Source organism: Rhizocola hellebori (assembly GCF_016862955.1).
Classification (GTDB): Bacteria; Actinomycetota; Actinomycetes; order Mycobacteriales; family Micromonosporaceae; genus Rhizocola; species Rhizocola hellebori.
Map to the genome: position 1 here is coordinate 57,672 of NZ_BONY01000001.1, position 56,908 is coordinate 114,579.

The 56,908-nt window shown below is 68.9% G+C and carries 50 protein-coding genes (2 of these 50 only partly in view); 24 read left to right on the forward strand and 26 right to left on the reverse strand.

Annotation, left to right across the window (positions count from 1 at the left end; translation table 11 throughout):
• A protein-coding gene (locus Rhe02_RS00245) for a hypothetical protein (protein ID WP_203905936.1) crosses the window boundary here: on the forward strand, positions 1-66 show its 3' end. It extends 777 nt beyond the left edge of the window; 66 of the gene's 843 nt are visible here — the last part of the coding sequence; its start codon lies off the left edge, out of view; it ends in the stop codon at positions 64-66.
• Here the strand turns inward: Rhe02_RS00245 and Rhe02_RS00250 are convergent.
• The 3 genes from Rhe02_RS00250 to Rhe02_RS00260 form a co-directional block, all read right to left on the reverse strand.
• Positions 34-3,027, reverse strand: coding sequence for an AfsR/SARP family transcriptional regulator (locus Rhe02_RS00250; protein ID WP_203905937.1), 2,994 nt, complete (start codon positions 3,025-3,027; stop codon positions 34-36). The genes Rhe02_RS00245 and Rhe02_RS00250 overlap by 33 nt on opposite strands.
• Before the next feature lie 182 nt (positions 3,028-3,209).
• Positions 3,210-3,908 carry a type 1 glutamine amidotransferase gene (locus Rhe02_RS00255; RefSeq protein ID WP_203905938.1) on the reverse strand — a complete coding sequence of 233 codons (699 nt, stop codon included), beginning with the start codon at positions 3,906-3,908 and terminating at the stop codon, positions 3,210-3,212.
• 21 nt (positions 3,909-3,929) lie between these two features.
• A complete protein-coding gene (locus tag Rhe02_RS00260) occupies positions 3,930-5,129 on the reverse strand; it encodes a hypothetical protein (RefSeq protein ID WP_203905939.1) in 1,200 nt (399 codons plus the stop codon).
• A 123-nt stretch (positions 5,130-5,252) separates the two neighbouring features.
• Here Rhe02_RS00260 and Rhe02_RS00265 point away from each other — a divergent pair, with 123 nt between their 5' ends.
• From Rhe02_RS00265 to Rhe02_RS00285, 5 genes are read left to right on the forward strand one after another with little or no spacing between them, the layout of a single operon-like run.
• Positions 5,253-5,774: a SigE family RNA polymerase sigma factor gene (locus tag Rhe02_RS00265; protein ID WP_203905940.1), complete on the forward strand. Its 522-nt coding sequence runs from the start codon at positions 5,253-5,255 to the stop codon at positions 5,772-5,774.
• Complete coding sequence (locus Rhe02_RS00270) at positions 5,771-6,961, forward strand: WD40 repeat domain-containing protein (RefSeq protein ID WP_203905941.1); 1,191 nt, start codon at positions 5,771-5,773, stop codon at positions 6,959-6,961. The genes Rhe02_RS00265 and Rhe02_RS00270 overlap by 4 nt, the downstream gene beginning before the upstream one ends.
• A 55-nt stretch (positions 6,962-7,016) precedes the next feature.
• On the forward strand, positions 7,017-7,595 hold the full coding sequence (locus Rhe02_RS00275; RefSeq protein WP_203905942.1) for a hypothetical protein: 579 nt from the start codon (positions 7,017-7,019) through the stop codon (positions 7,593-7,595).
• 10 nt (positions 7,596-7,605) lie between these two features.
• Positions 7,606-8,685, forward strand: coding sequence for a sensor histidine kinase (locus Rhe02_RS00280; RefSeq protein WP_203905943.1), 1,080 nt, complete (start codon positions 7,606-7,608; stop codon positions 8,683-8,685).
• The gene (locus Rhe02_RS00285) at positions 8,682-9,317 is read left to right on the forward strand and encodes a response regulator (RefSeq protein WP_203905944.1); all 636 of its coding nucleotides are present in this window, start codon (positions 8,682-8,684) and stop codon (positions 9,315-9,317) included. Before Rhe02_RS00280 ends, Rhe02_RS00285 begins: the two co-directional genes overlap by 4 nt.
• A 6-nt stretch (positions 9,318-9,323) precedes the next feature.
• Here Rhe02_RS00285 and Rhe02_RS00290 read toward each other — a convergent pair whose 3' ends face one another.
• A complete protein-coding gene (locus tag Rhe02_RS00290) occupies positions 9,324-10,538 on the reverse strand; it encodes a DUF1444 domain-containing protein (protein ID WP_203905945.1) in 1,215 nt (404 codons plus the stop codon).
• Between the two features lie 206 nt (positions 10,539-10,744).
• Between Rhe02_RS00290 and Rhe02_RS00295 the strand changes: the two genes are divergently transcribed.
• The 4 genes from Rhe02_RS00295 to Rhe02_RS00310 are packed head-to-tail and all read left to right on the forward strand — an operon-like array spanning position 10,745 to position 14,264.
• Complete coding sequence (locus tag Rhe02_RS00295; RefSeq protein WP_203905946.1) at positions 10,745-11,284, forward strand: hypothetical protein; 540 nt, start codon at positions 10,745-10,747, stop codon at positions 11,282-11,284.
• Positions 11,285-11,289: 5 nt separating this feature from the next.
• Positions 11,290-12,432 carry a sensor histidine kinase gene (locus Rhe02_RS00300; protein WP_203905947.1) on the forward strand — a complete coding sequence of 381 codons (1,143 nt, stop codon included), beginning with the start codon at positions 11,290-11,292 and terminating at the stop codon, positions 12,430-12,432.
• Positions 12,429-13,097 (forward strand): response regulator, encoded by a 669-nt coding sequence (locus Rhe02_RS00305; protein ID WP_203905948.1) that lies wholly within the window; start codon positions 12,429-12,431, stop codon positions 13,095-13,097. Before Rhe02_RS00300 ends, Rhe02_RS00305 begins: the two co-directional genes overlap by 4 nt.
• A 42-nt stretch (positions 13,098-13,139) precedes the next feature.
• On the forward strand, positions 13,140-14,264 hold the full coding sequence (locus Rhe02_RS00310) for an AI-2E family transporter (protein WP_203905949.1): 1,125 nt from the start codon (positions 13,140-13,142) through the stop codon (positions 14,262-14,264).
• On the opposite strand, the gene Rhe02_RS00315 is transcribed toward Rhe02_RS00310, so the two are convergent.
• Together Rhe02_RS00315 and Rhe02_RS00320 are read right to left on the reverse strand one after the other, a co-directional pair.
• Positions 14,257-15,729, reverse strand: a complete 1,473-nt coding sequence (locus tag Rhe02_RS00315) for an MFS transporter (protein WP_203906227.1) — start codon at positions 15,727-15,729, stop codon at positions 14,257-14,259. The genes Rhe02_RS00310 and Rhe02_RS00315 overlap by 8 nt on opposite strands.
• A gap of 115 nt (positions 15,730-15,844) precedes the next feature.
• Positions 15,845-17,254 (reverse strand): amidase, encoded by a 1,410-nt coding sequence (locus Rhe02_RS00320; protein WP_203905950.1) that lies wholly within the window; start codon positions 17,252-17,254, stop codon positions 15,845-15,847.
• Positions 17,255-17,319: 65 nt separating this feature from the next.
• On the opposite strand from Rhe02_RS00320, the gene Rhe02_RS00325 reads away from it, so the two are divergent.
• Positions 17,320-17,718 carry a hypothetical protein gene (locus tag Rhe02_RS00325; protein WP_203905951.1) on the forward strand — a complete coding sequence of 133 codons (399 nt, stop codon included), beginning with the start codon at positions 17,320-17,322 and terminating at the stop codon, positions 17,716-17,718.
• Here the strand turns inward: Rhe02_RS00325 and Rhe02_RS00330 are convergent.
• The 5 genes from Rhe02_RS00330 to Rhe02_RS00350 all read right to left on the reverse strand — a co-directional run bounded on the left by Rhe02_RS00330 (position 17,715) and on the right by Rhe02_RS00350 (position 22,285).
• Complete coding sequence (locus tag Rhe02_RS00330; protein ID WP_203905952.1) at positions 17,715-18,686, reverse strand: Kelch repeat-containing protein; 972 nt, start codon at positions 18,684-18,686, stop codon at positions 17,715-17,717. The genes Rhe02_RS00325 and Rhe02_RS00330 overlap by 4 nt on opposite strands.
• A 4-nt stretch (positions 18,687-18,690) precedes the next feature.
• Positions 18,691-19,956 (reverse strand): RNA polymerase sigma factor, encoded by a 1,266-nt coding sequence (locus Rhe02_RS00335; RefSeq protein WP_239123120.1) that lies wholly within the window; start codon positions 19,954-19,956, stop codon positions 18,691-18,693.
• Positions 19,957-19,980: 24 nt separating this feature from the next.
• Positions 19,981-20,334, reverse strand: coding sequence for a YciI family protein (locus tag Rhe02_RS00340; RefSeq protein ID WP_203905953.1), 354 nt, complete (start codon positions 20,332-20,334; stop codon positions 19,981-19,983).
• A 15-nt stretch (positions 20,335-20,349) separates the two neighbouring features.
• The gene (locus Rhe02_RS00345; RefSeq protein ID WP_203905954.1) at positions 20,350-20,994 is read right to left on the reverse strand and encodes a DUF998 domain-containing protein; all 645 of its coding nucleotides are present in this window, start codon (positions 20,992-20,994) and stop codon (positions 20,350-20,352) included.
• Between the two features lie 319 nt (positions 20,995-21,313).
• A complete protein-coding gene (locus tag Rhe02_RS00350; protein ID WP_239123122.1) occupies positions 21,314-22,285 on the reverse strand; it encodes an NAD-dependent epimerase/dehydratase family protein in 972 nt (323 codons plus the stop codon).
• A 107-nt stretch (positions 22,286-22,392) separates the two neighbouring features.
• Here Rhe02_RS00350 and Rhe02_RS00355 point away from each other — a divergent pair, with 107 nt between their 5' ends.
• The gene (locus tag Rhe02_RS00355; RefSeq protein ID WP_203905955.1) at positions 22,393-23,805 is read left to right on the forward strand and encodes an FAD-dependent monooxygenase; all 1,413 of its coding nucleotides are present in this window, start codon (positions 22,393-22,395) and stop codon (positions 23,803-23,805) included.
• On the forward strand, positions 23,805-24,317 hold the full coding sequence (locus Rhe02_RS00360) for a TetR/AcrR family transcriptional regulator (RefSeq protein WP_203905956.1): 513 nt from the start codon (positions 23,805-23,807) through the stop codon (positions 24,315-24,317). The genes Rhe02_RS00355 and Rhe02_RS00360 overlap by 1 nt, the downstream gene beginning before the upstream one ends.
• Here Rhe02_RS00360 and recQ read toward each other — a convergent pair.
• Together recQ and Rhe02_RS00370 are read right to left on the reverse strand one after the other, a co-directional pair.
• The gene (gene recQ, locus Rhe02_RS00365; RefSeq protein ID WP_203905957.1) at positions 24,298-26,130 is read right to left on the reverse strand and encodes a DNA helicase RecQ; all 1,833 of its coding nucleotides are present in this window, start codon (positions 26,128-26,130) and stop codon (positions 24,298-24,300) included. The two genes, Rhe02_RS00360 and recQ, sit on opposite strands and share 20 nt — an antisense overlap.
• Positions 26,131-26,239: 109 nt before the next feature.
• Positions 26,240-27,079 carry an SGNH/GDSL hydrolase family protein gene (locus Rhe02_RS00370; protein WP_203905958.1) on the reverse strand — a complete coding sequence of 280 codons (840 nt, stop codon included), beginning with the start codon at positions 27,077-27,079 and terminating at the stop codon, positions 26,240-26,242.
• A 102-nt stretch (positions 27,080-27,181) separates the two neighbouring features.
• Here Rhe02_RS00370 and Rhe02_RS00375 point away from each other — a divergent pair, with 102 nt between their 5' ends.
• From Rhe02_RS00375 to Rhe02_RS00390, 4 genes are all read left to right on the forward strand, one after another.
• A complete protein-coding gene (locus Rhe02_RS00375; protein ID WP_203905959.1) occupies positions 27,182-28,396 on the forward strand; it encodes a PucR family transcriptional regulator in 1,215 nt (404 codons plus the stop codon).
• A gap of 86 nt (positions 28,397-28,482) precedes the next feature.
• On the forward strand, positions 28,483-29,421 hold the full coding sequence (locus Rhe02_RS00380; protein WP_203905960.1) for an alpha/beta hydrolase family protein: 939 nt from the start codon (positions 28,483-28,485) through the stop codon (positions 29,419-29,421).
• 46 nt (positions 29,422-29,467) lie between these two features.
• Positions 29,468-30,292: an MEDS domain-containing protein gene (locus Rhe02_RS00385; RefSeq protein ID WP_203905961.1), complete on the forward strand. Its 825-nt coding sequence runs from the start codon at positions 29,468-29,470 to the stop codon at positions 30,290-30,292.
• A complete protein-coding gene (locus Rhe02_RS00390) occupies positions 30,289-31,287 on the forward strand; it encodes an anti-sigma factor RsbA family regulatory protein (protein WP_203905962.1) in 999 nt (332 codons plus the stop codon). The genes Rhe02_RS00385 and Rhe02_RS00390 overlap by 4 nt, the downstream gene beginning before the upstream one ends.
• Here the strand turns inward: Rhe02_RS00390 and Rhe02_RS00395 are convergent.
• On the reverse strand, positions 31,284-33,773 hold the full coding sequence (locus Rhe02_RS00395) for a M4 family metallopeptidase (protein WP_203905963.1): 2,490 nt from the start codon (positions 33,771-33,773) through the stop codon (positions 31,284-31,286). The genes Rhe02_RS00390 and Rhe02_RS00395 overlap by 4 nt on opposite strands.
• A gap of 37 nt (positions 33,774-33,810) precedes the next feature.
• Positions 33,811-36,570, reverse strand: a complete 2,760-nt coding sequence (locus Rhe02_RS00400; protein ID WP_203905964.1) for an AfsR/SARP family transcriptional regulator — start codon at positions 36,568-36,570, stop codon at positions 33,811-33,813.
• 191 nt (positions 36,571-36,761) lie between these two features.
• Between Rhe02_RS00400 and Rhe02_RS00405 the strand changes: the two genes are divergently transcribed.
• Both Rhe02_RS00405 and Rhe02_RS00410 read left to right on the forward strand, forming a co-directional pair.
• Positions 36,762-37,271, forward strand: a complete 510-nt coding sequence (locus tag Rhe02_RS00405; RefSeq protein ID WP_203905965.1) for a SigE family RNA polymerase sigma factor — start codon at positions 36,762-36,764, stop codon at positions 37,269-37,271.
• Positions 37,268-38,692 carry a WD40 repeat domain-containing protein gene (locus Rhe02_RS00410; RefSeq protein ID WP_203905966.1) on the forward strand — a complete coding sequence of 475 codons (1,425 nt, stop codon included), beginning with the start codon at positions 37,268-37,270 and terminating at the stop codon, positions 38,690-38,692. The genes Rhe02_RS00405 and Rhe02_RS00410 overlap by 4 nt, the downstream gene beginning before the upstream one ends.
• Here the strand turns inward: Rhe02_RS00410 and Rhe02_RS00415 are convergent.
• The 9 genes from Rhe02_RS00415 to ccrA are packed head-to-tail and all read right to left on the reverse strand — an operon-like array spanning position 38,662 to position 50,352.
• A complete protein-coding gene (locus Rhe02_RS00415; RefSeq protein WP_203905967.1) occupies positions 38,662-39,765 on the reverse strand; it encodes a cytochrome P450 in 1,104 nt (367 codons plus the stop codon). The genes Rhe02_RS00410 and Rhe02_RS00415 overlap by 31 nt on opposite strands.
• Positions 39,749-41,392, reverse strand: a complete 1,644-nt coding sequence (locus tag Rhe02_RS00420; protein WP_203905968.1) for a condensation domain-containing protein — start codon at positions 41,390-41,392, stop codon at positions 39,749-39,751. Before Rhe02_RS00420 ends, Rhe02_RS00415 begins: the two co-directional genes overlap by 17 nt.
• On the reverse strand, positions 41,385-42,299 hold the full coding sequence (locus Rhe02_RS00425; RefSeq protein WP_203905969.1) for a diiron oxygenase: 915 nt from the start codon (positions 42,297-42,299) through the stop codon (positions 41,385-41,387). Before Rhe02_RS00425 ends, Rhe02_RS00420 begins: the two co-directional genes overlap by 8 nt.
• Positions 42,283-44,493 (reverse strand): alpha/beta fold hydrolase, encoded by a 2,211-nt coding sequence (locus Rhe02_RS00430; protein WP_203905970.1) that lies wholly within the window; start codon positions 44,491-44,493, stop codon positions 42,283-42,285. Before Rhe02_RS00430 ends, Rhe02_RS00425 begins: the two co-directional genes overlap by 17 nt.
• A complete protein-coding gene (gene asnB / locus Rhe02_RS00435; RefSeq protein WP_203905971.1) occupies positions 44,494-46,311 on the reverse strand; it encodes an asparagine synthase (glutamine-hydrolyzing) in 1,818 nt (605 codons plus the stop codon).
• Positions 46,299-47,480, reverse strand: coding sequence for an MFS transporter (locus Rhe02_RS00440; RefSeq protein WP_203905972.1), 1,182 nt, complete (start codon positions 47,478-47,480; stop codon positions 46,299-46,301). The genes asnB and Rhe02_RS00440 overlap by 13 nt, the downstream gene beginning before the upstream one ends.
• Positions 47,467-47,721, reverse strand: coding sequence for a phosphopantetheine-binding protein (locus tag Rhe02_RS00445; protein ID WP_203905973.1), 255 nt, complete (start codon positions 47,719-47,721; stop codon positions 47,467-47,469). The genes Rhe02_RS00440 and Rhe02_RS00445 overlap by 14 nt, the downstream gene beginning before the upstream one ends.
• Positions 47,714-49,042 carry an AMP-binding protein gene (locus tag Rhe02_RS00450; RefSeq protein ID WP_203905974.1) on the reverse strand — a complete coding sequence of 443 codons (1,329 nt, stop codon included), beginning with the start codon at positions 49,040-49,042 and terminating at the stop codon, positions 47,714-47,716. The genes Rhe02_RS00445 and Rhe02_RS00450 overlap by 8 nt, the downstream gene beginning before the upstream one ends.
• On the reverse strand, positions 49,039-50,352 hold the full coding sequence (gene ccrA / locus Rhe02_RS00455; RefSeq protein ID WP_203905975.1) for a crotonyl-CoA carboxylase/reductase: 1,314 nt from the start codon (positions 50,350-50,352) through the stop codon (positions 49,039-49,041). Before ccrA ends, Rhe02_RS00450 begins: the two co-directional genes overlap by 4 nt.
• A gap of 133 nt (positions 50,353-50,485) precedes the next feature.
• Here ccrA and Rhe02_RS00460 point away from each other — a divergent pair, with 133 nt between their 5' ends.
• Genes Rhe02_RS00460 through Rhe02_RS00475 form a run of 4 tightly spaced genes read left to right on the forward strand, consistent with a single transcriptional unit; the run spans position 50,486 to position 54,310 of the window.
• The gene (locus Rhe02_RS00460; RefSeq protein ID WP_203905976.1) at positions 50,486-51,505 is read left to right on the forward strand and encodes an AAA family ATPase; all 1,020 of its coding nucleotides are present in this window, start codon (positions 50,486-50,488) and stop codon (positions 51,503-51,505) included.
• Positions 51,502-52,473, forward strand: a complete 972-nt coding sequence (locus Rhe02_RS00465) for a DUF58 domain-containing protein (protein ID WP_203905977.1) — start codon at positions 51,502-51,504, stop codon at positions 52,471-52,473. The genes Rhe02_RS00460 and Rhe02_RS00465 overlap by 4 nt, the downstream gene beginning before the upstream one ends.
• Positions 52,470-53,429, forward strand: coding sequence for a VWA domain-containing protein (locus tag Rhe02_RS00470; RefSeq protein ID WP_203905978.1), 960 nt, complete (start codon positions 52,470-52,472; stop codon positions 53,427-53,429). The genes Rhe02_RS00465 and Rhe02_RS00470 overlap by 4 nt, the downstream gene beginning before the upstream one ends.
• 17 nt (positions 53,430-53,446) lie before the next feature.
• The gene (locus Rhe02_RS00475; protein WP_203905979.1) at positions 53,447-54,310 is read left to right on the forward strand and encodes a S1C family serine protease; all 864 of its coding nucleotides are present in this window, start codon (positions 53,447-53,449) and stop codon (positions 54,308-54,310) included.
• On the opposite strand, the gene Rhe02_RS00480 is transcribed toward Rhe02_RS00475, so the two are convergent.
• Positions 54,307-54,915, reverse strand: coding sequence for a hypothetical protein (locus tag Rhe02_RS00480; protein WP_203905980.1), 609 nt, complete (start codon positions 54,913-54,915; stop codon positions 54,307-54,309). The two genes, Rhe02_RS00475 and Rhe02_RS00480, sit on opposite strands and share 4 nt — an antisense overlap.
• Positions 54,916-55,030: 115 nt before the next feature.
• Positions 55,031-55,975: an acetamidase/formamidase family protein gene (locus Rhe02_RS00485; RefSeq protein WP_203905981.1), complete on the reverse strand. Its 945-nt coding sequence runs from the start codon at positions 55,973-55,975 to the stop codon at positions 55,031-55,033.
• Between the two features lie 71 nt (positions 55,976-56,046).
• On the opposite strand from Rhe02_RS00485, the gene Rhe02_RS00490 reads away from it, so the two are divergent.
• Positions 56,047-56,908 carry the 5' portion of a TMEM143 family protein gene (locus Rhe02_RS00490; RefSeq protein ID WP_203905982.1) on the forward strand. It continues 401 nt past the right edge of the window, so the window shows 862 of its 1,263 coding nt (coding positions 1-862); its start codon is at positions 56,047-56,049; the stop codon falls past the right edge of the window.

The window sequence follows — 56,908 nt, forward strand, 5'->3', positions numbered from 1 at the left end:
CAGGCCAACTGGCTTGAGTTCAACAAAGCCTGTCTACGCAAGGGCACCGGTAAGGAAGCCTATTAGGCCTGAGGCCTGATCGGCCACGGCGGTATAGCCCGCGCCGCTCGCCAGCAGGTGTGCCCGGCGGGCGGCGGACACGGCCTGCTCCGTCTCGCCCAGCGCTGATTGAACCTCGGCGAGTTCAATCAGCGCACGGGCTTCGGCGTACACGTGCTTCACCTCGCGGGCCAGCTCGACCGCCCGCGTCGCGATGGGCAGCGCCTCGGCCAGTGAGCCGTTGCTGCGAAGTGCCAGCGCCTGGGCCTGCAGGCAGCTCGCCTGCACCCAGCGGTCGTCGCTGTCGTTCGCCAGCGCAATCGCCGACTCCATCAGCTCCAGGGCGGCCGCGAAGTTTCCCCGTTTCACCTGCACCTCTGCCAGCACCCGGGTGGTGACGGCCTGGCCGCACGTGTCAGCAAGCTCCTCGTGCATAGCGAAGCCTTGGCGCACATACTCTTCAGCCGATGACAGCTCACCGCGCCACAACGCCAGCTCGCCGAGGCTGGTCAGCAGGAACGCCTCGGCCATCGGGACACCCTTGCCCGAATAGTGGGCCAGCGATCGCTGCAAATGCTCCTGCGCCTTGGCATAGTCGCCAAGCTCGCCGTAGAGCGCACCGAGGTTGCCGTGGTTGACGCCCTGCCCGTCGAGCCGTCCAATTTCGACGTTCAACGCCAGGCTTCGCTCCATCAGCTGTGCCGCTTCAGAGGGCCTGCCCTGCAACCGCCACAACCCGCCCTGGCTGCCCATGATGGTGGCCTCCGCCTCGCGCCAGCCGGCTGCCTGCGCGTGCTCTGCGGCACTGCCGAAAGCGCGGTCGGCCAGATCGTGAAAGCCTTGCCGTCCATAGAAGTCGGCCAGGTTCAGATGTGCCGCCGCCTGCCCGTGGTGGTCGCCCTGGGCTTGCGCGGCCCGCAGCCCCGCCTCGGCGACGCTCTGCCACTCCACCGGGAACATGCGCAGGAAGAAATACCCGCGCATCCCGTCGGCCAGCCGCCAGGCGAACTCCGGGTGGCCCTGGTCGGCGAAGGCCACGATGGAAGCAACCAGGCTGGCGCGCTGCGTGTTGAGCCACTCCATCGCCTCGGGGCGGTCCGCGAAACGGAGCGGCCAGTCGGCCTCATCCGCGGGAAGGCGCAGCAGCTGTGGGTACAGGGCGTGGGCGGCAGCCACGACATGGTGCAGATAGTGTTGGGCCAGAGCGGTTTCCGCCGCCTTGCGCGCGTCGCCGCCATCGGTTGCCTCGAGCAGGTGCGCCGCGTACAGACGCAGCAGATCGTGGAAGCCGAAGCGGCCCGGCGCCCGTTCCTCCACCATATGGTGGTGGGTAAGGGTTTTCAGCAACCGCAAGGCGTGTGGCCCGGGCAGCCCGGCCAGGCTCGCGGCCTCCTGCGCGCAGAAGTCGGGCCCGGCCACCACGCTCAGCAGCCGGAACATGCGTTGCACCGCAGGCTCCAGCATGGCGTAGGACAGATCGAAGGTCGCCGCGACCGCGGTGTCGTCGTCACCTTCGACGCCCAGCAGGCTAAGCCGATCGACCGTGCGCAGCCCCGCCACGTATTCCACCCCGTCCTGCGATGTCCCGGTGGCGATCGCGGCGGCGGCGATCCGCAGCGCCAGCGGGACATAGGCGCACAATCGCGCAAGCTCATGCAGGACAGCCGGGCTCGCCTGCGGCAGCGACCGGGCAAGCAGCTCAAGCGCCTCCGCTGGGTTGAGCACGCTTAGCCGCAGGCAGTGCGCTCCGTCGCGGGCGACCAGACCGGACAGCTCATGCCGGCTGGTCACCAGCGTGCGGCTGGTCAAGCTGTTGGGCAGCAACGGACGCACCTGATCGCAGTCGCGCGCGTTGTCGACCACCACCAGCAGGCGCTTTCCCGCCGCCCGGGACCGGTAAAGGTCGACGGCAAATCCTTCTTGCGACGGAATCTGTTCCGGTGGCACGCCAAGCTGATACAGCAAACGCGACAGCGCCTGCACCGGGCTGGACGGCTGCTGACGGCCGAAGCCATGAAGATCAACATAAAGGACTCCATCTGGGTACCGGTCCACCGCGCGATGAGCCCAATGCAAAGCCAGCGCGGTCTTGCCGATGCCCCCGGATCCGGTGATAGTCACCAATGCGGCTGCCGCAGTGTCGAGATCGGTCAGGTGCGATCGCCGGCCGGAGAACCCGGCTACGTCCGTGGGCAGCGAGTTGATTCCAGGCCCCGACACGGTGGTGCTGACCGAGCCGATCCGGTCCAGGTGCGGATCGGCGCGCTGGATCGACTGCTCCAGCTCGCACGTGGCCGGCGCCGGGTCGGTGCCGAATTCCTCCACAAGGTGTTCGCGCTGCGCCTGAAGCACGGCCAGCGCATCAGCGCGCCGGCCGCATCGGTGAAGCGCCAGCGCCAGCGAGCGAACCAGGCTTTCGCGGCGCGGGTGCTCCTTGGCCACCGGAGCCAGCTCGACGGCCACCTCCTCATGCCGGCCCATTCGCAGCTGCAGCTCGGCCAGCCGCTCCACCGCGGTCAGGTATTGTTCCTGCAGACCGGCCCGGGCACTGTCCACAAACGACCCGACGACCTCGCTGAGGGCGGGTCCGCGCCACAGCAGCAGCGCCTGCTTGATCAGATGGGCCGCCTCGGCCGGGTCTTCCTCCGCCACCCGCCGGGCCTGCTCGATCGTCGTGGTGAACACGATGAGGTCTGAGTCGGCCGGAGCCACGTCTAACTGGTACCCAGAAAAACTGGTCTTTAGCAGATTTTCACAACCCATGTCGCGCAACGCCTGCCGCACCGCGGAAACGGCGGTCTGGATCTGGCTCCGCGCGGTCGCCGGCGGGGCCTGCCCCCACAGCGCGTCGACAAGCGACTCCGTGGTGACCAGCCGGTTGGCGGACAACAGCAGGCGGGCCAGGACGGCTCGGGTCCGCGGGCGCGCCACGGCGCGCAGCTGACCATCCACTTCGATCGCTAATGAGCCCAGCAACCTGAACTTCATCAAGCCTCCCGTCCCCCGGCCTCGACAATAGGTGACCAGTTTGGCCGTCAGACAAATAGGCGTCGTCGCCTCCACGGCGGCTGTCGTGGTACGGCGCGACGCGCAGTCGGCGTGATGCCAGATACGTTGGCAGGGCTACAAAGTGTGCCTAGCCGGAGGTCAACGCTGCTGGGTTGATTTGTTCAGGCGCGGATCCGGTCGACGATCAGCCGATCGAAGAGATCGCCGGGAAGCGCGTCGGAATGTAGCGCCACGGATTGACGGGCGACCTCGACATCGCCGTGCCAGGTGGTGATCACGTCTGAATTGAACTCGATGAGTTTGAGAACATCCGACGGCGAAAGCTCGGGATGGAACTGGCAACCGAAGACGCGCTTGCCGTAGCTGAACGCCTGGACCGCCGTGTGCGCGTTATGCAACTCGATGCGGACTTCGGCGTCCTGGTCGATCGCCGGTGAAATCGCCTGGTAGTGAAAGGATGGGACGGCCTGCTCGGCTTGGCCCGCGTGGGCCGAAGTTACAGGGGTCAGCCCCACTTCGATGGCCCGGGTGGAGATGATCGAGTCTGGCCGCAGCGCCTCGGCGATAATCTGTGACCCCAGGCAGATCCCGATCACAGACTGTTCCCCGCGCTGGGCGCCGGCGATGAGACGCCGGGTCATGCCGATCGCCGACCGCATCCATGCCGCGTCGGAGTGGACCGAGGTCTCGCCCCCGGTGAAGACATAGGCAAGCCTCGGGCGGGGGTGCTCAATAGGCAGGCTGGTCAGGTCGCAGCGTAACGAGGTGAGCCCGGCTTGCGACAACCGCTCTTCTATCCGCGTGGCGTAGTCGACGCCCTCAAAGAGGATGCCGTCCGCGACGTAAATCAGCACATCCACCGGTAACACCCTCACAACGACTCAGAACCATTTCATCCACAGGTTAACCGCCGCTTCCAAGGACCCGATGAAGCTCAAGATGGCCAAGATCGTCACCACGATGTTCACCCGGGCGACACGGCGCGCCTGCTCCTGGTCGAGGTTGCGCTGCACAGCCTGCCGGGCCATATCCATCAACGTATCCGCGCGTTCGCGTGTCTTGTCGGTCTCCCAGGCGTGGAGAATCGCGTCGCGAAGCTTGAGGACATGGAAGTTGTAGCTGAAGGTCGGCCTGACCAGCGCCTGATAGTCGGCGCGCAGGCGGCGTTCCAGCCGGACCAGCTCCTCCACGTCCAGATCCAGCGTGGACGAGCGAATCAGCCGGTCGGCCGCGGCCGCGCTCTGGTCCATCCGGGCATATTGCACATCCAGGTGCAGCAGCAGGTGTTCCAGCTGGTCGAGCGTTTGCCCGGGCTCCGCGCTGGCGAGCAGAAGAAAGGCGTACCCGGCGTAGAAGAACTCCTCCAGCCACGTTGAGTCAGACGTGATGGGTGCCGGCGAGCGGGGGTAGATGAGCTGCCGAAGGTCATCGGGAAGGGCGCCGCGGCCGGGGCGCGGGTGCGAGGTCTGCGCCACATAGGTGAGGTTGAAATATGGCAGGAGCGTGCCGCTGGGCGCATGCGGGCGACAGCGAATGACCACCTCGGACAGAGCGGGCAGCAGCACCCCGCGGAGCTGCTCGGCGACCGAATCCCGGCCCTGCGGACCGAACCCGCGGATGAGCCGCTCGCGTTGGGCGCTTCCCCAGCCATCCGCCACCTCCATCCGCAAAGCCACCGACCCGAACCCATCGGGAAAGAGAATCCCGGTGACCTCGAGCCGCATCGGCAGCCCCACCGCATCCTGGGCGATCTGTGCCAGCTCGGCATGGAAACGCTCGCCCCCCTCGAAGTGCGTCAGCACGTCAAGGCTGGGATTTCCGTAGGTGAGCGAGCCGCGCAGGAAAGGATCCGTCGGCCGGTCTGCCCGCACGATCCGGCCTTGGGGGTCAAGGACCCCGTCAGCAGGGACCTTGTACACCTGCGAATGATCAACGAGCTCCAGGTTGGGAAAGAACGGAGCGGTCAAGAGGAGTTGCGCGTTGCCGATAAAGTCGACGTTTTCCGGATCCTCCGCCCGCCGCTGCGCCGGAATCACGAGCTCACGTTTTTCGATGCCGCCGCCCAAAGTCACCCTCCTCATAGGACTGCCCCACATTATGACCCTGCGCCGTAACGATGGATGGTCGGCGGCCGTGCTGGCCGTCCTTGCCGGACCTCCCTCCACGGCTGCGCGGCTAGGCGTCTTTAAGGGTAGGGAGGGTGCATGAACACAGCGGTGGCGCGCGCGGCGTTCGAAGAGTTCGTCGCGGCCCGGTCGGCCGTGCTCATCCACGTCGCCTACCTGCTCACCGGCGACCGCCATGACGCCGAGGACCTGCTGCAGGTGGCGCTGGCGCGGGTGGCGCAACGGTGGGGCCGGGTCGAGGACCCGGAGGCCTATGTCCGGCGGACCCTGTATACCCAGTCGGTCTCGCGGCTGCGGGCGCTGAGCCGCCGCCCGCGCGAGTCCTTGGGCGTCACCGCGGCCGAGCCCGCCCGCCACCCCGACGACCTCGACCTGCGAGTGGCGCTCGACCAGGCCTTGCGCAAGCTGACCAGCCGCCAGCGAGCGGTGCTGATGCTGCGTTTCTACGAGGATCTCAGCGAGTCGCAGACCGCGCAGATGCTCGGCTGCGCGGTGGGCACCGTCAAAAGCCAGACCCGGCACGCCCTTTCCCGCCTCAAAGCACTCAACCCGCGCCTTAACGAGCTGTTCGAGGACGCCAAGGAGGTGTCTGTGCCATGACCACCCGGTTCCGCCAAGTCGCTGATGAGATCACGGTGACCGCACCGGCGCTGCCGCCGGGCTTCTTCGACCGCGCTCGCCGCACGCGGCGGGTACGCAACGCCCTGACCGCTTGTGCGGCAACGCTTCTGGTCGCGCTGGCCGGTCTGGCTCTGATCACCACGCCGGCGCCGAGGCCACCCGAGATCGCCGCCGACCCGCAACGTTTCCCGCTGCCCAGCGAGCTGATAGAGATCCCGGCGTGGCTCGCGGACGTACGTGACGCGCCCATCGGCCAGGCCCTGATCGTCACCGATCTGGGCGACCGGCTCGTCCTGGTCAGCCCCGACAACAGCTTCCGCGACCTGCCGGTGGGCCGCGTCGAGCACACGTTCCTCCTGTCACCTGACGGGGGCAGGCTGGCGATGACCGAAGCGGATCGCTCGTATCTGCTTGACCTCACCTCCGGCGCTCAGCGAGATCTGCCTGGGAAGGCGATCACCTGGTCCAGCGACGGCAAGCAGCTCGCAGTGCGCATAGACGGGGGCTTCTCGGTGCTGGAGGCCGACACGCTGGCGCTCAGCTGGGCGGTGACCCGGCCCACCTCCGCGAACTGCCCAGAGGTCGACGGAATCTTCTCTCCGGACAGCAGCAGGTTCGCTCTTGTCTGCTCCCGCGACGTGGACATCTATGACCGGTCCGGCACCAGCACGCGACAGACCCTCCCGGGCGCCTTCAGATTCGCCGGGCCACGGGCGTGGAGCCCGCTCAACTCTGAGATCATGTTCGAGCAGGGCTCCTCCAACCACGTCCTGCACCTGGACTGGCAGACCGGGATCTGCCGCGAGGAAGACCTCTACCAACGGTGGCGGTCGCCTGTCCCGATCTCGCCATACATCGTCGACTGGTGGCAGGGCAGCCCGGTCTTCTCCGACGGCTCGGACTTCATCCCGGCCGTGCCAGCGCCCCACGAGGTACTGCATCTGATCACCGGGTACTCGGCACAGGCCGCAACGGCCATCGTGGACTGGTCGCACACCCGGCCACCGGCCGAGCCTGACCGAGGGCCCTGGTTGCTTACGCTGCACCAGATCTGGGACAACAAGTTCCGGCTCGCCTGCATGGTGCTGCCTGTCCTGCTCGTCGTCGTCCTGGTCACCGGATCGGTCCAAGGCCGCCGGCGCCGCGAGCGCGCTATCGGCAGCTAGCGGTTTGGCCGGATGGCACTGTCGGGTGGCCGGTCGGCTTCCTAGCGTCGGGCGCATGGATATGTTGTGGCTGTTGCGCTTTGGCGCGGTATGCGGGGTCGTGCTCGGTCTGTCGCTCGGGGTTCCCGCCGCGGTGGAAGCGTTCACCGGCGAGACCGCGGCTACCAGTTTTGTCATCGGGCTCGGAACGGCTTTCGGGGCGCCCGCCCTGACCGCCATCTACCTGCGGCACCGCCGTGCGGCAGGCAGTTTCGGCGCGATCGCCTACGCGGTCAACCTGATCGGGCTGGGCCTGTTCTCCGGCGTCGGGTTCACCCTGAACCTGGCACTGTTCTATCTCGACCCGGCGGTGGTGGAGGATCTTCTCGCCGGGCCGACCCGGTTCGCCTTCCTGGGCAGCGCGGTCGTCTTCGTGGTAGGCACCGTGCTGTTCGGGGTCTCCCTGCTGCGCGCGGGCGTCTTCGCGAAGGTGCCCTCGCTGGGCTACGCCGGCACGCTGTCGCTACTGGCCTTGCTCGCCCCGCTGCCGGACTCGGTCTTCACCAGCGGCGTGCACGTGCTCGCGGGTGCCAGTCTGGTCTGGCTGTCGTGGTCGGTCTGGCAAGCCGATGAGCCGCTTCCGGCGCGGCCGTAGTCTCATGGCCGTGGACTCTTCACGGCCCGTGCCGTGGGTGTCGCCGGTGCTCTATGCGGCCGTGGTGATCGCCGGGCTCTATGCCGGCCTCTCCGGTCTCGGCGACACCCGCCTTGTGCTGTTCCTGGCCGGGATGGCCGCGCTCTTCGCGCTGGAGTGGGTGCGGCACAAGCTGTTGGGGATCGCGGCCAAGACGGCGATGTTCGCCATGGTCGCGTTCGCGGACGGGTCGGGGCTGGCGAAGGCGCTGTTCGTGCTCGTGCCGTTCACCGCCTACTTCGCCTTCGGCCGAGCGGTGAGCATCGCGCTGGGCGTCGCCTGTGTGGCCGCGCTGGCCGTGGTCTACGAGCTGACCGTCCCGGGCTGGCGCTCCGATCTGGAGCGCCTCTCCGATCTGCTGATGTTCGGGCTCGGCCTGGTCCTCGCGATCGCGATGGCCGCGGTCGCGGTCGAGGAAACGCGCGGCCGGGTCAGGCTGCAGGAGTCGCATCGCCAGATCGCCGAGCTGTCCGCGGCCGCAGAACGGCATCGGGTCGCCCGCGACCTGCACGACGATCTCGGCCACCATCTCACCGCAGTGGTGGTGCTGCTGGAGAAGGCGGACGCGTTCCGCGAACGCGATCCCGCGCAGGCGCGGCTGGCCGTCGACGACGCGGCCCGCTCCGCGCGGCGCGCATTGCAGGATGTCCGCGAATCCGTGCGGGCCCTGCGCGGCGAGGCCGAACCGTTCCTGCTTGAGGCCGCGCTGCAGGAGCTGGTCGGCACCACGGTCCCGATCCAGGTCACCGGCTCGCAGGCCGGTTACGGCGACACCGCGCTGCGCGCCCTCTACCGAGCCGCGCAGGAGGGCATCACCAATGCCCGCCGCCACGCGCGGGCGACCGAGATCAGGGTCGAGGTCGAGCTGGGACAGCAGCGGGCGCGGATGCTGGTCACCGACAACGGCTGCGGCTTCGAGCCGGGCCGGGAAGGCTTCGGGCTGGCGAGCATGCGCGAGCGCGTCGAGCAGGCCGGCGGGCAGGTTATGGTCCAAAGTGGACAGAGTCTCGGCACGCAGCTGAGGGTTCAGGTGCCGAGGGCCATGTCATGAGCGATCTGGTGCGCGTGCTCGTCGTCGACGACCAGCAGCTGATCCGCGAGGGCATCGCCTCCCTGCTGGCCATCCAGGACGGGATAGCGGTCGTCGGCACGGCCGGTGACGGGCGGGAGGCGGTGGCTCAGGCGATCGCACTCACGCCCGATGTGGTGCTCATGGATGTGCGCATGCCCGAGATGGACGGAGTCGAGGCGGTAGCCGTTCTGCGGCAACGCCTCCCGGACTGCCGGGTGGTCATGCTCACCACCTTCGACGACCACGACTACGTGATCCGGGCGCTGCGCGCGGGCGCGACCGGCTACCTGCTCAAGGACCTGCCGTCGCGAGAGCTGGCGGCAGCCGTGCGGCTGGCCCACGCCGGGGTGATGCAGTTCGACCCGGCCGCGGCGGCCCGGCTCACCGCCGCGATCGGCCCGGCCACCGCGTCGCCGAGCATTCCGCTGAGCGCCCGCGAGGTCGACGTGCTGCGCCTGGTCGCGCAGGGGCTGACCAACCGCGAGATCGGGCAGCGGCTGCACCTGAGTGAGGGTACGGTCAAGAATCATCTCTCGCGCCTGCTCGAGCGGCTCGGCCTGCGCGACCGCATCCAGGCGGCGGTCTATGCCCGCGATCACGGGGTCATCTAAAGGCGATTACGGCGTCTCGGCTCTGGCCCGCAGTTGCTCCACAATGGACGGATCCGGCCACTGCCGCACCCGGAACCGAGTGGGGTTCATGTCCTCGACCGGGATGAGGCCGACGAATTCCGTCAGGACTTTCCACGGTACCCAGAAAGCCTCCTGATCGGTGTCGGCGAACGCCACATAATCCGCCTGGGGCAGCAGGGTGTCGACCGGGGCCGCCCAGACGGTGTAGGAGAACAGCGACTCGTCCGGACGCTGCCCCACCGTGAACTCGGCCACGTAGACGTCGATTCCCTCGCGCTGGTGGGCCTTCTCGGTCCAGTGTTTCTGCGCCCCGTACTCGTTGGCCGCCAAGATGATCGTCGACCGGTGCACGTGATGATGGGCCGGATGGGTGGCCGAGGCGGGATAAGGGATGACGGCAGCCGACCCGTCGACGGTGTAGGCCACCGGGGAGATGCTGCGCGCCGCCTCGTTGTATTCGCCCTCCACCAGCTCCAGCAGGGCCGCCATTCCGGCCGGGTCGTCGCAGGTCACGATCAGGGTGTTGTTGTCGGGCACGAACGCGATCGGGCGGCCGCCCACCCGCGGGGCAAGGCCGGCCAGCCAGCCCTCCAGCAGGATCATCGAGGCGAAGTAGGCGTCGCCGCTGTCGATGAAGCGCAGCACGCGCCGCCCTTCGTCGTCGTCGCCGTCGGGCTCCATGCCCAGGTTCGCTCGGGCGTGAAGGTTTTCGTGGGCCGCGGCGAACACCTGATCGGCGGTGACCCTCCATTTGGCGACGCTGTCCTCCATCACGTAGGCCATCGCGGTGGGGGTGTCGATGACGACGTGCTCGCGCAGGTAAGGAAGGGCGGGCCGGGCGAGCAGCTTCTTGGCGTCGGCCGAGGGCGCGCCCATCCCGAAGGTCGCGCCGCGCAGCACGGGGCGCAGCACGTCGCGTACTGAATCCCAGGTCTCCGGCAGCGGCGGCTGATTGAGAACCACGTCAACAAGGGTGCTGATCCGATGCTCGATGAACGCATCGCTTTCGCCCTGGCACTCTTGGTAGCTGTTGTTCAGGAACAGCCAGGCCGGGGCGTCCCCGAGCGAGCGTTCGTAGCCGATGGCGAACTTTTCCTCATCGATCCACGCCCGCGCGACGCCGGCCCGCAGCACGAACCTCAACACCTGCTTGGCAAATCGGCGCCGCGGATCGCCCTTCAGCCGATCGAACAGACCCATGGTCGCAGACGGTAACATGGCCGCACTCACCGCACGCCGTGACGATGGTGAATGTCGAGCACGATTGTTCCCGGCTTGGGTGGTCGAGGAGCATACAAGTCGGATATGCGCCACTGACGTCCGTCCGACGGCTGATCGACCGTATAGCGGCGGCGGTCTACGGTGTCGGCATGTGCTTGGGATCAGCGACGAGAGCCGATATTAGAGTGTCCATTCAGGACCGTCTGGCCCCCGACAGGGTGGCCGGGCATCTGGCGACGGGAATCCTTGTCGATGGCGACGTGGTGCTCATACCCGCGCCGCCAGAGGCGCTTTTCGACCGGGAACGCCAGTTCCAAGTGCTGATCTTCCCCACCGAGCTGACCGAGCACTCCAAGATCGACGCGTTGGACTGCTGGAAGTTCGGCAGCTTCGCCCTTGAGGATCGGGAGCGGCGGCCGGTGGCGATGACCGGGCGGCTGACCCATCACTCAACCTACGCCGCCCAGATCGGCGAGGTCGACTCCCGCCGTCTTGCCTCCACATTGGAGGACAGAGACGGCGATCTATGGGCTGCGCTGTGGGAGCTTGACGCGGTGCCCCGCGGCATCAACGAGATCTCACCGGAGCTGCTGGCGCAGGCCGACCGGATCGAGCGCGAGCAGCATCTGCCCAAACGCACCCACCACACGTTCGACGACTACGGCGACATGACCGGTGGCTGGTGCATCTTCTTCTGCTTCTGCCTGCCGCACAAACACGACTAGGAATCATGATGCGGCGCGCGGGTGACCTTCTCCTGGCAATAGCGATCTGTCTGCTTGACGTCTTCTTCTTCTCCACGGCCGGAAGCAACCTGGCCGAGTTGGGAGCGGGGGACTTCGCCCCGGTGTGGCTGGTCGGATACGCAGCCCTGGGCGCCGCGGCGCTGATCTGGCGGCGGCGCTCGCCGGTCGCTGTCTACGCGATCGTCTGGGTGCACGCGGTCGTCGGCGCGGCCTTGGTCCACGGCTACCAGCCTGTGCTCGGCATGCTTGTCGCCCTCTACACCGTCGGCGCCCACCGGGACAGGCGGCTGTCGTGGCTGATCGCCCCCACCGTGGTGCCGTTCTCCATCATCGCCGTCAACGAGGCGTTGTACTCCGAGACCGAAGCCAAGGCCCTCACCTTCATCGGGCTGGTCGCTTTCTACACGCTGTTCATCTCCGGGGTGTGGGCGCTGGGCTACTGGACGGCGCTGAGCCGGCGCAGGCTGGCCGAGTCGCAGCGGATGCGGGAGGTCGAGGCTCAGCTCGCGGTCGCCCAGGAACGCGCCCGCCTCTCCCGCGAGCTGCACGACATCGTCGCGCACTCGGTGACCGTCATGGTGCTGCAATCGGCCGGGGCGCAACGCATCCTGCGCACCGATCCGCAGCGGGCGATTGACGCGCTGACCCAGGTGGAGGCGACCGGCCGGCAGGCCATGAGCGAGCTGCGGCGCATGCTCGCGCTGCAGGGCCCCGACGGCGAAGCGCAGGCCCATCCCGGGCTCGACGACCTTGGCGACCTGGTGGACGGGGTGCGGCGGACCGGGGTGCCCGTCGAAATGGTGGTGGAAGGCGAACCCAAGCCGGTCGACCCAAGCGTCGGGCTCGCCGCCTACCGCGCCGTCCAGGAGGCGCTGACCAACGCGGCCAAGCACGCCGGCGTCGGCGCGGCCACCACGGTGCGTCTGATGTGGACGGACGATCTCGTGGTCCGGGTGACCAACGCGATTCCGCTGCAGGCCCCCTCCACCAGCCGGGCCCTGTCCACCGGGCACGGCCTGCTCGGCCTGCGCGAGCGGGTGGCCGTGGTCGGCGGGCGGCTGGAGGCCGGGCACCGCGACGAAGGCGGCTATCAGGTCACGGTGAGCCTGCCGGTGGTGGCCCGATGACGGTTCGCGTGCTGCTCGCCGATGATCAGCCCTTGGTACGGGCCGGAATAGCCATGCTGCTAAGCGCCGAGACCGGTATCGAGGTGCTGGCGGAGTGCTCCAACGGCGACGAGGCCATCGCCCAGGCCCGCGTCCACCAGCCCGACGTGGTGCTGATGGATGTGCGCATGCCCGGCGTGGACGGCGTGGAGGCCACCCGGGTGATCACCTCCGACGGCTTCGCCGCGCGCGAGGACCGGCCGGTGAAGGTGCTCATCCTCACCACCTATCACGTGGACGACGCGGTCTACGGCGCGCTGCGCGCGGGCGCTTCGGGCTTCCTGCTCAAGGACGCCGCCCCGGCCGAGCTGGTGATGGCGGTCCAGGCGGTGGCGGCCGGGGAGGCGTGGCTCGACCCGGCCGTGGCGCGGCGGCTGCTCACCGATTTCGGCACCCGCCCGCAGCAGCGGGAAACCCCGCCCGACATGCGGGTGCTCACCGATCGGGAGCGCGATGTGCTGGTGCTCGCGGCCACCGGAATGTCCAATTCGGAGATTGCGGTCAAGCTCATCATCGGCGAGGCCACGGTCAAGACGCATCTGGGCCGGGTGCTGATGAAGCTCGGCGTCCGTGATCGGACCCAGGCCGTGGTGGCCGCGTACCAGAGTGGTCTTGTGGTGCCATAACGTGATGTGTGCGCGGCCTGCGCACGGGGTAACGCTGCGGGCGTGGATGTGGACGCCAAGCCCAAGGTTCAGCAGGACGACACCGATCAGGTCCCGGTCGCCGCGGTAGCCGCGGGCCCGATCGACGCCGGGCAGGTGTTCAGGTGGACTGTCGCGGCCGGTTTCGGCCTGCTGGTGGTGATTCTGATCGCCCTGGCCGTCTACTCGATGCAGACCCTGCTGGTGCAGATGGTGGTCGCGGTCTTCATCGCGGTGAGCCTGGATCCCTTGGTGCGCTGGATGATCGGCCGCGGGATGAAGCGCTCGCAAGCGGTGGCGCTGATTTTCGTGGTCACCCTGCTCATCGTCGCCGGGCTGGTCTGGCTCTTCGCGCCCGACCTGATGCGTCAGGCCAGCGCGTTGACCACCGACTTCCCCGGCTACATCGATAACCTTCGGCAGCGCTCGCCCGATCTGCGCAGCCTGGAGAACCGGTTCAACCTGGCGCCGCGCATCGACCAGTGGGTGCAGACCGTCCCGGCGAAGATGAGCGAGCAGGCCATCTCGGTGTCCCGCCAGTTCCTGGGCGCGCTCGTCTCGGTGCTTCTCGTGATAGTGATGACCATCTACCTGATGGCGGATCTGTCCCGGCTGCGCCGGGGTCTGGTGCGGCTGTTCCCGAAGCGGCACCGGCCACAGATCAGCGAAGCGGTGAACCTCATCATCGACAAGGTTGGCTCCTACATGATCGGCAACCTGCTGATCTCCGGCATCGCCGGCGTGACCGCCTTCATCGCCCTGTCGGCGCTGGGCGTGCCGTTCGCCCTGCCGCTGGCGCTGATAGTCGCGATCACCGACCTGATCCCGCTCATCGGCGCCACCCTCGGCGCGGCCATCTGCTTGATCGTCTCCGTGGCCACCACCGACATCTGGCCGACGACCATCCTCGTCGCGGTGTTTTTCCTTGTCTACCAACAGGTGGAGAACTACGTCATCGCGCCGCGGGTGCTGCGCAACACCGTGGACATCTCCTCGGTCGCCGTGCTTTTCGCGGCGCTGGTCGGCGCGAGCATCCTCGGCGTGATCGGGGCACTGCTGGCGATCCCGGTCGCGGCCGCGCTCAAGGCGATCATCTCCGACTGGATCCGCGACCGCGACGCGGAGGACTCCGCGGCGGGCGCTAAATAGCCGCGTGCCCCGGGCCGGCGGCCACGTCGCTCTTGCGCGCGGTCACCAGCACCGCCATGATCACGGTCGCGATGGCCAGACACACCGCGGCCCAGAAGAACGCCACCGTGTAGCCGTGCACCTGCGCTTCGGCGACGACCTCGGTCTGGTTGACGCCGGGGCGCATGTGATCGGTCAGGTAGGCGGCCACCGCGGTGGTGAAGAACGTGTTGAACAGGGCCGCGCCCAGCGATCCACCCACCTGCTGGGTCGAGTTCAGGGTGGCGCTCGCCGCGCCCGCGTCGTGGTTGGGCACGCCGATCAGGGCCAGGTTGGACAGCGGCACGAAGATGAAACCCAGACCCAGACCGAGCAACAACTCGGCGGGCAGCACGTGGGTGGCGTACTTGGTGTGCAGGCCGATCTGGGTCAGCAGCAGCATGGCAGCCGTGGACGACAAGCCACCGGCGACCATGAGCGGCTTGGGCCCGATCTTCGGGATGAGCTGACTGGCCACAGCCGCCGCGACGAAGACACCGGCCGTAACCGGCAACGTGGCCAAACCCGCCTTCAGCGGCGAATAGCCAAGCGTGGCTTGGAAGTAGAAGGTGAGGAACAGGAAGGAGCCGAACAGGCCGGCACCGGTCAGCAGGCTCGCCAGGAAGGCGCCACCGCGGTTGCGGTCGAGCACAATTCGCAAGGGCAGCAACGGGTTTTTCGCCCGCATCTGGATCAGGACGAAGATGACCAGCAGCAGCACGCCGATGCCGAGGAAGGTCAGGGTGGAGGCGGCATCCCAGCCGGCGGTGGCCGCCTTGGTGAAACCGTAGACCAGCGACACCAGACCCAGCGTGGCCGTGAAGGCGCCCGGGATGTCGAAGCTGGTGTTTCCTTTGGCACGGCTCTCCGGTACCAAGGGAATGGCAAAGACAATCGCGATCGCGGCGATGGGAATGTTGACCAGCAGACACCAGCGCCAGTTGGTGTACTCGGTCAGGATCCCGCCCAGCAAAAGTCCCACGGCCGCACCGCCACCGGCGATCGCGCCGTAGACGGCGAAGGCCTTGGCCCGCTCCTTTACCTCGGTGAACAGCACGGTCAGCAGGGCGAGGCTGGCCGGAGCGAGCAGCGCGCCGAAGGCACCCTGCAACGCCCGCGCGGCAAACAGCGTCCCGCCACTTTGCGCGAGACCACCCAGCGCGGACGCGAGGGCGAAACCGATCGCACCGGCGACGAAGGCGCGCTTACGGCCCCAATAGTCCGCTATCCGGCCACCGAGCAGCAGCAGACCACCGAAGGTCAGGGTGTAGGCCGTGACGACCCATTGCCGGTCAGGGTCCGTGATCCCCAGGTCCGCCTGGGCCTGGGGCAGCGCGATATTGACGATGGTGGCGTCGAGCACCACCATCAACTGCGCCACCGCGATCACGGCCAGGGCAAGCCATCGCTTCGGATAGGCCGATAGCGCTGAGCCTTCTTGTTGCATCACCACCGAGGCCACGATGGGTCCCCCTCACCACTCGCGAGCAGGGTTTTGATTCTCCTCGCGATTTGTCAGGGCTGTCCGGAGAACCGCCGATATATGGCCTAAGTTTTTGATCTCAAAGCGCGTGCGCTGGGCGGCGCGCGCCCCACGGCACCGCCTGCTCCAGCTGCGCGGCGACCCGCAGCAACACGTCTTCGCGGCCATAGGCGGCGACCAGCTGCACCCCGATCGGCAGGCCTTCCCTGCTCTGAGCGAGCGGCAGGCTGATGGCCGGGTGGCCGCTGATGTTGAAGGGTGCGGTGAACGGCCCCAGGTCAAGGATTTCCCGGATCCACGAGCGCGCGGTGTGCTGCGGGCTGTCGTAGCGCAGCGTGCCGTGCGGCAGCGGGAGCTGCCCGAAGGTGGGTGTCACCAGCAGGTCGTACCGGTTGAAGAACAGCGCCACGGCCCGGGTCACCCGGTGCTGCGCGTCAAGGGCGGCCATGACGTCCAGCGCGGTGGACTCCTCTGCCATCGCGAGTACCTGACGGGAGACCGCTTCCAGCCTAGAGCGGTCGGGCTGGCGTCCGGCGCGCAGCACGGCCGCCCCGGTCGCGATGACACCGAGCATGGTCGCGTCGAGGATCGCCTCGGCTTCCAGCTCCGGGCTCGCCTGCTCCACCGGGTACCCGATCCACTCCAGCACCTTGCCCGCCGCCTCGGTCGCCGCCACCACCTGGGGGTCGACCTGCACCTGCGACCAGGCCCGCGTGGTGAGCGCGACGCGAAGCCGGTCGGGGGCCGCGGTCAGCTCCTGGACGTAGGGCCGCAAAGGCGGTGGCGCCGTTTGCTTTTCGCCCACCAACGGGGCGCTGACCGCGTCCAGCAGGTGTGCCGTGTCCCTTACGCTGCGCGTCAGCGCGAACTCGGTGATGAGCCCGAAGCCGGCCTCCCCGGCCAGCGGGCCGCTGGGCGTGCGGCCGCGGCTGGGCTTGAGCCCCACCAGACCGCAGCAGGAAGCGGGAATACGGATCGAGCCACCGCCGTCGTTGCCGTGCGCGATCGGCACCGCCCGCGCCGCTACCAGCGCGGCGGAGCCGCCGCTCGACCCACCGACGCCCCGGCCCAGCGCCCACGGATTGCGGGTCGGACCCGACCGCAGCGGCTCGGTGGAAAAGCTGAACCCCAGCTCGGGCGCGGTGCTCTGGCCCAGTGCCACCAGCCCCGCCTCCCGGAAACGCGCCATCATGTCGTGGTCGACCAGTGCGACAGCGCCCCGGATGGCGCGGCTGCCCAGCGCGAAGGGAACCCCGCGCGCGAAAGGCCCGCTGTCCTTGATGACAAAAGGAACACCCCGCCATGGGCCGCGTGGCGGGTCGGGCTCCGCGGGCTCGAACAGGGGCAGGGTGAGTGCGTTGAGGTCGGCGTTGGCGGCTTCCAGCGCCCGCAGGGCCACCTGCCGCACCTCGGTCATGGTGACCTGGCCGGCCGCGATCAGCTCCCGCAGCCCGACCCCGTCCAAGCTGGCATATTCGTGCAGTTCCATTGGAGCAAGGATGACCTAGCAGTCCCTGCTGTGACAAAACGGGGGTGCGTGACGCTATACCCCACATGTCGGTCGATGAGGTCAGCGGATTGCGCGCGATGCTGCGCGCCTACCGCGAGCGCATGTGGGATTTGGACGTCGTGGAGCGGGCCGAGGCGATCGTGCGAGAAAGCCGGCGGCAACAGGTCTCCCAGGCGCTCGAGGAAACCCTCACCCGGCTCGACGAGGCCGTGCAGGCCGCCAACAACGCCCACGACGGCACCGATGTGGTGGCCATGATCGACGCCGAGCAGCAGCTGTGCGCTGCGCAGCATGTCGCACAAACGCTGCTGCGGCGTCACCTGGACGAGACCCGCGCCGCCGATCAGGTGCAAGCCGCCTACAGCGCCCACCGCAACGAGGTCTCCCAGCGCATCAAGTCCATCGAGATCATGCTGGCCCGTCAGCGCATCACCGGTCTCTAACCCAGCGGGGCCAGATCGATCGACTCAAGGGCCGGCGAGACGAACAGGCCGGGCTTGGGCCCGCCCGCGAACGTATAGACGACCGTGCCGTTGGTTGCCGTGCCCAGGCCGTGCCGTGGCGTCGGCAGACCGGGCAGCGAATACCACTTGCCCTCGCCCACCTGGAAGGCCTCGGCTTCGGGGAAGGTCTGCGCCGCTTCCCCGCCCACGGCCACCACCCAGCCGTTCGCGGTAGCCGCCGCCGACAGCCCGCCCCGGCGCGTCGGCAGGCCGGGCAGCTTGCGCCATTGGCCGGTCGACGGGTCGAAGACCTCGAAAGCGTCCTGATTGGAGTCCACGCCGCCCAGCCGCCCGCCGACCGTGTAGACCAGACCGCCGTGGGCCGCGCCGCCCAGATGCTCACGCGGCGTCGGCGGACCGGGCAAAGTGGACCAGCTGTCGCCGGTCGCGTCGTAGGCCAACATCTGCTTGGCCAACCCGTCGGCGCCCACCCCGCCGGCGATGTAGACGGTGTTGCCGACCACCGCGGCGGTGGCCGCACCACGCGGCTGGGGCATCGCCGCCACCGCCCGCCAGCCCGACGGCTCGAGCACGAACGCCGCCGAGCTGGGGGCGCCGTTGGACTGGTAGCCGCCGAACAGGTAAACCCGGCCGTTGACCGCCGCGGCCATGGCGTGGTTGACCGCGATCGGCAGGGCCGGGCCACCACCCCAGCGCCCCGACGCGGTATCGAAGATCTCGACCGTGGTCACCGTGCCGCCGTCGGCGCGATAGCCGCCCATCACATAGGCCTGGGCGCCCACCACGACCGCGACCACCTCGGTGCGGGCCGACGGCGCGTCGGGCAGCTTCTGCCAGGCCAGCCCGGCCGATGGCAGGGGCGGCGGGGCAGGCTGTTGCGCTTTGGTGCAAGCGGCTCCCAGCGCGGCCGTCACCATCACCGCCACGAGGCTGCGCGTCCATAGCATCGGGTCATTGTCCGCCAAGGCGCGCCTGCTCGGCAGCGCGAGAGAGAAACAGTTCGCGCTCTCGCGCATTGCGGGTCATTTCGGCGGCCCGCTGGAACTCCTGCCGGGACTCCTGATGGCGGTCCAGTTTGGCCAGCAGGTCGCCGCGCACGGCCGGTACCAACGGATAGCCTGGCAACGATCCCGAGGTCACCAAGGCGTCGACCAGGTCGAGCCCGGCCTTCGGCCCGTCGGCCATGCCCACCGCCACCGCCCGGTTGAGCTCCACCACCGGCGACGGGGAAACCAGCGCCAGCACCCGATAGAGCGCGGCTATCCGGCCCCAATCGGTGTCCTGCACCGTGACCGCGCGGGCGTGCTCGGCCGCTATACAGGCCTGCAGGACATAGGGACCCCAGCTGCCCCCGATCGCTTCGGCCCGCTCGATCGCGGCCAGGCCGCGCCGGATCAGCAGCCTGTCCCAGCGCCTGCGATCCTGATCCTGCAACAGGATCGGAGCGCCCGTGGCGTCCGTGCGGGCGCCCATCCGGGATGCCTGCAGCTCCATGAGCGCCACCAGTCCATGCACCTCGGGTTCCTGCGGCGCCAGCCCGGCCAGGATCCGCCCCAGCCGCAGCGCTTCCTCGCACAGCGCCGGGCGCATCCAGTCGTCGCCCGCGGTGGCCGAGTAACCCTCGTTGAAGATGAGGTACACGACCTCGAGCACCGAGGCCAGCCGGGGCGCCACCTCCTGCGGCGGCGGCAGCTCGAAGGGCACCCGCTTGTCGGCCAGCATGCGCTTGGCTCGGGTAATCCGTTGCGACACAGCGGATTCGGCGATCAGATAGCCACGGGCGATCTCTTCGGTGGTCAGCCCGCCCAGCAGGCGCAGGGTCAGCGCCACCCGCGACTCCCTCGACAGCACCGGATGGCAGGTGGTGAAGATCAGGCGAAGCAGGTCGTCGCCGACATAGTCATCGAGCGCGGCCGCGACATCCGGCTCATGCGCATCTTCGAGGGTTCTCCCGATTTCGGTCAGCTTCTCTTGGTACCGGGCCTGCCTGCGCATGGTGTCGATGGCGCGATGCTTGGCGGTGGCCATGAGCCAGGAGCCCGGATTGACCGGGACACCCGACGAGGGCCACTGCTCAAGCGCGATCACGAGCGCGTCCTGCGCGAGTTCCTCGGCCAGGCCAACGTCTTGTACCAGGCGGGCCAGTCCGGCGATGAGCCGGGCCGACTCCATGCGCCAGACCGTCTCCACAGCGCGGCGAGGATCGGTTGCCGTCATGGCTACCGATCCTCGCATCCGCGATCACGCCGGGTCGAAAACCCTCAGCACCGTCGCCTCGCCCTCCCAGCCGGGCCAGAACTCGTGATGCAGATTGAGGAAGCGGCTGGCCCACTGGACCGCCTCCTCTTTCGACCGCACCTGGTAGAGCGCATAGCTGATCATTTCCTTGGCCTCGGCGAAGGGCCCATCGGTCACGGACAGCTTGCCCGCGCTCAGCTGCACCCTGGCCCCGGCCGCGCTGGGCATCAGGCCCGCGGTGTCCAGCAGCGCCCCGGATCGGGTGGCCTCCTCACCGAGCTTCATGATGGCCTCCATCAGCTCGGCGGGTGGCGGAGTAGCCGGTGGTTCCGCGTTGAGCAGGATCATGTATCGCATCGTCGGATCCTTTCCCTATTTCGAGTAGTAGTGAAGGCAGATCGTGGTCAGCCACGACCAGACAAGTAGCACAGCCGCCACGAAGGCGAGGGTGACCGGCCCGTGTGAGCCGCTGGCGATGCCGGCGAAGCCCGCCAGGAACGCCACCCCGGTGACCCGGGAGAACCAGGCCAGGCCCATCTTGCCGTCACGGGCGAAGCGGGATCCCAGCACCAGGCAGGCCGCGATCAGGCAGCCGAAGCCGATGCCGCCGGCCACGAAATGCAGCATGCCGTGCCAGCTCACCTCCGCCGCGTCGGCCGGGGTTCCGGCCGGGAAGCCCTGGGCCGGGTCGGCGCGGAAGATCCCGGCCGCGACCAGGCTCACCCCGTAACCGCCGATCAGCAGCGGTCCCCAGGTGCGGCCGCGTCCCGGGGTCAGCGCGCGGCGCAACCCCACCGCCGCGGCGACACACATCAGCCCGGTCAGGATGAAGTTGGTGATCTGGATCCAGCCCAGCTCACCATTGCTCAGCAGGCTCCAGGCGTGCTTGGTCAGGTCGAACCCGTCGCGGGTGAGCGCCTGGGCCAGCGCCACGGTCACATAGAACGGCCCAGCGATCACTCCCCAGCCCAACAGCGAGTTGGTCACTCGGGTCGCGGGGTCACAGCTCTGGCTCATGATGGATCTCCTTCATTCGAGGTCTCTACCTATGCCTCGAATGGGCCGACGGGGATCCGACATCGCCTGCCAAGATTTTTTTCAGGACTTCTGGCTACAGTCCTCCCACGACCTATCTGCGCACCCCGGGCGGAGTCGGGCCGCGCCGTCAAGCCGGGCCGCGCCCTCAAGCCGGAACGCGCCCTCAAGCCGGAACGCGCCCTCAAGCCGGAACGCGCCCACAAGCCGGAACGCGCCCACAAGCCGGAACGCGCCGTCAAGCCGCGCCGCGCCCTCAAGCTGGGCCGCGCCACAAGCTTGGCCGCGCCCGCGGGCTTGGTTAGGTGGCGGTGCGGGATTGGGTCCAGTAGGGGGACAGGCGGAGCATGGAGGCGCGCGCGAGTGGGCCGGCTATTGGCATCAGGTGCCGGCGCCAGCCGAGGGTGGCCGCGATCGCGTTGACGATGGCGTCGAAGTCGTGGCGCTGATAGCCCAGTAGCTCCTGGCTCTGCGACGTATCAAGCCAATCTGTGCAGTAGTGCTGGTCGCTGAACGCCTCCCGCGGCAGCATCCGCAGGCCCATCGCGGCCATCAGCCGGGTCAGGTAGTCGCCGTAGGTCAGCTGGCAGGACGCTCCCCCGCCGACGAACATGACCCGCCCCCACACCTGTGGGGTGTCGAGCGCGCTGGCGACAGCGTAGGCCGCGTCGTCGGCGTGCAGCGCCTCTATCCGGTTGTCCAGCCCGATCTCGAACATGATCGGGTGGGCCTTGCGCAGGCCGAGCACGGGAATGTCCGCGAAGCGGAAAATGGCCCAGCGCAGCCCGGACTCCCGGACCAGTCCCTCGCACTCAATCTTGTGCGCGGTATAGGGATTGGTGGCCACCATCGGATCGTCCACCCGGCGCGGCGGCGGCTTGTCCAGCGTCACCCCATGAACGTCCAAAGTGGAGGTAAAGAGCAACCTGGGCGGATTCGCCTGCGCACGGCACGCCGCGATGACATTGGCCGTTCCGTCCACATTGACCCGTCGCGCCAGCTCGGGCTGCTCGTCGGCCAGCGGCGGGATGATCGCCGCGAGATGGATCACCACGTCGACCCCGGCGACAGCCCGCGCGACTGCCTCGGCATCGCCGACATCGCCCCAGACCACTTGCGCCCCAACACCTTTGCGTCGAGCGAAGCGCCGGTTGGCCGGGGTGGGCAGATCGAAGCAGCGCACCTGATGCCCGCGCCGCGTCAGCTCGGCCAGCACGTGTGAACCGACGTTGCCGAACGCGCCCGTCAGCAGAACCTTCACCAGGGTGGACATGCCAACGAGTTTGGCACACCCGGCGCTCAACAAAACGCTTCACTTGGATATTTGAATCCGCTACGTTTGTAGCGCTACATCTGTAGCGGATGACTTTGGAGGCGAAGATGCAAAACGTCGATGTCGCCGTGGTGGGAGCGGGCCCCACCGGGCTCGCGCTTGCCTGTGAGCTGCGGCTGGCCGGGGTGAGCTGCACCGTGCTGGAAAAGCGGGCCGAGGAGCCCAACCTGACCCGCGCCTTCGCCGTGCACTCGCGCACCCTGGAGCTGCTCGACGCCCGCGGCCTGGCCGATGACCTGGTGACCCAGGGCATCGTGGTGCGTGAGGTGTCACCGACGCCCGGCGCGGTGCTCAAGCTGGAGATCCTCGCCAACCGGTACCCCTTCCTGCTGCTCATGGCGCAGAGCCGCACCGAGCTCATGCTCGAAAAACACGCCCGCGAGCTGGGTGCGCAGATCGTGCGCGGCTGCGCGGTGACCGGCCTGGCCCAGGACGGCGACGGTGTCACGCTGAGCACCACCGGCGGCGAGATGCGCGCCAAGTTCGTGGTGGGCACCGACGGCGCGCACAGCGCGGTGCGCGACCTGATCGGCGTCAAGTTCGCCGGCAAGCAATACCAGACCCACATCCTGCTGGCCGACGTGCAGCTGGCGCGCCCGCCGCAGGAGACCCTGTTCGGCGTGAGCAACCCCAGCGGCCTGGCCCTTTTCGTGCCGTTCGGCGATTCGTGGTTCCGGGCGATCGTCTGGGACAGGTCGCGCGAGCAGGCGCCGCTCGACGAGCCGGTCACGCTGGCCGAGCTGCAGGGCTCGTTCCGGCGCATCACCGGCGACGACTACGGCATGAGCGAACCGCGTTGGAGCACAAGGTTTCTCAGCGAGCGGCGGCAGGCCGAGCGCTATCGGGTGGGCCGGGTCTTCCTGGCCGGCGACGCCGCGCACGTGCATTCGCCCGTGGGCGGGCAGGGCATGAACACCGGCATCCAGGACGCCTTCAACCTGGGCTGGAAGCTGGCCGCGGTGCTGCGTGGGCGGGGCGGCGACGAGCTTCTCGACAGCTATCAGGCCGAGCGCCATCCCGTCGGCGAGAGCGTCTTGAAGATCACCGATACCCTGTTCAACCTGGTGCTGTCCAGCTCGAAGGTGGACGCTGCGGTGCGGCGCTTCATCATTCGCAACGCGCTCAAAATCGGCAGGGTGCGCACGAGCATCGCGGGCCGGCTGTCGGGCGTCGGGATCGCTTATAAGCCTTTGTCCGGTACCCATCAAATGGTTGGCAAGCGAATGCCGGACCTGACGGGTGTCAAGGGGCGGCTGTATGAGGCGCTGCGCGAAGGAAAGTTTGTCCTGGTCGGAGCGGATGCCGGCGTCTGGTCCGACGACGTGGTCTCCTTCGAGGCCACCAGCACCCCGCCCGTGGTGCTGGTGCGGCCGGACGGCTACGTGGCCTGGGCAGCCGACCGGGTCAACGACGGCGAGGTCACCGCGGCCCTGCGGCAGTGGTGCGGGCAGCGGCCCTGATGCCGCCGGCCAACACCGCGCGCCGCAACCGGCTGGCCGACGCGGCCATGGAAATCCTTGCCGGTCATGGTGCCCACGGCCTGACCCATCGGGCCGTGGACACCGCCACCGGTGAGCCACCGGGCACCACGTCGCGCTACTTTCGCACGCGCGACGCGCTGTTCCTGGGGGTGGTGGAGAGGGCGCGCGAGCAACACTTTGACGATCTGCGGCAGGCCGCCTTTCCCGCGCTGGACAAGGCGGCCCTGGGCGAACGCCTCTCCGCGATCGTGCTGAACGCGCTGACAGTCAACCGGTCCCGGCATCTGGCCATGGCGGAGCTGTTCCTGGAGGCCACCCGCCGCCCCGGGCTGCGCCAGGCGATGACCGAAACCCGGGCTTCCCAGATCCAGCTCATCAGCAACCTGCATCAGGCGGCCGGGGTCGAGATTTCCCAGCAGGAGGCCACCCTGCTGGTGGCGACCATCACCGGTCTGGTGCTGGTCGCCCTCACTACTCCTGGAGTTCTTTAAGCGTGTCAAGCACCTGCTGGCCGAATTTGGCCAGCTTCGCCTCACCGACCCCGCTTATCCGGCTCAGAGCGCCCAATGTGGACGGTTCGTCGGTGGCGATCTGGCGCAGCGTGGAGTCGTGGAAGATGACATAGGCGGGCACGCCCAGCTCCTTGGCGGCCGCCGCCCGCCACGCGCGCAGGCGCTCGAAAACCGGCGCCGCCGCGGCCGGCAGGTCTGCCGCCGGGGCCTGCTTTCCTTTGGCCGCAGCCGGTTTGGCGACCAGAACATCGCGGCGCAGCATCACCTGGCGCTCGCGGCTGAGCACCGTGCGGCTTTCCGCGGTCAGCACCAGGGTGCCGTAGTCGCCCTCCACGGCGAGCAGGCCCTGCGCCAGCAGCTGGCGCACCACGCCACCCCACTCGGACTTGCTCAGGTCCTTGCCAATGCCGAAGACCGACAGCGCATCGTGCTTGTACTGCGCCACTTTCTCGGTCTGGAGACCGAGCAGGATGTCGATGGCCTGCCCGGCCCCGAACTTCTGATTGCGCTCCTTGTCCAGCCGCAGCACGGTGGAAAGCAGCATCTGCGCCGGAATCGTGCCGTCCCAAGACTCGGGTGGGCTCAGGCAGGTGTCACAGTTGCCGCACGACTCCTGACCCTGCTGGCCGAAGTAGGCCAGCAACTGCGAACGGCGGCACTGCACCGTTTCGCAGAGGGCGAGCATCGCGTCGAGATGTTTGGACTGCACGCGCCGGTGCGCCAGATCGCCTTCCGAGCTGTCGATGAGCTTGCGCAGCTGGACCACATCGGCCAGACCGTAAGCCAGCCAGGCGGTCGACGGCAGCCCGTCGCGCCCGGCCCGGCCGGTCTCCTGGTAGTAGCCCTCGACCGACTTGGGCAGGTCGAGGTGGGCCACGAACCGCACGTCGGGCTTGTCGATGCCCATCCCGAACGCGATGGTGGCCACCATCACCAGGCCCTCGTCGCGCAGGAACCGGGCCTGATTGCGGGCGCGCACCGGCGCGTCGAGCCCCGCATGATAGGGCAGCGCGACGATTCCGTTGGCCACCAAGAACTCTGCGGTCTTCTCCACCGAGTTGCGCGACAGGCAGTAGACGATGCCCGCGTCGCCGGCGTGCTCTGTGCGCAACAGCTGAAGCAATTGCCGGCGCGGCTCGTTCTTCGGCACGATCCGGTATTGGATGTTGGGCCGGTCGAAGCTGGCCACGAAATGGCGAGCCTGGTTCAGGTTGAGCCGGTTGGCTATTTCGCGATGGGTGGCCGAGGTGGCCGTGGCCGTGAGCGCTATGCGCGGCACGTCGGGCCAGCGCTCGTGCACCATGGACAGGGCGAGATAGTCGGGCCGGAAGTCGTGCCCCCACTGCGACACGCAGTGCGCTTCGTCGATCGCGAACAGCGAGATCTTGCCCCGGTCGAGCAGCCGCAGTGTCGACGGGACGCCCAGCCCTTCGGGCGCGAGGTAAAGCAGATCGAGCTCACCGGCCAGGAACGCCGACTCGACCTCCCGCCTGGCCTGCATGTCCTGCGTCGAGTTGACGAACCCGGCCCGCACCCCGGCCGCACGCAGCGCGTCGACCTGGTCCTGCATCAACGCGATCAGCGGCGAGATGACCACCCCGGTGCCCGGCCGCACCAGCGCCGGGATCTGATAGCACAGCGATTTTCCGCCGCCGGTGGGCATCAGCACCAGCGCGTCGCCGCCGCCGATGACATGTTCGATGATCTCGCGCTGGCTTCCCCGGAAGTCTTCGTAGCCGAACACCCGGCGAAGCACGGTCAGTGCCTCGCTATTGATCGCTGCCTGAACCACCCGCCGATCCTACGGCGCAGCCCCGACAGCTTCGCGCTCCCCCTTGGCCGACATAGATGATCGCTGCAGCCCGGGCGGTGCAGCGATCATCCGTGCGGTGCGTGCGGGGTCAGCGGGCCGCGGCGGCGAGGATCTGGCCGAACGCCTGCATGCCGTTGGCGTTGGGGTGCAGCGGGGCGGCGATGGAGGTGGGGATGAAGCCCTCGATCCAGCGGCTGCTGGATCCCTGGCAGGTGTCGTGGCCCGCGCCGGGGGTGCGCACGTCGACGTAGGCCGCCCCGGCCGCGGCGGCTTCACGGGCGGTGATCAGGTTCAAATAGTCGACCTTGGCCTGGACGTAGTTGGCGTCGATCGGTACCAGCGGCTGGGTGGGCCAGCAGCCGTTGCGCTTGACATACAGGCCGTAGCCGACCACGAAGATGCGCGCCTGCGGCGCCCGGGCGCGGATCCCGGCCAGGGTCGCTTGCAGCTTGGGGGCGTAGGCGTCGATGCGGGCGTTGACGAGATCCACACCGTTGACCACATTGTCGTAGTAACACGGCCGCTCGAACGGGTTGATCCGCACACACGACTCACCGAGCGAGATCAGGCTGGTGTCGTTGCCCCCGATGGTGAGCGTGACCAGGGTGGTGTCCGCGGAGAGGGCGTCGAACTGCGGTGCCGCGCCGCTCTGCGACTGTGTCATGTGGTCGGTCTTGGCTCCGCTGCAGGTGACATCGCGCAGCACCGCGACACCGAGCAGCCCGGCCGCCACGTGCGGGTAGTTGCGCCCCGATCGCCAGCACGGGTCCAGGGTGAGCTGCGGAAGGATCCCGGGGCCGGAGGCGAACGAGTCGCCCAGGGCGACGTAGACCCCGCCCGCGGCCGCGGCAGGAGCGACACCGAGGAAGGTGGACATCAGCAGCGTTACGGCGGTAACGAAGGCGTAGCGCCTCGCTCTGCGATCCATCGATTCTCCTTTAGATTGTGAACGATGGGTGTCGCACAGATGATGGATGGCTGCAAACCGGAAGTGAACTGGGCAGTAAGGTAAATTTATGAGGGCCGATTTGTGACCGGACACAAAGCGCTCAGCGCGGGCGGCCGTCCCCTCAGCACACGGATCGCGGCGAGCTTGCCCGAGCTGGTCGCCCACATCTTGTCGAGCCTGCTGGCCGAGGTCCCGCTGTACGGGCGGCTGCCCGCCGAGGAGCTGCACGGCGAGGTGGCCTCGATCATCGAGCACAACGTGCGTGTCTTCGGGGACCTGCTGCGGGAACAACGGCTGGCCACTGTGTCCGAATTGGACAGACAGCGCATGTCGGCACGCCGCCGCGCGGAGGAGGGGGTGCCGCTGGATGCCGTGCTGGAGGCCTACCTGCTGGGCACCAGCGTGCTGTGGCAGGACATCACCATTGACGCCACCGCCGCTGACTTCGCCGATCTTCAAGCAGGGCAAAGACTTCTTCTGGGGTACCTGCGCCAGCTGACCGCCGCGGTCAGCGCCGAATACATGGAGGCAAGGCAGTCCCTGCTGCACGCCGAGCACGACGCGCGCCGCTCATTGATCACCGCGCTGCTGGCCGGTGGGGCGCTGGACAATCCGGCCCAGTACGCGGGCCTGCCCCTGCCCGACCAATACGCCGTGCTGGTCGTCTCGGCCGCGCCGCACACCGACGAGGCCGATGAGGCGATCGCCGGCCCGGTCGCCGGGCGCCGCAAAATCCGCCGCATCCAGAGCCTTTTCGAGCAGTTCACCGAGGAGCCCGTGCTGTCGGTGCTGGACGCGAACGGTGGAGTGGTGCTCATCCCCTCCGCGCCCGGCGACACCCTCGAGTGGGGCAAGCTGCGAACCCTTGTCCAGCAAGCAACCGCGACCGCCGGAGCCGACGTGATCGCGGCCGGTGTGATCGCCAACCCGGCCGGCGTCCCCGACGCGGTCAAGCAGGCGGGCGAGATCCTCGCCCTGGTGCGCCGCCTCGGCTACGACCCGGGCCTGTACAGGCTGACCGATGTCCTTCTGGAATACCAGCTTTCCCGGCCCAGCCCGGCCCGCGCGGAACTGGCCCGGCTGCTCGACCCGCTGCGCGCCAACCCGGACCTGCTGCGCACGCTTCAGGCCTACCTTCGCAACGGCCTGAGCCGCACCCGTACCGCGACGGAACTGTTCGTCCACCCCAACACTGTCGACTATCGGCTGCGCCGCATCACCCAGCTCACCGGCCTCAACCCCGCCCTGCCCCAAGACCTGCAACACCTGCGCGCCGCAATGCTGGCCGGTTTCTAAGGGGCGGCGCGCAAATAGCTCAACAGCGGGAGAAATCCGGCCGATCGGGCGAGCTGGAAATACGGGATTGGCTCTACATTCGCAGCGTGGCCATCCCCCGCCGTCTATTCATCCTGCTCACCACCGTCGCTTTGGTGGTCTCGGCGGGGTGCACGCGGTCGGAGTCCGGCCCCCCGCGGCGGGTCGCCACGGCGGCCGACTCGGTCGACTGGCCCGGCGCCGCGCCGGAGCAGACCTACCCGGTCGGCTTGCGCACCTTGGCTCTGCAACGCGGGGACAGACCCCTGCCCACCACGATCTGGTATCCCGCCGCCGGCCCGCCCGGCGGTGTTTTGTCACCGGGCGCGGAGGCGGCCGTGGGCCGGTTCCCGATCGTCCTGCTCAGCCACGGGCTCGGCGGGCAACCCGAGGGCTTCGCCGACATCGCCCAGGCTCTGGCCGGCGATGGTTTCGTGGTCGCGGCGCCGGCTTACCCGTACACGAAAAAGGAATCACCGGCATTTGATCGTCACGATGTGCGCCATCAGCCGGCCGACGCCGCCTTCGTCCTCGACGAGATCGCCAAGCTGGGCCGGAGGATGGGCGACCCGTTCGCCGGGCGGCTGGCGGCACGGATGTGCGCGGCCGGCTTCTCCGCGGGCGGCACCACCACCAGCGGGATGCTCACGCCGGGTCGCGACCCGCGGCTGAAGTGCGCGGTGATCATCTCGGGCCGGGTGATGGAGGGCGGATACACCGGGCAGGCCGTCCCGGTGCTGTTCGTGCACGGCGACGCGGACACCGTCGTGGCCTATTCGGTCGGCCGCGGCGCCTATGACAAGCTGGCCTGGCCCAAGGCTTTTCTGACCATGAAGGGCTGCGGTCACGGCGAGTTCCTCGACTCCAAACGCGCTGGCTTCGCCCCCGCGCGTGCCGCCATCACCGACTTCCTGCGCTGGAACCTCTACGGCGACACGGCGGCACGGAAGCGGATGTCCGCGGGCGGCACGCTCAGCGGCGGGACCGTGTTTGAAGATCAATTCTGAGTTGGCTTTGTTGTGGGTGGCGCGCTCTGATTGCTAACTTGTGCAGATGCCCCACTCGGGTAGCCTCGGCCGTCACGTGTGCTGGGCTTTTGATGACCCGGCAGACTTTCGCCTGCGCGCGGCGCAATACCTGAGCGAAGGCATGGCCGGCGGCGCCCGCGTCATCTACATCGCCAAGGGCGACCCCGAGCTGCTGCTCGATGACCTCTCCATAGTCCAGGGCTTTCGCCCGGCGGTGGCCAGCGGCGCCGCGCAGGTCATGTCGATCGATTCCGCATATGACGCTCACGCCACCATCGACCCGGCACAGCAGCTGCAGTTCTATGCCGATGCCACCGAGCAGGCCCTCGCCGACGGTCACACCGGGCTGAGGGTGGCCGCCGACACCACGTCGCTGGTGCTGACCGACGCCAATCTGGACGCTTTCGCGCGCTATGAGCACCTCGCCGATCGCTACATGGTCTCCCATCCGCTGACCGCGCTGTGCGCCTTCGACCGCGACTGGCTAACCGCCGAGCAGGTGGCACAGCTGGCGTGCATGCATCCGCAGGCGAGCCCGGAAGCCACTCAGGTAAGGCTTTACGCTGCTGCCGACGCCCAGATCGACGTCGTTCTCGATGGCGAGATCGACATGGCCAGCCACCGGCTGCTGCACGCGGCGCTGGAGCGCGCCGACCCGGCCGGTCAGAACAGCTCGATCACCATCGATGCGATGGGCGTGGAGTTCATCGACCACGAGGGTGTCTACGTGCTGTCCGAGTACCTGTCACGCCGGGCTGCCACCGCCACGGTGAGATGCCGGCCCGAGAGCTCGCTGGCCATCCTGATCCAGCTGCTGAGCCCGCCCCGGCTGCACCTGGAGATCCGGTGAGAACGGGCGTGGCCGCGGGCCATCGCGGATTCTTTCATCAGAGCGCCTTTTACGGCTCTGACGAAGAGTTCCTCGCTGTCGTCACGCCTTTCCTCGCCGACGGTCTCGGGGCCGGTGAGCCCACCGTCGTCGCTTTCAGCCCGGCCAATGAGGCGCTGATCCGAGCCGCCTTCGGCAACGACAGCGGCCTGACCTATCTGGAGGGCGAGGCGCAATATCAGCGGCCGGCCGGCGCCATCCGGGGCTACCGCGAAATCATGGCCAATCTGGTGGCGCGCGGCGCCACGCAGATCCGCATCGTGGGCGACGTCCCCCACCCCGGCCTGGGCGTGCCGTGGGAGTGGTGGGCCCGTTACGAGGCGCTGGTCAACCACGCCTTCGCCGAGTTCCCGCTGTGGGGGCTGTGCCCGTACGACACCCGCACCGCCCCGCCCGAGGTGCTCGACCAGGTCCGGCGCACCCATCCGCACCTGGCCACCCCGCACGGGAGTCTGGCCAATCCCGCCTTCGAGGACCCGCGGGAGTTCCTCAACCGGATCACCCCGCGCTGGCACGACCCGCTGGAGCTGACCCGGCCGCTGTTCGAGCTGCGCGACCCGCCCGCCGCGGCGGCCCGCGACGCGGTGACCCAGGCCGGGCGCGCCACCGAGCTGTCCGGAGCCGACATCAGCGGCCTGGTGCTGGCCGCGACCGAGGCCATCACCAACGCGGTCCTGCACGGCCGGCCACCGGTGCGGGTGCGGATCTGGGCGCAGCCGCGGCGGGTGGTGGTCGCCGTGACCGACCACGGCACCGGTCCCGACAACCCCTTCGTGGGCCTGATCCCGGCCCGGGAATCCGACGACGGCGTGGGCGGGCTCGGGCTATGGCTGGCCCACCAGATGTGCAGCTATGTGTCGCTCAACCGAGACTCCGACGGCTTCACCGTCCGCCTGATCGCGGAGACGCCCCACCCGCAGCAGAGTGCGGATGGGGCGCATTCGGGTACCGGCTAAGGGATTTCCACCGACACGTCGTCGACGACGAAGCGGGTCAGCTGGCTGCTGTCCTCGACCGAGGTGAACAGCAGCGTGGATGAGGCGTTCCAGGCGGGCGAGATGGAGTAGGTCTTCTGCACGTAGCCGCGTTGCTCGTCCAGATTGGACAGTGTGCCGGCCGTGGTGGCGCCGAACTTCACCGTCAGCTTGTCGAACTGCGAGATGGTCGTGGTCTCGTCGGTGGTGACCCACACCCAGTACTTGATGTTCGCCGTCCCGCAGTTCACCGAGGGCATCGGCACCGACTGCGACAGGGTGTCGGTGTGCACCGCGTTGTGGCCGCCGAGCTTGGCCCGCCAGTCCCCGTCGTGCGGGCTGTTGTAGCTGCCCAAGGCCTGGCCGATCACGCCCGCGGTCGCCGTCCACGAATTCGACTGGCTCTCGAATCCGCCGTTTTTCACCCAGGAACTCGGCATGCAGCCGCTCGAACCGGTCACCAGCCAGGTGATCTTCGTGGTGACCACGTTGCTCGACACGTCGGTGACGGTAACCGTGGCGATGGTAAAGCCCGCTTGGGTAGGGGTTCCGGTGACCAGACCGGAAGCCGACATCGTCAGGCCGGCAGGCAGACCGGTGGCCGCGAAGGTGAGCGCCTCACTCAGCGGGTGAACCGCTTGCAGCTGAAGGGAAACCGCCGTGCCCAGCTTCGAGGTGCGGTTGCCCGGGTTGGTGAGCAGGGGCAGCGTCTGAGCCGGGGCGCAGGCCGCCTCGCTCGCCTGGACAGGCACCGCCACCGCCGCCCACGCCGCCTTGACCGCCTCGCACTCGACGCCGCCGTAGAGATCGTTGGCGGCGTTGATGGTGGAAACCCGTGCCTTGGCATAGGTTTCGTTGCTCACCATGTAGGCCGACAGGGCCTGGTACCAGATGCGCCCGGCCTTCTCGTTGCCTATCCCGGTAACGGCTGGGGCACCGCCACAGGTCGGGCTGTTGCCCCACGCGGACATACCCGAGCCCACCGCGAGCGTGTAGAAGAAGTGGTTGCCCACGCCCGAGGAGTAGTGCGGGTCGACCCCGCCCACCCCGTTGTACCAGCACGACTTCGACACGCCGTCCTGGTCCGGGTCGTCCATCCAGCGCAGCGGCGTGGCCGCACCGGTGATCTTCTCGCCGATCTTGTAGTCGGCCGCGTCGGCGGCGTTGTTGGCGTGGAACTCCACCAGCGTCCCGAAGATGTCACTGGTGGACTCGTTGAGCCCGCCCGCCTCCGACAGGTTGTAGTTCAGGTTCGCGGTCTCGCTGGTGACACCGTGCGACATTTCGTGCCCGGCCACATCGATCGCGGTGACCAGAGGCAGGTTGCCGGGGCCGCCGCCGTCGCCGTACATCATGCAGAAGCAGTCATCGTTCCAGCCCGCGTTGTCGGTGAAGTAGCCGTAGCTCGGGTCGTAGAAAATGTAGTGCACGAACGACCTCGCACCCACCCCGTTGTTCTTTATTCCGTTGCGGCCCAACACGTTCTTGTAGAAGTCCCAGGTGACCGCGGCGCCGTAGTGGGCGTCGACGGCCGCCGAGGCGCGGTTGCTCATAGCGCCGGTCGACCAGTAGTTGTCGCTGTCGGTGAAGGTGACCGTTCCGGTGTTCTCGTTGTTGGTCGCGTCGAGCGCGTCGCGGGTGAGGTGGCCGCCACGGGTGCGGTCCTTGAGGTAGTAGGTGATCGGCACCACGACGCTGTTGAGCTGGTATGCCGAGGCCAGTGCCACCTTGCCGGTGTGGTAGCCCGCGCCGGTACCGGTCGAGCCCTGCTCGCAGCACGGCGGGGTGGTGCCGCCGCCGGGCGGCTCGGGCGCGTTGGGGTGCACCAGGCCTTCGGTCTTCGCGGGCCGTGCCTGGCCCCCGCCGGCCGCGATGGTGCGCAGACCGGTGTCGCTGCCGCGTACCGCACCGGTGAGCGCGTCGACAAACACGTGCAGGATCCCGCCGGGGATCGGGATGGCGACATCCCAGGCCAGGGTGGGCTGGGCGGCCGCGTCCACGAACAGTTCGGTGGCGGAGAACCCGGCTTTGCGCACCACGTCCGGAAACGCGCCGGCCGCGATCGAGGTGGCCTTCGCCGCGTCCAGCGCGGGCGTCACCGCCAGGCTGAGCTGGCTGTCCAGCGCATTGGTCACGGCTTTGAACCCGCCGCCGGGCCGGTAGTGCAGGATCGCCTCGCCGCCGCGCACCTTGAGCCCGTGGTAGGTGCGTTCCACCCGGACATGGCTGGTGCCGTCGGCGTCCACGACGGCGGTGCGCGCGGTGAAGGCGTCGCCGGGTGCCGCCCTCAGGGCGGCCCGTTGGGCGGACAGGTCCTGCGTCGCGTGGTCCATCGCTTCCTGGACGGTCGGCGAGGCGGCCGGTGTGGGCGCCGGTTGCGCGGCGGCGGGGCCCGCCATGGTCAGGGTGGCCGTGCCAACCGCGGTCAGCAGCGCAGCGGCGGCGAAGAGGGGTCGAGATCGGAACATGGGGTCTCCCGGGGTGTGTCCTCGTGAGCGGGCTGAATCAGCGCGCCAGTAAGGGGTACCGCCGGATGGTTGTGAAACTGTTGTGACCTCGTTTGGGCAGCTCACCGAGGGCACGGGCGACCGCCGCCTCGCCGTGGCTGTCGCCAAGCTGACGGGTCAGGGCGAGCGCCTGCTCCAGCAGGCCGCGCGCGGCGTCGGCGTCACCGCGGGCCAGGTGCACCTCGCCCGCCTTCTCCAGGGTGGTGACCAGGGTGCGCAGGTCTCCCCCGGCCCGCTTGAGCTCCAGCGCCTGTTCCAGATGGGCCAGCGCGCTGGCGTGGTCGCCACGGCGCAGGTAGGTCGCGCCCAGGCTGTCGTGCACAATGCCTTGCCGGGCAAGGTCTCCCGACTCCTGATGCAGGGCCAGCGCCAGCTGAAGATGGTGCAGCGCCTCAGCATGCCGGCCGAGGTTGGCCTGAGCGTAGCCGATGTTGTTGAGCACCATGCCCTGCGCCATCGCGTTGCCGGTCTGCCGGAGCAGCTCGAGCGCAAGCTGGTAGGGCTGCAGGGCCAGCTCGTAGTCGCCGCGGTCGGCGTGCAGCACACCGATGCTGTTGAGCGCGTTGGCTTCCTCCCGCGCGTCGCCGATCTGGCGGGCCAGCGTAACCGCCCGCCACAGCGCGGGCAGCGCCGCGTCGTGCTGGCGCAGGAGCCGGTGACAGGATCCGAGGTCGGTCAGCGCGATCACCTCTACGGCTGGATCCGCCAGCCGTTGCGCCGCGGCGAGAAACTCGGTGGCCAGGTCGACCATCTCCGCCGTGTACCTATACCGGCAGAAGGTATGTGCGTGGTAGGCCAGCTGGGCGACAAGCCGGTCCTGCCCGGCCCGGACAGCCGAGCGCACCAGCGGCACCAGGTTGCGGTGCTCGTGGTCGAAGAAGTCGAGGACGGCATCGGTCTCGGGCGCGAAAGGCAGGTCGTGGCTCGAAAGTGGACGGTCCGGCGCCATCCGGTCCCGGTAGGGCCGCAGGATCCGGCTGCCCGCCGCGACCAGACCGGCCTGCCACTGCAGCAGGCGCAGCAGGGCGGCGGCCCGTTCCGGCGGCCCTTCCTCGGAGGTGAGCCGCTCGGCCGCGAAGAGCCTGATCAGATCGTGAAACGCGAACCGTTCGCTGGCCACCTCCTCCAGGAGGTGGGCCGCGGTGAGGCCGTCGGCCGCGCGGCGCGCCTGCGGCTGCGACAGCCCGGCCACCGCCGCCACCGCGGGCAGGCAGATGGTGGCCCCCGGATTGCAGGACATCAGGCGAAAGGTGCGGGCCAAGGGCTGCGGCAGCGCCGCGTAGGACGAGGCGAACGCGGCCCGGATGCTGCGGCCCGAGTCCTCGATCTCAAGCGCGGTAAGCCTTTCCGCCTCGTCGGCCAGCTCGGCGACGAGATGTTTGAGCATCAGCTGGGGCCGGAAAGCGAGCCGTGCGGCGGCGATGCGAAGCGCCAGCGGGAGCCGCCCGCAGAACTGCACCAGTTGCATGGCGGCGACGGACTCGCGCTCCACCCGCTCCTTGCCGACCATGAGGTGCAGCAGCTTCTCGGCGGACCGGTCGTCCAGCGGCTCCAGCGACAGGAATCGGGCCGAGTGCTCAACCATGAGCGCCAGCAACCTGTTTCGGGTGGTAACCAGCAACCGGCTCGGCCCGGACGCCGGGATAAGCCCGCTGAGCTGATCGGAGGAGCCCACGTTGTCGAAGATCAGCAGCAGCCGGCGGTCGGCGACCATCGCCTGGTAGCGGCTTTCCAGCTGCCTACGGTCCACGGTCAGCTGCTCCGCGGAGACGCCCATCGCGCGCAGCAGGTGCACCAGCACATCCTGCGGCCGTAGCGCCGACTCCGGGTCGTGGCCGCACAGGTCGACGAAGACCTGGCCGTCCGGGAAGCCCGCCTTCACCCGGTGCGCGTGCTGGATGGCCAATGCCGTCTTGCCCTGGCCGGGCTGACCGGCGATGACCACCACCCGGCTGTCCAGCTCGGCCAGCTGGTCCAGCTCCCGCTCCCGGCCCGCGAAGTGCTGCGGCGGAGCTGGAAGCTGTTGCGGGATGGGCTCTTCGGCCAGCAGCTGCGCCTGGCGGTCGCGCAACCCCGGCCCCGGCTCCACCCCCAGCTCGCCGACCAGAACCGCCCGCGCGCGCTGATAGGCGGCCAGCGCGTCGCCGCGGCGGCCCAGCCGGGCCAGCGCATCCATCAGCAGCTCCCAGAGCGGCTCGCGCAGCGGCTGCTCATTGACCAGCCGCTCAAGCTCGCCGATGGCTTGCGCGCCATGGCCCAGCTTGATTTCCAGCCGCCACCGCTCCTCGATGGCGGCCAGCCGTTCCTCGGCCAGCAGCGCGATCTCCCCGGCGCCCCACTCGACCGGACGGCAGTCCTGCATCACCTCGCCGCGCCACAGTTGCAAAGCCTGTTCCAGGTACCGCAACGCGTCCTCGGCCGTTGCCTGGCGGGCCTGGCGGACCAGATCGCCGAAGCGCAGACAGTCCACTTCGGACCGGTCGATGGCCAGCAGGTAGCCCGGATCGCAGGTGACCACCGCCTCCCCCAGCCCGATCTCGCTGAACGCCTGCCGCACCCGCGACACGTGGCTGTGCAGCGACCGCAACGCCGTTCTGGGTGGGCAGAGGCCCCACAGCGCGTCGATGAGCGCCTCGCCCGACACCACCTCACCGGCCCGCAGCGCCAGTAACCCGACGATGGCCGGCTGCTTGGAGCCGCTCAGCACCGCCCGCCCGGCCGGGCTCACCACCTCGACCGAGCCGAGCAGTCTGATCATCGGGCGCATCACGGTGGCTGTTCCTCCCCCGGGGGCGGCAAAAGGAGTTCGCCGCCCCAGCGTGAAGGCTCAGATCGAGAGTTGTCACACCTTGGTCCGCAATAGGACACCGTCGAAACCGTCGCCTAAGCTTCGCCCTTCCACCCCTCCTTGGCCGGGGGTGCTGGCGTGTGAGGGGGTGGAGGTGGGCTGTGGAGGCCGATCGGGCGTCTTTTGAGGTTTATGTGCAGGCACGCACCGCGGCGTTGTCGCGGGTCGCCTACCTGCTGACCGGCGACCACCACCTGGCCGAGGACCTGGTCCAGCAGACGTTTCTGCGGGTGGCCGGGGTTTGGCAGCGGGTGGCGGCGCAGGGCGACCCCGACCCCTATGTGCGCCGGGTGCTCTACCACCAGCATGTGTCGTGGTGGCGGCAGGCGCGGCGGCTGACCCAGGTCTCGCTGAGCGGAGCAGACCGGCCGGTCGACGACAGGGCCGACCAGATCGGGGTGACCCTGGTCGTGCAGCGCGCGCTGGCCAAGCTGGCCCCGAAACAGAGAGCCGCCTTGGTGCTGCGCTACTTCGAGGATCTCACCGAAGCGCAGACGGCCGAGATTCTGGGCTGCCGGGTGGGCACGGTCAAAAGCCAGGTTCGCGACGGCCTGGCCCGGTTGCGCCAGCTGGCCCCGGAGCTGGCTGACCTGTTGGAGGTGAAGGCATGACCGAGACACGGTTGACCGCTGTGCTTACCGCTCTCGCCGAGCAGTCCCGTCCGGCCACCATCGATCCGGCCACCTGGCGCAAAGGCAAGCGCCGCCGCCGGATCAGGGTCGTCACCGCCGTGGCCGCGGTGCTGATGGTGATCGCGGCAGGGCCCCTGCTGCTGTCCGGCTCGGGCTGGCAGAGCATGCCTCCGGCCGACCAGCAGCGGCCCATCGTGCCGTCGCGGGTCTATCCGCCGCTGACCGGTGAGGACACCATCGTCGAGGCGCCGGGCGGCCCCGCCGCCATCCTCGTCGCCGGAGACCGTGAGCTGCGCGGCAGCGACATCTGGGGCTGGGAGGGACGCAGCCTGATCGTCGGGCAGAACGGCAGTTACCGCCTCGCTCGCACGGTCGGTGAAACCACGGCAGGCGCCGGTGGCCTCCTGCTCTCCCCCGACGGACGCTACCTGGCCGGGATGCCGTGGATCGAAGGCACGCATTGGCCTTCCTCCGGCGAGCAGCAGGTCGCCATAGTCGACCTCAGCACCGGCAAGGCCGTGCTGCATTCCGGCGGCGGTCCGGTGGCTTGGGCGCCCGACGGCCGGTCGATCCTCGTCGAGGAGTCCGTGCCGGACAGGCCGCAGTGGGTGGGCAGCCTGCGTTTGCTCGACGTGCAGACCGGCGAGCTGCGCCAGCTGCCCCCGGTCAACGGCAGGGCGCGCGCCGGCAACTATGCCGCCTTCTCCGCCGACGGCGCACGGCTCGCGATCGCCACCGAGACCGACCTTTACGTCATCGGGCTTGGCGATAGCTCGTGGCGCAAGCTCGCCACGCTCAGCTCCCGCGACCGAATCGCCGGGCCGGGGGCGTGGCTGCCCGACGGCAGCCGCATCGCTGTGTACTACATAGGCGGCTGCGAGGAGCCACCGTGCGACGAGACGCAACTGAGCCAGCGCCTGTTCCAGGTCGAGTACCTCGACGCGCAGACCGGTCAGCCCACGGCGGGCCCACAGCTGGCCCCCGCCATGGGTTTGGCCGCGCGGATGCTGGGCTGGCAGCGCGACGGCGACGCGGTGGTGGCCGTTTACTCGCCGGAGATGGACGCGGTCCGGCGGACCGGCGACACCTACTGGTCGGAGACCGACTGGTGGACCGTCGGCGGGGTCGAGCTCCTCGAATTCCGCGCCGACGGCAGCCGGCACCGGCTCGTCGAGCTTCCTGCGAGCGCGCTTTTTGTTGAGGTACCAGCAGATCTGCTCGACCGATTCGGCGGCCCCTCCCCGACCGTCTTCGAAGGTGCCGTCCGCATCGTGCTGGCGGTGTACTGGCCGGTCGGTCAGGTCGGCGAGCTGTGCCTGGTGATCGTCATCGCGAGCGTCGTGACGGGCTGGCGTCGCCGCCGCCGGCGTCAGCGCAACGTGACCGGCAATGAGGTGTAGCCGGAGAGGAAGTTCGACTCGACCCGGCGCGGCGCCCCGGTCACCTCGATGGTGTGGACGTGTTCGCGCAACGCTTCCAGGACGGCGGCTATCTCGACGCGGGCCAGGTGCGCGCCGAGGCAGAAGTGCGGGCCGTGCCCGAAGGTCAGGTGACGGTTGGGGGTGCGGCCCAGATCGAAGCGATCGGGCTCGGCGAACTCTTCCTCGTCGAAGTTGGCCGAGGCGTACCAGGAGGTGACGATGTCGCCGGTGCGGAAGGGCGGCCGGTCGCGGGTGACCACCCGGCCCGAGTGCAGGGCCGGGGTGGTCCAGCGCAACACCTCCTCGACCGCGGTGCTCTGCGCCACCGCGCCCCGGCGCAGCTGCTGCCATTGCGCCGGGTGGCAGGCCAGCGCGGCGACGGCCCCGGTCAGCGCGAGGCGGGTGGTCTGGTCTCCGCCCAGCAGCAGGCTGTAACAGTTGAGCAGGATCTCGTCTTCGCTCAGCCGGCTCAGCAGCGCCGGGAGAACACCGGGATCGGTGGTGGTGGAAGCGAAGTACACCAGGATCTCGTTTCGCGCCCGCCAGGTGCCGGCCGGATCCTGGCCGGCCAGGGCGGCTTCGGTGAGGCTCGCCAGGTACCCCCAATCGGCGCTGGGCAGGCCGAGAAGCGAGCCCATGACGGCGATGGGCAGGCGGGCCGAGACCTCGCGGGCGAAGTCGGTCTCGCCCGCGGCGGCCTGGGCGACCAGCGTCTTGGCACTCAGCGCGATCTGGGTGGCCAGCACGGAAAGCGCCTTGGGGGTGAAGGCTTTGCCCAGAATGCCACGCAGGCGGGCGTGCGCGGCCCCGTCGCTCACCGCCATCATCGCCCCCGAGCCGGTGTCACCGCCGGAGAGCAGGCTGGCCAGAACGTTGCCGCGTTCAGAGGTGAAGGTGTGCGGGTCGCGGGCGATGGCCACCACGTCGGCATGCCGGGTCACCACCCAGAACCCGCCGGGATCCCGGTGAATCGGATCATCGCGGCGCAGCTTGCGCCAGAAGCCCGACAGGTCCTGGCTCGCGTGCAGCGCTGGGTCAGCCAGGTTGACCATCGGCCAGCTCCAAAGTGGACAGCCGCAGCCAGCCCGGCCGCTTGAGCAAGCGCCGCAGCGCGGTCGGATCGGGCCGGTGGCCCCGGCGCGCGGTCACCCTTACCGCGAAGGCGTTGCCGTCGCGCCAGGCGCTGGCCGAGGCGACCCCGGGCTGGAGCATGAGCAGGCGTTCGGCCTCGCGCAGGTTCACCGACAGCCCGGCCCAGGTGATGGTGTCGGATTCGTTGCCCAGGAACACAATTTCGCCTGACGGCCCGACCCTTGCCCGGCCGAAGACCTCGCGCGAGGCGTACTCGCCCTCCATGACGAGCTGGCCGTCGAGCCCCGGCGGCAGCGGATTCCCGCCGGGGCCGACCACGAGCAGGTGCGCGGTGGGCCGGGCCGGGCGCAGCAGCTCGTCCACCCGGCGGGCCGGATCCTTAAGCGCCGCAGCCAGAATCGTCTCCAAGTCGGTGACCACGCGCTGGGCCACCTCGGGACCGACCGCCTGGCGGCGGTGGTCGAGCCGGGCCGGGATGCCGTCGGGGGCGTCGCGCAGATGGAACATGAGATCGCAGGTCTGCGCGGTGTTGGGGGCCAAGAAGTTCCAGCGCGCCTGTAGGCCCGCGATGGCCGGGATGTCCACGGCGGCCCGCATGAACGAGACCGAAACGCTGCCGAACAGGTTGCGGGCGCCGGCCGCGGCGAGCCGGGTGAACGGCACCGACCGGAACCGCCTCACCTGAGCGCAGGCCTCCCGGCCGGCCGCCAGCGCCTCGGCGAAGGTGGCCGCCCGGGGCAGCTGCAGGTAGACCGGAACCGAATTCACGGCCAGCCCGATGGAAGGCGGGCCCAGCCGGGAGCTGACATCGGCCGGAAGCGTGAACACCATGCGCTCGTTGCCGTAGGCGTAGAACAGGCAGCCGAGGGCGGCCAGCAGCCCGCCGAACAGATTGGTCCCGGCCGCCGCGGCCAGCTCACGCAGCGTTTCCTGGGTGCCGCTGGGCAAGCCGAAGTCGACCGTGCCGATCGGGCCGCCGCCGTCGGGCCCGGGGCCGTGCGGAAGGCCAAGCGGCGCAACCGATCCCAGATCGAGCGAGCCCCAAAAAACGTTGGCTTCGTGCAGCGCCTCCAGATCGGGCAGCGGCCGGAAGGTCGGCACCGGGCCCGGGTCCAGCTGCCCACCGGACATCAGGCACCCGAACTCGCGGGCGAAGAGGAATTTGGACCGCCCGTCGAAGCACAGGTGATGCGCCGCCACCACCAGCGTGCACCGGCCGGGACCGTGCCGCAGCAGGGTGAAATGGATGGGTGTCTCGCGGGTCAGGTCCCACGACTGCTTCCCGGCGGCGACCTGCCACGCGGCGGATGCGGTCATCTCCTCACCCGGCGGGCACTCCAGGTCGAGCGTCTGGAAGCCGATCGGAGTCCAGGACGGCAGCTCTTGCAGCCACGGCTGCCCGTCGACCAGCCGGACCAGGCACCGCAGCGCGGGATGGCGGGCCACGATGGCCGCGCACGAGCGCAGGATCAGGGCGAGGTCGGCCTCACCGGTCAGCGACACCGAGAAGAAGCCGGTGTTGCTGACCTCTGGACGCAGCACGCCTTCGAACCAGATGGCCTGTTGCGCCAACGTCAGCTCATCCATCGGCGAGCCCGAGGCGGTGCAGCTCGTCTCTTGCGCCGGGAAGGTCGAACGCGCCCACCGACTCGCAAAGCTTGAGGGTGTGCCTTCCCGCGGTGCGCACCGTGTCGCGCAGCACCGCCTCCGGGTACGAGTCGGCGATCACCTCTTCCACATCCATCGCCGAAAGCCCCACCGCGGCAAGCGATTCGCGGATAGGCGCCAGATCGGGCCGCACGCAGGCGTCGATGAAGTGCGGCATCGCTCGCGCCACCGCCGGCCGGATCGAGGTGGGCAGGTGTGTCCACAGCTCACGGAAGTAGCGGACGAAGAACGCGTGATGCTGCGCCTCGTCGCGGGCGTGGTCGCCGACCACCTCCCGCACCAGGTGGTAGACGCCCCGGTCGCGCGGGATCTCCAGCAGCAGCGAGGTCACCATGGTCTCGAAGGCGGCCACCTGCAGCACATGGGCCAGCTCCCGTTGCTGGGCAAGGAAATGCCCGGCCACCTCGTCGAGCCGGCGCAGCCGCGGCGCGAAGTGGTACGGCAGCGCCGTGACCCCGCTCGACTCCTCGATCTGGTGCAGGACGTCCATCGAGTAGAGCGCGTGGTAGCCCTCGTCGATGTAGATCTTCAGCGCGTCCTGCCGGATCCCTCTTCCCGCCTCGCGATCCTCGCTGACCAGCAGCATGCCGCGATTGACCACTCGGGTCTCCAGGTTGACCGTGAAAAGCATGTACTGGTAGAGCTGGCGGGTCAGCAGCACCTGCCGCGCCTGCGGCCCCAGCTCCTTGACGTGGCGATGGTCGAGGAAGGGTGTGAGATGTTCGGGGAAGGGCACCAGGCCCAGCTCCCTGTCCTCGGTCAGCATCCGGCGGATCTGGTTGCGCACACCCGCCGCCTCGTACCAGGTGTCAAGCACCGTACTCACCCGTGAGCCCCGCCGCGATCCGGGTCACCGCGGGCGAGCGCAGGACCTCGAAGTGGTCGCCGGGCACGGTTTCGTGCCACAGCCCGGCGCACAGCCCCGACCAGCTGGCGGCCATCGCCTCGCCCACGCCCGGCCCATTGTCCGCGCCGGTATACAGGACCGCCTTCACCGCGCCCGGCTGCAGATCGTGCCGGGACGCCAGCGTCAGCAGCCCGGCCCAGTCCCGCATCATTGCGGCAACCTGTGCGGCTGGGGTCTGGCGCAGCGCGCCGACGTCCACCCCCAACGGGCTCAGCGTCTCTAGCAGCTCGTCCACTATGGACAGCCCGGCACGGGTGATCCGGGAGGCCGCGGAGACCAGCTGCGCGCCGTGGGCCGACAGCTGGTCGCGCTGGTCCGGGGCGCTCATCGACCACGCGTCGAGCAACACCAGGCGCGCGGCGGGCAACCGCGCCGCGACCTCGTGCGCGATCATCCCGCCCAGCGACCAGCCCACCACGACGAAGCGCGACGCCTCGGTCTGTTTCAGCGCCGCCGCATAGCGTTCGGCGATCGACTCCAGCGATCGGTCACCGGGATGGGCGCCGGTGATTCGCTCGAAGCCGACCGCGTTGACGCCGGGCGGCAGCGCGGCGATCAGTTCCGAGTAGCAGAAAAGCGTGCCGCCAACAGGATGGATGAGCACGATGGTGACGTCGCTGTCTCCGGTCGCCAGCCGCACCAGGCCCGGCGGCCCGGCCTGCGGGCTGTGCTCGAGGCAGGCGGCGAGCCCGGCCGGGGTCGGGTTGAGCATGAAGTCGCCGACCGATACCGCCCGGCCCAGCTTCTCGCTCAGCGTCTCCACCAGCCGCAGCGCCAGCAGCGAATGCCCGCCCAGCTCGAAGAAGTCGTCGTCGGCCGCCACCGGTTCGAGCTCAAGCACCTCCGCGAACACGGCTTGCACCTGTGCCACCAGCAACGGTTGCGGCGCCACCTCTTGAGCCGCCTCGGAAGCGGCCGCCGGTGAGGGCAGCTCCAGCGCGGGCGTGGCGACGGGAAGCGACGGCTCGGCCAGCAGCGCGCCCAGCAGATCCGAATACTGGCCAGCGATCTGCGCGGCGGCGGCCGCGCTGAACACGCTGGTGTTGTAGTTCAGCTCGCCGGTCAGGCCACCGGCGCGCTGGGTCACCGCGACGGCGAGGTCGAAATGCGCGGTGGGCCAGTCATAGTCGAACGGCTCGACGTGCAGGCCCGGCAGCTGCCAGCCGTCCTCGATCAGGCCGCGCGTGTAGACCAGGGCCACCTGGAACAGCGGGTTGCGCAACCCGGCGCGGGCCGGGCGGACCGCCTCGACCACGGCGTCGAACGGGGTTTCCCGATAGTGCACGGCCTGCGCTACCGTCGCGCGGGCGAGTTTGAGAACCTCGCTGAAGGTGGCGTGCGGCCCGATCGGGGTGGCCAGCACGACGGTGTTCTGGAAATAGCCGACCGCATCGCCCGCCGGGCCCGGGATCGGTGTGCCCACCCCGACCGTGGGCGCGCCCGCCCACCGGGACAGCAGCACGGCGAGCGCCGCGTAAACGGCCATGAACGGCGTCACCCGATGCTCCTTGCACACCCGTTCCAGCAACGCGGAATCGATCCGCAACGCCACCCGCGCCCCGTCGAACCCGGCCCCGGCCGAGCCGACCGGCAGATCGGTCACCTCGGCGAGCTTGCCCTGCCAATAGTCCAATCCGGACAGATCCACGGCCGGGGCGGGCAAAGGCGGCCCCTGCTCCGGCAGCGCGGCCGGGTCGCCGTAGGCGAGCGCCAGCTCGCGGCCGAGGATCGCCATCGACGTCTCGTCGACGATGACGTGGTGGAAGGTGAGCACCAGCAGGTATGGCCCGGTGCCGAGCACATTCACCCGCCACAGCGGGCCGCGCTGCAGATCGAAAGGTTCCGCCGCAACGGTTTGCACGCTCGCCGCGGGCAGCCAGCCCACCTTCACCTGCTCCGGGTCGGCGTGGATGTGCTGACCCTGCTCGGAAAAGGTGCTGCGCAACGACTCGTGCCGGCGCTGCAACAGGTCCACCGCGCGCTGCAACCGGTCGGCGTCCAGCGGCCCGGTCACCGAAAGCACCACCGGCACGTGGTAGACCGGGCTCATCGGCGCCACCCGGTGCAGGAAATACAGGCCCCGCTGTTGCGGGCTGAGCGGGATCGTCCTCACCTAAACCACCAGCCGGATTCCGGAAGTCAACCAGTCGTGAAGCTGTGTCGCCAGGTCCAGGCTCAGCCGGGTCACGCCCAGCCGGGCGGTGGCGTCCGGGCCAAGGACCGCCTTGGCGACACGTTGCCGGTCAAGCAATTGCCAGGCCGGCGAGGCGGAATCGGCCAGCAGCGCCTCAAGTTTCGCGCGCAGGCCCGCCGCGTAGGCGGGATCCTGGGTGGTGGGGAAGGGGGCCTTCACCCTTTCCAGCACCGACTGCGGCAGCAGGTCCTTCACCGCCGCGCGCAGCAGGCTCTTCTCCCTGCCGTCGAAGCTGCGCATCGCCCACGGGGTGTTGTAGACGTATTCCACGAGCCGATGGTCGGCATAGGGCACCCGGCCCTCCAGCGCGGAGGCCATCGCCATGCGATCCTTGCGTTCCAGCACCACCGGCAGATAGCGGGTCAGGTTGACATAGGTCATCTCCCGCATCCGGCGGTCAAGCGCGCTCTCCCCGGGCAGCCCTTCGACCTCGGCCAGCGCCGAGCGGTAGTGGTCGCTGCTGAAGGTCTGCAGATCGAGGCGGTTGACCAGATCGCGGTCGAGCAGGCCGGTCAGCAGCTCCATCCGGTGCGATGCCAGCAGCCAGGGGAAGGTCTGCGAATTTCTATACCATTCATCTTGGTACCAGACGAAGCCCCCGAAAATCTCGTCGGCCGCGTCCCCGGAAAGCGTGACGACGTGCCGCTGCCGGATGACGGCCGCCAGCAGATACAGCGACGTGTACATCTCACCGCCCGGCGACGGCATGTCCAGCGCCCGCACCACGTCCCGCCGGGTCGCGTCGTCCAGCAGCTGAGCCGAGTCGAGCACCAGCTCGGTGTGCTCGCAGCCGAGCCACTTGACCATCTCGGCGGCGAACGGCGCGTCCGGGCTCGAATAAAGCTCGCCGGCCCGAAACCGCTCGGCGTGCCCGGCGAAGTCCAGCGAATAGGTGGCGATCGGGGCCCCCACGACGCGGGAAGCCAACGCGGCCAAGGCACTGGAGTCCAGGCCGCCGGAAAGCTGGACGCACCATGGCACATCGGCGACCACCTGGGCACGCACGCTCTCCTCGAGCAGCTCGCGCACGGAAGCGATGGTGGTGGGAAGGTCGTCGGTGTGCGGGGCCGCCGCCAGCCACCAGTAGCGCGAGCTGGTCAGCCCGGCCTCGCTGAAGCGCACCACCGACCCGGGCAGCACCTCGAAAACGCCGCGGAACACCCCCTGACCCGGCACGGGGGCGAAGGACAGCAGCTTGCGCAGCCCGTCGAGGTCGACCTGCGCGCGCACGCCGGGATGGGCCAGCACTGCCTTGGGTTCCGAGCCGAAGACCAGACCCGACTCGAGGCGCGCGTAGTAGAGCGGATAGATGCCGAACCTGTCCCGGATGAGCAGCAGCTCATGCTTTCGCGCATCCCAGACGGCGAAGGCGAACATCCCGGTGAACCTTTCCGCGCAACGCTCACCCCATTGCAGGTAGGCGCGCAGCACCACCTCGCTGTCGCTGGCGGTGCCGAAGTGGTGTCCGAGCGCGCGAAGCTCCGCTCGCAGCGCGGCGAAGTTGAACACCTCACCGGTGTAGGCGAGCACAGCGCCCTCCGGGCTCACCATCGGCTGGCCGCCACCGGCCAGATCGATGACGGAAAGCCGCCGGAACAGCAGCAGCGCATGCTCGTCGGCCCAGGTCCCCTCCGCGTCCGGGCCGCGCAGCGCCAGCTGGTCGAGCATCGCCCTGGCCGTCTGCGCCCGATCAGGCCCCAGGCCGGGGAAGCAGACGACTCCCGCTATTCCACACATGCCACGCTCCCCACGTTGCGCCGCATCAGGAACACCGCACCGGCCGCGACCACCACCACGATCGCCGCCAACAGCAGCCGATAGTCCACTATGGACACCAGAACGGCGCCGAGCGCGATCGACGCCACCTGCGGCGCGGTCACCAGGGTCGTCGCGGCCGCCACCGCCCTTCCCTGCAACGGGCCGGGCGTGCCCAGCTGCACCACGGTGAACAGGCCCACGATGGCCATGGGAATCCCGCTGCCGATCACGACCAGGCCCGCCACCGCGGCCGGTGTCCCGCCCATCAGCAGAATGGCCGTGCCGAGCGCGATCAGCCCCAGCCCCAGCGCGGTTGCCCGGCCTTCCGCGCCCGCCCAGTGCCGGGCCAGCCGCACCGCCGCGATGCCGCCCAGCACCGAGCCGACCCCCTTGGCGAAGGTCAGCACGCCGACGAAGGCGGCCGGCCGGCCCAGGCCCTGGTCGACGAGGGCGAAGATGGCGGTTTCGAAGATGCCGAACGCGAGCAGCGCCACCGCCATCGCCGCCACGATGTCGCGCTGGGCCGCGGACCGGGCCAGGTGCACCATCCCCGCCAGCAGTTCCGTGGTCACCTTGCGCCGGTTCGGCATCGGCTCGGGTTCGTGCACCCTTACCGCCCACACGCAGGCCGCGCAGGCCAAAAAGGTGAAGGCCTCCAACCAGATCACGGCTCGCGGCCCGGCCGCCAGGTAGAGCGCCGTCCCCGCCGCCGGGGCCGCCAGCAACCCGACCTCCTGCAGGGTGCGAAGCTTCGCGGTGGTCCGGCCGAGGTGCTGGGCCGCCACGAGCTGGGTCAGCAGCGCGCTTCCCGCCGCGCTGTGCAGACCCGAGCCGAGCCCCACCCCGAACAGCACCAGATAAAGCCACCACACCTGGCCCGCGCCCACCGGCAACGCGAGCAGCACCCACCCGGCCAGCATCAGGTTCAGCCCCGCGATCAGCGGCCGCCGCCGGAACCGGTCGGCGAGATAGCCGGTGAACGGGTTGAGCAGACGCGGGCCGAGGTAGGCCAGCAAAGCCAAGCCCGCCAACGCGTTCGACCCGGTCAGTTCTTTGGCCCACATGCCCGCGGCGAGCCAGAGCGCCGCGTCGCCGAACAGCGACACGCTGGTCCCGGCCATCCACAGCCTGAGGTCACGCGTGGGCATCTGACTCCAGCTCGTCCAGAACCTGCAGCTCGTCGACGAGCTCGGCGATGGTGGGGTTCTCGAATATGGTCAGCAGCGACACCTGAATGCCCAACTCTTTGCGCAGCCTGGCCACCAGTTTCGTGGCCACGAGCGAATCGCCGCCCAGATCGAAGAATCCGTCGTGCGGCCCGGCATGGTGCATTCCCAGCACTTCACGCCATACGCGCGCCACGGCCAGCGCCATCACCTGGTCAGACATAGAGATCTCTCCTTCGCCAATCGGGGTCCGGCAATGCGCCGCGGTCGACCTTGCCGTTGCCTGTCACCGGCAACACCGGCAGGCACACCACCACGGAGGGCACCATGTATTCCGGTAGTCGCTGCTTGAGATACGCCTTGAGTTCCCGCCGGTTCGGCTCACCGGCCGCCGGGACGATCCACGCCACCAGCCTTCGCTCGCCGTGATGGTTGTCGCGCGCCGCCACGGCTGCCTGCCCCACCTCGGGATGCGCCTGCAGTGCTGTTTCTATTTCGGCGGGCTCTATCCGGTACCCACGAAGCTTGATCTGATTGTCAATTCGCCCCCGGAACTCAAGTGTTCCGTCGGGGCGGCGCTCGGCCAGATCGCCGGTGCGGTAGCGGCCGCCGATGAATCGCTCGGCGGTGAGTTCGGGAGCGTTCCAATACCCTTGGGCGACACCGGCCCCGCCGATCCACATCTCACCATCGATCAGATCGATGGTGACATTCTGGATAGGACGTCCGATCGGCACCGACCCGTCCAGCGGCTCGTCCGCGGAAACCGTGTGGCAGCAGGCGAAAGTGGTGGTCTCGGTGGGACCGTAGCCGTTGACGATGCGCAGCCCGGGAAGCGCCTCACGAAGCCGGCGCACATGTTCGGGCGAAAGCACATCACCTCCGGCGAGAATCGTGGACAGCCCGGCGAAAGCGGCCGGGTTCATGTCGATCTGCCGGTGAAACAGGGCCGCGGTCAGCCAGAGCACGCTGATCTCGCTGTCCTGCAACGCCTCCTCCAGGTGCACCAGCACCGACGGCCCCGGCGGCGCGAGCACCAGCCGCGCGCCATTGAGCAGAGCGCCCCAGATTTCAAAGGTGGCGGCGTCGAACGCCACCGGAGCCAACTGCAGCAGGCGATCCTGCCGCCCGATGCTGACGAAGCTGGGTTTGGTCACCAGATTGGCGATGCTGGAATGGCTTACCATCACCGCTTTCGGCCGGCCGGTCGAGCCGGAGGTGAACATGAGGCAGGCCAGATCCGGTGGCGGATCTCCCCGCATCACCTGTGCGGTCAGCTCTTCTCGCCGGGCCTGCGGTTCGGACGGATCCACCGGCACATAGGCGCCGCCCGCCTTCAGGATCGCCAGCAGCCGCACCACCATGTCGATCGAGCGCTCCTGGCAGACCACGACCCGGTCGCCCGGGCTCAGGTCAAGCTCCTTGGCCTGCCGCGTCGACCACTCGTCGAGCTCGGCATAGCTCAGGCAGAGCGAGCCCTCCTGCACCGCGACCGCGCCCGGCGATTGCGCGGCCCGCCGCGCGAACAGCTCGTGAATCGTCATGCGAAGTCCCGGAACAGCCGCAGGCGATCCTCGCCGATCCTGTCCCGCAGCAAGGGATCCTCGATGCCCAACCCCTCCCGCGGGGCCAGGCACAGCACACCCACCTTGCCTTCGTGCTCGTTGACCTGAACGCTGCGGGTGGCCTGTGCCACCTCTTGCAGCGTGAAGACCCGGGACAGCGTCGGCACGACCATCCCCAGCGACAGCAGCCGATTCGCCTCCCACGACTCGTGATAGTTGGCGCCGTGGCTGCCGATGATGCGCTTGAGCTTCATCCAGAGGTAGCGATTGTCGTAGGTGTGCTCGTACCCGCTGCTGGAGCCGCAGGTGACCACCGTTCCGCCGCGGCGCGCCACGAAGACCGACGCGCCGAAGGTGGCCCGGCCGGTGTGTTCGAAGACGACATGGGGGTCTTCGCCCACGAGCTTGCGGATCGCTTGCCCCAGCGCCTTTTGGTTCACCTCGCCGGTGCCGTCGGTCCCGATGTCCTGACGGTTTATCACCGCGTGGCAGCCGAGCCGGTCCAGCAGATCGGCTCGCCGGTCCGAGCTGACCACCCCCACCGCGATGCCACCGGCCTGTTTCACCAATTGCACCGCGTAGGCGCCCAATCCTCCGGTGGCGCCCCAGATCAGCACCACGTCGCCCAGCTTGATCCGTGCACCCCGCTCGCTGATGAGCATCCGGTAGGAGGTGCCCAGGCACAGCGTGTTGCAGGCGGCTTCCTCCCACGACAAATGCTTCGGCTTGGGTACCAGCTGAGTCGCCTTCGCCACGCAGAAGTGGCCGAACGCGCCGAAGTTCGTCTCGAACCCCCACGCCAGCATCCCGGTGGACAGCATCCCGTCCAGCTGTGCCAAGGGATCCTGCTCGTCGATGTAGGGCGGGGCGACCACTACCCGGTCGCCGACCGACCAATGTTTGACCGCCGCCCCGGTGCGCACCACCACACCGGCCGCGTCGGAGCCGACCACCTGATAGTCGCGCAGATGCCGGGCCGCCCAGCCGCCCTGCTTGGCAAACTGTTCCAGAAACCGGAAAGTCGAGATCGGCTCGAACTTGGCCGACCACACGGTGTTGTAGTTGACCGCCGCGGCCATGACCGCGATCAGCACCTCGTCCGGGGCCAGGGCGGGCATCGGCACCTCGCCGACATGCAACGTGCGCCGAACATCCTTGTCTTGCCCGGGCTCGAAGACACCCTCGTCCTCGCGCCGCAAGAACGCGGCGCGATACTCCGGGGGCACCTCGCACCCGGCCAGCTCCGCCGCCCCAGCCCCGGCCACCACCGCTTCCGTCAGGCTCGTCACCCCTGGCAACCTAGGCAGCCGCCCTAGAACTCCCCTGTACCTCCACTAATCCGCGCAGGCGCGGATCCCTAGTACCTTTCAGGGGTGGCGTGTTAGATGAACGAAACTCATCCAATCCGGAGGGTATGGGCACATGGCGGGCACTGACGAGCTCAACCTGACCGGCGAGACGACACGCCTGCTGGAGCAGGCCACGTTCGAGATCAAACGCGTGATCGTGGGGCAGGACCGGCTCGTCGAGCGGATGCTGGTGGCGTTCCTGGCCGGCGGCCACTGCCTGATCGAGGGGGTGCCGGGGGTCGCGAAGACGCTCGCCGCGCAGACCTTGGCCACCGTCGTGGGTGGATCGTTCGCGCGGGTGCAGTTCACCCCCGACCTGGTGCCCTCCGACATCCTCGGCACACGCATCTACCGGGCCTCGCGCGAGGAGTTCGACATCGAGTACGGGCCGGTGATGACCAACGTCCTGCTCGCCGACGAGATCAACCGCGCTCCGGCCAAGGTCCAGTCGGCGCTGCTGGAGGTCATGGCCGAGCGGCAGGTCTCCATCGCCGGGCAGTCGCGGCCGGTGCCGCTGCCCTTTCTGGTGCTCGCCACGCAGAACCCGATCGAGTCCGAAGGGGTCTACCAGCTTCCCGAGGCGCAGCGGGACCGTTTCCTGATGAAGGTTCTGGTCGGCTATCCCAGCGCCGCCGAGGAGCTGGGCATCCTCTACCGGATGAGCGCGCAGCCGCCGACCGCTAGCCAGGTGCTCGACCCAGGTCGGCTCATCGCGCTGCAAGCGTTGACCCGCAACGTTTTCGTGCACCACGCGGTGGCCGAATACGTGGTGCGGCTGGTGCTGGCCACCCGGCAGCCGGCCGACTTCGGCCGGCCCGATCTGGCCGCCCAGCTCGCCTACGGCGCGAGCCCGCGGGCGACCCTCGGCCTGGTCGCGGCGGCCCGGGCGCTGGCGCTGCTGCGCCAGCGTGACTACGTGATCCCCGACGATGTCCACGACGTGGCCGTGGAGGTGATCGCCCATCGGCTGGTGCCGTCCTTCGACGCGATCGCCGACGGCATCTCGCCGGAGTCCATTGTGGAGCAGCTGTTGCGCGCGGTGCCGCTGCCCCAGGCCGCCCCGGGTCAGTTCCACGAACAGGGTTGGCGATGACCTCGGCGCACGAGCCGGCTATGCAGCGCAGGCTGCGCCGGCTTGAGCTGACCATCACCCGGCGTCTGGACGGCCTGCTCACCGGCCAGCATCTCGGGCTGCTGCCAGGCAGCGGCAGCGAGCTGGCCGGCGGGCGCGAGTACTCCCCCGGCGACGACGTGCGGCGGATGGACTGGGCGGTAACAGCGCGCACCACCATCCCGCACGTGCGCGACACGGTGGCCGACCGGGAGCTGGAAACCTGGGTTCTGGTCGACGCGACCGCAAGCATGGACTTCGGCACGGCCGATTGGGAGAAACGCGATCTGGCGGCGGCGGCCGTGGCCGCGGTCGGTTTCCTCACCATGGGCGGAGGGAACCGGCTCGGCGCGGTGATCCTTTCCGGGGGCGGCCGGGTGGACCGCACACCGGCCCGATCCGGGCGCCCGCACCTTTTCGGGCTGCTGCGAAAGCTGCTCGAAGCGCCGCGCCAGGCCCCGGCCGCGCTGGGCCGGCGCGACGGCCCCCACGATTGGCATGCCGGTGAAGCCCCGACGTCGCTGGTGGCCGGGCTGACCGACCTGCAGCGCTCTGCCCGCCGCCGGGGCCTGACCGTGGTTGTCTCTGACTTTCTCGACGGCGTCTCGGAAACCGAGGCCACCTGGGAAGCCCCGCTGCGCCGGCTCAAGGCACGCCACCACGTGCTCGCCGTGCAGGTCAGCGATCCGCGTGAGCTGGAGCTGCCGGACGTGGGTCTGGTGACCCTGGTCGATCCGGAGACCGGCCGTAAGCGTGAGATCTCCACCGCCAGCCCACGGCTGCGCCGCCGCTTCGCCGCGGCCGCGGCCGCCCAGGACCGGGTGATCGCCACCGGCCTGCGCCGGGCCGGCGTCGCCCACCTGCGGTTACGCACAGACCGGGATTGGGTAGCCGACATAGCGCGACATGTTCTCGCGCAGCGGCGTCTCACCAGGGCGGGTGCTAGATGATCTTCCTTGACTCGAACAGGTTGTGGCTGCTGCTCACCCTCGCCGCGCTCGCCGCCGCTTATGTCGTCCTGCAGCTGCGCCGCCGCCACTACGCGATCCGTTTCACCAACCTGCGCCTGCTGGAAAACCTGGCCCCGGCCCGGCCCGGCTGGCGGCGTCATGTTCCGGCGGTGCTTTTCCTCGCGCTGATGGCGATCATGGTGATCGCCTTCGCCCGGCCGCAGGCGCGCGAACAGGTACCCAGAGAAAGGGCGACGGTCATCATCGCCATCGACGTGTCGGGCTCGATGATGGCCACCGACGTGGTGCCCAACCGTCTGTATGCGGCCACCGAGGCCGGGCTCGACTTCGTCGACTCGCTGCGGCCCACCTTCAACGTGGGGCTGATCGCCTTTGCTGGCAACGCTTCCGTGGTGGTCGCGCCCGGCACCGATCGCACCACGCTCAAGCTTGCCCTGGAACGGCTCGACGATCGGGAGGTGACGCAGCAGGGAACGGCCATCGGCGAGGCGATCGCGGCGGCGCTGGAGACCATCGAGACCCTCGACGCGCGCGCCGCCGAGGATCCGCCGCCGGCCCGGATCATTGTGCTTTCCGATGGCGCGAACACCGCCGGGCGCTCGCCGGAGCAGGCCGCCGAGGAAGCGTTCGCCGCCAGCGTTCCGGTCGACTCGATCGCCTTCGGCACCCCGAACGGCATCGTCTACCGGGGCGAGCGGGCGGTGCGGGTGCCGGTGGACGGCGAGACCCTGCAGCGGGTCGCGGCACAGACCGGTGGCACCTACCACGAGGCGGTCACCACCGATGAGCTTCGTGAGGTCTACTCCGCGATCTCCAGCTCCATCGGGTACAAGATGGAGCTTCGCGATGTCTCTGCCCGGGTCGTGGGCTACGGCCTGATCATCGCGCTGCTGGTGGCCGCCGCTTCGCTGGCCTGGTTCTCCCGCCTGCCCTGACTTTCAAGGAGAAAACGATGAGCACGCCTCAGGGTCTGGGCCGGCCGCGCGGGCCACATTTTCTCTCCCCCACGCTGCCGCACTACCCGGCCTCGACACCGCCACGGCTGAGCGCGCCGGGCGATCCGCCGCCGGAGCCGGGGCGCTGGCTCAACAGGGCCATGGTGGTCCTGATCATCGTTCTGGTGGGGGCAGGCATTCTCGGCATAGTGAACAGTCTCGGCGGCGTCGACGTGCCGTCCACCTCGCGGGAGGCGGCCCCGGCGCCGCGCTCGACCCGCACCCCCAACGGGATGGTCGACGTCGCCGCCGCGGTGCTGCCCGGCGTGGTCTCCGTCGAGGTGCACCGCGCAGACGATGTGGTGGGCGGCTCGGGTTTCGTCGTCGACGCCCGCGGCTACCTGATCACCAACAGCCATGTGCTCGAAGGCGCGGTCTCGGTCGAGGTGGTGACCAACAGTGGCCAGCGCGTCGAGGCGGCCATCATCGGCCGGGACCGCAACACCGACATCGCTGTCCTGCAGGTGATCACCATCCGCCTTCCCACGCTCAGGCTCGGCAGCTCGAGCGCGGCCAAGGTGGGCGAGCCGGTCCTGGCTCTTGGCGCGCCCCTTGGCCTTTCCGGCACCGTGACCGCGGGCATCATCAGCGCCCTGAATCGTGAGGTGCGCCTGGGCGAGGTGCGCCAGAGCGCCATCCAGACCGACGCGTCGATCAATCCCGGCAACTCCGGCGGTCCGCTGGTCAACGCGCGCGGCGAGGTGATCGGCGTCAACACCGCGATCGCGACCCTGGATGGCGCGGGCAACACCGGCATCGGCTTCGCCATCCCGATCGACAGCGCCGCGCCGGTGGCCGAACGCCTGATCCTCAACAGCTAGGGCAGCACCGGTCCCATCGTGCATGGATTGTTGGCTGTTCCGCTTCTCGTGGCCACCTCTCCGCTCATCGCCTCGAACCTCAGCGACCAGACAACGGTAGGCTCATAGACCACATCTTTGCGGATCAACGTCGTCTCGAAACCGGGATGCATGCTGATGGCCTCGGGAAAGAGGCCGTCAGTGTTGACCCGGTGCACGATCCGTCCAAGTTCCTGATTGGACTTGATCTGCGCGTAGAACCTGACCTCGCGATTGTCACACGTGATGCTGAGCCCATTGACCTGCACAGCGAGTGTCTTGCTCGCCGGTGGCTTGGTGCTTGGTTTGACCGTTTTCGCTGGCGCCGGTGGCGATGCCACGGACGGTGACGCGGACGGTGACGCGGACGGTGACGCGGGCTCAGACGAGGGCGATTGGCTCGGCGCCGGCGTCGTCGTGTAGGCGGACGCAAACGCCTTGAGCGGCCCCAGGGCCACGATGCCGTCCGCTGGGCGAATGATCAGGTAACCACCCGTCGCGGCAAGGGCGAGACACACCGCGGACACCGCTATCGGCCTGAGCCGCGAGCGTTTTGCGGGCCGAGCGGCCGCCTGCAGGTCCTGCACGCGGATCATGCTAGGTGATCTCGCCGCCATGCGCGACCTGCGTCAGGTCACCTCGCCGGGCTCAGGGCGCCGCGCGGACGGCACCATGACGCCTTTTGCCCGTCTGGGAACACGTCTAGCCGACGGGCGCGATGCCGAGCGCGTCATCACGTAAGACCGCGTGCACGCCGACAACCTGGTTGACGATTTGGGTGATCCTCAGATCGACCACGATGCTCGCAATCGCGATGGCGTCGGGGCGCGACAACCCGTGCAGCCGGTGCAGCAACGCGAACATCGCCTCCAGCGCCACATAGGTGGCCTCGTCCAAAGTGTCGCCCAGGCCCATCGTCAGCCACCCGCCGTCGATGCGCGCCACCGGCCCGGTGATGGCGAAGTCGTCGCGTACCCGGAAGGTCAGCGTGACCGTCTGCATCGGACACTCGATCGCGGTGCCGCAGACCTCGCCATCGCCTTGTGCCGCATGTCCATCGCCGACCGAGAAGAGGGCGCCGTCGACCGGGATCGGCAGCAGCAGGGTGGTTCCGGCGACGAGCTCTTTGCAGTCGAGATTTCCGCCGTGCCAACGCGGCGGGATGGTCGAGTGCTCGCCCTCGACGGCCGGCGGCATGCCCATCACTCCCATAAAGGGGCGCAACGCCACGGTATGCCCCAATTGGTTGCGGCCGGTCATCGTCTCGGCATCGAGCTGCCACGCATGGGCTACGCCCTCGGTGTTCTCGGTGTCGTACTTGGCGTTGAACTTGCTCGGCCACCCGCCTGCCACGGTCGTCCCCCACGGGGCGGGGACCACGGCGCCGATCTCGATCGCCAGCGTCATCCCGGCTCGGGCGCCATTGATCGCGATCGGCCCGGTCAGCGCGTGGCCGAACCCCTCCCGATGCTGCGGCACCCGCGGCCGCTCGCCGCGCTTCTCACCGGCATACGGCCCGGCCGACCACCAGCAGTCCAGCGTGCTGAAGGTCACCGTGTCCGCGGAATCTATGGTGAGCACCGGCTGGTAGCCGGGCGAGAAGTAGCCGTGCAAGGTCTGGTCGTCCGGGGAAAGGGTGTAGTCCATCGTCAGATAATGCGCCCGCGGCCGCGCCGCTATGGTAGTGGCCTGTCGCCGGGACTCATGAGGGGCCGCACATGCGTGGTGAGCATTTCATTCCATTTCGCAGGACCGACATCGTCTCGATGTGCGCCGACCAGCTTCCCGACGCCGAGCGTGAGCCGTTCCACTCCTTCGCCACCATGCTGGCGAGCCTGCTGCACCACCGGTTTCACGCCCGGATAGAGGCACTCAAAGACGCCTATCACCCGTTCAATCCGGAAGCCGACACCCGCGCGGTCGCGCCGCTGGAGGCGAAGGAAAGGCTTGCCGCGCAACAGCGTCTCGAGGAGGAGCTGGCCGCGCTGGCCCGCGCGGCCAACTTCACCCCGATCGACTCGGCCGATCTCGAGCGCGCGTTCAACGAGCATTCGCTGCTCAAGGTCAGGCTCGCGGCCGACCGGGGTGCGGTCACCAAGACCATTCTGTTCCGCCGCGGCGAGTCCACCCGCACCCGCACCATCCCGACCTGGTGGGGCTTGCGCCGCAAGACCGTCACCTTCACCAACTACGCGCGGGTCCTGGTCTACGCGACCTTTCGCGACGCCGAGGGACTTCGCGAATCGGAGATCGAAAGGCTGCCGTACCGTCCCGGCTCGACCATCATCAAGCTCTTCCAGAACGTGCCACGTGACGACCTGGAGATGGTCCTGCCCAACGTCAAGATCCGGATGCGCCGCATCGACAAATTGCTGATCGGCATACCGGCGCTGGTCTCCGGGATAGTCGTGATCGTCACCAAGCTGCTGGCCTCCGGCTGGTTGCTCCTGCTGCTGCTCGCCTTCTGGCTCGGGCTGCGCGAGGAGCCGGTCGTCTTGAACAAGACCGGGCTGATCAGTGTCGCGATCGGGCTGATCGCCTTCGGCGCCTACGTCGTGCGGCAGGTGACGAACTTCAAGA

Bases quoted from the DNA above. Each gene is read 5' to 3' on its own strand.
- Rhe02_RS00285 (WP_203905944.1), top strand. From the start codon at position 8,682: ATGAGCGATCTGGTGCGCGTGCTCGTCGTCGACGACCAGCAGCTGATC.
- Rhe02_RS00270 (WP_203905941.1), top strand. From the start codon at position 5,771: ATGACCACCCGGTTCCGCCAAGTCGCTGATGAGATCACGGTGACCGCA.
- Rhe02_RS00370 (WP_203905958.1), bottom strand. From the start codon at position 27,079: ATGGATCGCAGAGCGAGGCGCTACGCCTTCGTTACCGCCGTAACGCTG.
- Rhe02_RS00330 (WP_203905952.1), bottom strand. From the start codon at position 18,686: ATGCTATGGACGCGCAGCCTCGTGGCGGTGATGGTGACGGCCGCGCTG.
- Rhe02_RS00465 (WP_203905977.1), top strand. From the start codon at position 51,502: ATGACCTCGGCGCACGAGCCGGCTATGCAGCGCAGGCTGCGCCGGCTT.
- Rhe02_RS00475 (WP_203905979.1), top strand. From the start codon at position 53,447: ATGAGCACGCCTCAGGGTCTGGGCCGGCCGCGCGGGCCACATTTTCTC.
- Rhe02_RS00350 (WP_239123122.1), bottom strand. From the start codon at position 22,285: ATGTCCACCCTGGTGAAGGTTCTGCTGACGGGCGCGTTCGGCAACGTC.
- Rhe02_RS00420 (WP_203905968.1), bottom strand. From the start codon at position 41,392: ATGGATGAGCTGACGTTGGCGCAACAGGCCATCTGGTTCGAAGGCGTG.
- Rhe02_RS00305 (WP_203905948.1), top strand. From the start codon at position 12,429: ATGACGGTTCGCGTGCTGCTCGCCGATGATCAGCCCTTGGTACGGGCC.
- asnB (WP_203905971.1), bottom strand. From the start codon at position 46,311: ATGTGTGGAATAGCGGGAGTCGTCTGCTTCCCCGGCCTGGGGCCTGAT.
- Rhe02_RS00345 (WP_203905954.1), bottom strand. From the start codon at position 20,994: ATGAGCCAGAGCTGTGACCCCGCGACCCGAGTGACCAACTCGCTGTTG.
- Rhe02_RS00275 (WP_203905942.1), top strand. From the start codon at position 7,017: ATGGATATGTTGTGGCTGTTGCGCTTTGGCGCGGTATGCGGGGTCGTG.
- Rhe02_RS00260 (WP_203905939.1), bottom strand. From the start codon at position 5,129: ATGAGGAGGGTGACTTTGGGCGGCGGCATCGAAAAACGTGAGCTCGTG.
- Rhe02_RS00300 (WP_203905947.1), top strand. From the start codon at position 11,290: ATGATGCGGCGCGCGGGTGACCTTCTCCTGGCAATAGCGATCTGTCTG.
- Rhe02_RS00290 (WP_203905945.1), bottom strand. From the start codon at position 10,538: ATGGGTCTGTTCGATCGGCTGAAGGGCGATCCGCGGCGCCGATTTGCC.
- Rhe02_RS00360 (WP_203905956.1), top strand. From the start codon at position 23,805: ATGCCGCCGGCCAACACCGCGCGCCGCAACCGGCTGGCCGACGCGGCC.
- Rhe02_RS00400 (WP_203905964.1), bottom strand. From the start codon at position 36,570: ATGATCAGACTGCTCGGCTCGGTCGAGGTGGTGAGCCCGGCCGGGCGG.
- Rhe02_RS00325 (WP_203905951.1), top strand. From the start codon at position 17,320: ATGTCGGTCGATGAGGTCAGCGGATTGCGCGCGATGCTGCGCGCCTAC.
- Rhe02_RS00385 (WP_203905961.1), top strand. From the start codon at position 29,468: ATGCCCCACTCGGGTAGCCTCGGCCGTCACGTGTGCTGGGCTTTTGAT.
- Rhe02_RS00415 (WP_203905967.1), bottom strand. From the start codon at position 39,765: ATGGTCAACCTGGCTGACCCAGCGCTGCACGCGAGCCAGGACCTGTCG.
- Rhe02_RS00470 (WP_203905978.1), top strand. From the start codon at position 52,470: ATGATCTTCCTTGACTCGAACAGGTTGTGGCTGCTGCTCACCCTCGCC.
- Rhe02_RS00320 (WP_203905950.1), bottom strand. From the start codon at position 17,254: ATGGAACTGCACGAATATGCCAGCTTGGACGGGGTCGGGCTGCGGGAG.
- Rhe02_RS00315 (WP_203906227.1), bottom strand. From the start codon at position 15,729: ATGCAACAAGAAGGCTCAGCGCTATCGGCCTATCCGAAGCGATGGCTT.
- Rhe02_RS00440 (WP_203905972.1), bottom strand. From the start codon at position 47,480: ATGCCCACGCGTGACCTCAGGCTGTGGATGGCCGGGACCAGCGTGTCG.
- Rhe02_RS00395 (WP_203905963.1), bottom strand. From the start codon at position 33,773: ATGTTCCGATCTCGACCCCTCTTCGCCGCCGCTGCGCTGCTGACCGCG.
- Rhe02_RS00450 (WP_203905974.1), bottom strand. From the start codon at position 49,042: ATGACGATTCACGAGCTGTTCGCGCGGCGGGCCGCGCAATCGCCGGGC.
- Rhe02_RS00335 (WP_239123120.1), bottom strand. From the start codon at position 19,956: ATGACGGCAACCGATCCTCGCCGCGCTGTGGAGACGGTCTGGCGCATG.
- Rhe02_RS00355 (WP_203905955.1), top strand. From the start codon at position 22,393: ATGCAAAACGTCGATGTCGCCGTGGTGGGAGCGGGCCCCACCGGGCTC.
- Rhe02_RS00460 (WP_203905976.1), top strand. From the start codon at position 50,486: ATGGCGGGCACTGACGAGCTCAACCTGACCGGCGAGACGACACGCCTG.
- Rhe02_RS00250 (WP_203905937.1), bottom strand. From the start codon at position 3,027: ATGAAGTTCAGGTTGCTGGGCTCATTAGCGATCGAAGTGGATGGTCAG.
- Rhe02_RS00340 (WP_203905953.1), bottom strand. From the start codon at position 20,334: ATGCGATACATGATCCTGCTCAACGCGGAACCACCGGCTACTCCGCCA.
- Rhe02_RS00445 (WP_203905973.1), bottom strand. From the start codon at position 47,721: ATGTCTGACCAGGTGATGGCGCTGGCCGTGGCGCGCGTATGGCGTGAA.
- Rhe02_RS00485 (WP_203905981.1), bottom strand. From the start codon at position 55,975: ATGGACTACACCCTTTCCCCGGACGACCAGACCTTGCACGGCTACTTC.
- Rhe02_RS00265 (WP_203905940.1), top strand. From the start codon at position 5,253: ATGAACACAGCGGTGGCGCGCGCGGCGTTCGAAGAGTTCGTCGCGGCC.
- Rhe02_RS00410 (WP_203905966.1), top strand. From the start codon at position 37,268: ATGACCGAGACACGGTTGACCGCTGTGCTTACCGCTCTCGCCGAGCAG.